38 protein-coding genes (1 of these 38 only partly in view) are annotated in these 52,171 nt (G+C 70.5%); 21 read left to right on the top strand and 17 right to left on the bottom strand.

From position 1 onward, the window contains the following. Positions 1–217 precede the first annotated feature (217 nt). The gene (locus tag ACIGJO_RS06805; protein WP_399953071.1) at positions 218–2,407 is read left to right on the top strand and encodes a DEAD/DEAH box helicase; all 2,190 of its coding nucleotides are present in this window, start codon (positions 218–220) and stop codon (positions 2,405–2,407) included. Between the two features lie 175 nt (positions 2,408–2,582). Here the strand turns inward: ACIGJO_RS06805 and lanL are convergent, their stop codons facing one another. The 3 genes from lanL to ACIGJO_RS06790 form a co-directional block, all read right to left on the bottom strand. Further along, positions 2,583–5,375, bottom strand: coding sequence for a class IV lanthionine synthetase LanL (gene lanL, locus ACIGJO_RS06800; protein WP_399953067.1), 2,793 nt, complete (start codon positions 5,373–5,375; stop codon positions 2,583–2,585). Between the two features lies 1 nt (position 5,376). After that, a complete protein-coding gene (locus tag ACIGJO_RS06795; RefSeq protein WP_399953063.1) occupies positions 5,377–5,559 on the bottom strand; it encodes an SflA family class IV lanthipeptide in 183 nt (60 codons plus the stop codon). A 357-nt stretch (positions 5,560–5,916) separates the two neighbouring features. Beyond that, positions 5,917–8,628: a discoidin domain-containing protein gene (locus ACIGJO_RS06790; RefSeq protein ID WP_399953060.1), complete on the bottom strand. Its 2,712-nt coding sequence runs from the start codon at positions 8,626–8,628 to the stop codon at positions 5,917–5,919. A gap of 102 nt (positions 8,629–8,730) precedes the next feature. On the opposite strand from ACIGJO_RS06790, the gene ACIGJO_RS06785 reads away from it, so the two are divergent. Next, positions 8,731–9,213: a cupin domain-containing protein gene (locus tag ACIGJO_RS06785; protein WP_399953057.1), complete on the top strand. Its 483-nt coding sequence runs from the start codon at positions 8,731–8,733 to the stop codon at positions 9,211–9,213. Between the two features lie 270 nt (positions 9,214–9,483). Here ACIGJO_RS06785 and ACIGJO_RS06780 read toward each other — a convergent pair whose 3' ends face one another. After that, positions 9,484–10,590 carry a pyridoxal-phosphate dependent enzyme gene (locus ACIGJO_RS06780; protein WP_399953054.1) on the bottom strand — a complete coding sequence of 369 codons (1,107 nt, stop codon included), beginning with the start codon at positions 10,588–10,590 and terminating at the stop codon, positions 9,484–9,486. A 235-nt stretch (positions 10,591–10,825) separates the two neighbouring features. On the opposite strand from ACIGJO_RS06780, the gene ACIGJO_RS06775 reads away from it, so the two are divergent. After that, the gene (locus ACIGJO_RS06775; RefSeq protein WP_399953051.1) at positions 10,826–12,409 is read left to right on the top strand and encodes a S8 family peptidase; all 1,584 of its coding nucleotides are present in this window, start codon (positions 10,826–10,828) and stop codon (positions 12,407–12,409) included. 120 nt (positions 12,410–12,529) lie between these two features. Here ACIGJO_RS06775 and ACIGJO_RS06770 read toward each other — a convergent pair whose 3' ends face one another. After that, positions 12,530–13,921, bottom strand: a complete 1,392-nt coding sequence (locus ACIGJO_RS06770) for a glycoside hydrolase family 18 protein (protein WP_399953049.1) — start codon at positions 13,919–13,921, stop codon at positions 12,530–12,532. A gap of 308 nt (positions 13,922–14,229) precedes the next feature. Between ACIGJO_RS06770 and ACIGJO_RS06765 the strand changes: the two genes are divergently transcribed. The 5 genes from ACIGJO_RS06765 to ACIGJO_RS06745 all read left to right on the top strand — a co-directional run bounded on the left by ACIGJO_RS06765 (position 14,230) and on the right by ACIGJO_RS06745 (position 19,587). Then, a complete protein-coding gene (locus ACIGJO_RS06765; protein ID WP_399953254.1) occupies positions 14,230–14,982 on the top strand; it encodes a GntR family transcriptional regulator in 753 nt (250 codons plus the stop codon). Between the two features lie 458 nt (positions 14,983–15,440). Next, complete coding sequence (locus tag ACIGJO_RS06760) at positions 15,441–15,641, top strand: SPOR domain-containing protein (protein ID WP_399953046.1); 201 nt, start codon at positions 15,441–15,443, stop codon at positions 15,639–15,641. 62 nt (positions 15,642–15,703) lie between these two features. Beyond that, positions 15,704–16,105, top strand: coding sequence for a (deoxy)nucleoside triphosphate pyrophosphohydrolase (locus tag ACIGJO_RS06755; protein WP_399953043.1), 402 nt, complete (start codon positions 15,704–15,706; stop codon positions 16,103–16,105). Positions 16,106–16,304: 199 nt separating this feature from the next. After that, positions 16,305–16,832, top strand: a complete 528-nt coding sequence (locus ACIGJO_RS06750) for an ATP-binding protein (protein WP_266923408.1) — start codon at positions 16,305–16,307, stop codon at positions 16,830–16,832. Between the two features lie 193 nt (positions 16,833–17,025). Next, positions 17,026–19,587: a SpoIIE family protein phosphatase gene (locus tag ACIGJO_RS06745; RefSeq protein ID WP_399953251.1), complete on the top strand. Its 2,562-nt coding sequence runs from the start codon at positions 17,026–17,028 to the stop codon at positions 19,585–19,587. A gap of 27 nt (positions 19,588–19,614) precedes the next feature. Here the strand turns inward: ACIGJO_RS06745 and ACIGJO_RS06740 are convergent, their stop codons facing one another. The 7 genes from ACIGJO_RS06740 to ACIGJO_RS06710 all read right to left on the bottom strand — a co-directional run bounded on the left by ACIGJO_RS06740 (position 19,615) and on the right by ACIGJO_RS06710 (position 28,988). Then, a complete protein-coding gene (locus ACIGJO_RS06740) occupies positions 19,615–20,328 on the bottom strand; it encodes a PspA/IM30 family protein (RefSeq protein WP_399953039.1) in 714 nt (237 codons plus the stop codon). Between the two features lie 104 nt (positions 20,329–20,432). Further along, entirely contained in the window at positions 20,433–22,526 is a 2,094-nt protein-coding gene (locus ACIGJO_RS06735) for a TPM domain-containing protein (protein WP_399953036.1), read from the bottom strand. Between the two features lie 95 nt (positions 22,527–22,621). Beyond that, positions 22,622–24,145 (bottom strand): glucoamylase family protein, encoded by a 1,524-nt coding sequence (locus ACIGJO_RS06730; RefSeq protein WP_399953034.1) that lies wholly within the window; start codon positions 24,143–24,145, stop codon positions 22,622–22,624. A gap of 404 nt (positions 24,146–24,549) precedes the next feature. Continuing rightward, positions 24,550–25,752, bottom strand: a complete 1,203-nt coding sequence (locus ACIGJO_RS06725; RefSeq protein WP_399953031.1) for a glycoside hydrolase family 1 protein — start codon at positions 25,750–25,752, stop codon at positions 24,550–24,552. A gap of 100 nt (positions 25,753–25,852) precedes the next feature. Continuing rightward, on the bottom strand, positions 25,853–26,752 hold the full coding sequence (locus ACIGJO_RS06720) for a carbohydrate ABC transporter permease (RefSeq protein WP_266923418.1): 900 nt from the start codon (positions 26,750–26,752) through the stop codon (positions 25,853–25,855). Then, positions 26,749–27,738, bottom strand: a complete 990-nt coding sequence (locus ACIGJO_RS06715) for a carbohydrate ABC transporter permease (protein WP_266923419.1) — start codon at positions 27,736–27,738, stop codon at positions 26,749–26,751. Before ACIGJO_RS06715 ends, ACIGJO_RS06720 begins: the two co-directional genes overlap by 4 nt. 5 nt (positions 27,739–27,743) lie before the next feature. After that, positions 27,744–28,988 (bottom strand): sugar ABC transporter substrate-binding protein, encoded by a 1,245-nt coding sequence (locus tag ACIGJO_RS06710; protein ID WP_266923421.1) that lies wholly within the window; start codon positions 28,986–28,988, stop codon positions 27,744–27,746. A gap of 235 nt (positions 28,989–29,223) precedes the next feature. On the opposite strand from ACIGJO_RS06710, the gene ACIGJO_RS06705 reads away from it, so the two are divergent. Continuing rightward, positions 29,224–30,210, top strand: coding sequence for an acetylxylan esterase (locus tag ACIGJO_RS06705; RefSeq protein ID WP_399953026.1), 987 nt, complete (start codon positions 29,224–29,226; stop codon positions 30,208–30,210). A 33-nt stretch (positions 30,211–30,243) separates the two neighbouring features. Here the strand turns inward: ACIGJO_RS06705 and ACIGJO_RS06700 are convergent, their stop codons facing one another. The 5 genes from ACIGJO_RS06700 to ACIGJO_RS06680 all read right to left on the bottom strand — a co-directional run bounded on the left by ACIGJO_RS06700 (position 30,244) and on the right by ACIGJO_RS06680 (position 35,526). After that, on the bottom strand, positions 30,244–31,314 hold the full coding sequence (locus ACIGJO_RS06700) for a LacI family DNA-binding transcriptional regulator (RefSeq protein ID WP_266923425.1): 1,071 nt from the start codon (positions 31,312–31,314) through the stop codon (positions 30,244–30,246). A gap of 324 nt (positions 31,315–31,638) precedes the next feature. After that, on the bottom strand, positions 31,639–32,415 hold the full coding sequence (locus ACIGJO_RS06695; protein ID WP_399953022.1) for a succinate dehydrogenase/fumarate reductase iron-sulfur subunit: 777 nt from the start codon (positions 32,413–32,415) through the stop codon (positions 31,639–31,641). Beyond that, on the bottom strand, positions 32,412–34,328 hold the full coding sequence (locus ACIGJO_RS06690; RefSeq protein ID WP_399953019.1) for a fumarate reductase/succinate dehydrogenase flavoprotein subunit: 1,917 nt from the start codon (positions 34,326–34,328) through the stop codon (positions 32,412–32,414). The genes ACIGJO_RS06695 and ACIGJO_RS06690 overlap by 4 nt, the downstream gene beginning before the upstream one ends. Positions 34,329–34,401: 73 nt before the next feature. Beyond that, on the bottom strand, positions 34,402–35,280 hold the full coding sequence (locus ACIGJO_RS06685) for a hypothetical protein (protein ID WP_399953016.1): 879 nt from the start codon (positions 35,278–35,280) through the stop codon (positions 34,402–34,404). 9 nt (positions 35,281–35,289) lie between these two features. After that, entirely contained in the window at positions 35,290–35,526 is a 237-nt protein-coding gene (locus ACIGJO_RS06680; RefSeq protein WP_399953013.1) for a hypothetical protein, read from the bottom strand. 287 nt (positions 35,527–35,813) lie between these two features. Between ACIGJO_RS06680 and ACIGJO_RS06675 the strand changes: the two genes are divergently transcribed. From ACIGJO_RS06675 to ACIGJO_RS06620, 12 genes are all read left to right on the top strand, one after another. Then, positions 35,814–38,342, top strand: a complete 2,529-nt coding sequence (locus ACIGJO_RS06675; RefSeq protein WP_399953010.1) for an ABC transporter family substrate-binding protein — start codon at positions 35,814–35,816, stop codon at positions 38,340–38,342. Between the two features lie 347 nt (positions 38,343–38,689). Continuing rightward, positions 38,690–40,564 carry a translational GTPase TypA gene (typA, locus tag ACIGJO_RS06670; protein WP_399953008.1) on the top strand — a complete coding sequence of 625 codons (1,875 nt, stop codon included), beginning with the start codon at positions 38,690–38,692 and terminating at the stop codon, positions 40,562–40,564. A gap of 567 nt (positions 40,565–41,131) precedes the next feature. Beyond that, the gene (locus ACIGJO_RS06665) at positions 41,132–42,748 is read left to right on the top strand and encodes an ABC transporter substrate-binding protein (RefSeq protein WP_399953005.1); all 1,617 of its coding nucleotides are present in this window, start codon (positions 41,132–41,134) and stop codon (positions 42,746–42,748) included. 130 nt (positions 42,749–42,878) lie between these two features. Beyond that, a complete protein-coding gene (locus ACIGJO_RS06660; protein WP_399953002.1) occupies positions 42,879–43,808 on the top strand; it encodes an ABC transporter permease in 930 nt (309 codons plus the stop codon). Then, positions 43,801–44,754, top strand: coding sequence for an ABC transporter permease (locus ACIGJO_RS06655; protein ID WP_399952999.1), 954 nt, complete (start codon positions 43,801–43,803; stop codon positions 44,752–44,754). The genes ACIGJO_RS06660 and ACIGJO_RS06655 overlap by 8 nt, the downstream gene beginning before the upstream one ends. Before the next feature lie 11 nt (positions 44,755–44,765). After that, positions 44,766–45,824 carry an ABC transporter ATP-binding protein gene (locus tag ACIGJO_RS06650; protein ID WP_329946267.1) on the top strand — a complete coding sequence of 353 codons (1,059 nt, stop codon included), beginning with the start codon at positions 44,766–44,768 and terminating at the stop codon, positions 45,822–45,824. Then, on the top strand, positions 45,817–46,959 hold the full coding sequence (locus ACIGJO_RS06645; protein WP_399952995.1) for an ABC transporter ATP-binding protein: 1,143 nt from the start codon (positions 45,817–45,819) through the stop codon (positions 46,957–46,959). The genes ACIGJO_RS06650 and ACIGJO_RS06645 overlap by 8 nt, the downstream gene beginning before the upstream one ends. 153 nt (positions 46,960–47,112) lie before the next feature. Continuing rightward, on the top strand, positions 47,113–48,744 hold the full coding sequence (locus tag ACIGJO_RS06640; protein ID WP_399952992.1) for an ABC transporter substrate-binding protein: 1,632 nt from the start codon (positions 47,113–47,115) through the stop codon (positions 48,742–48,744). Between the two features lie 108 nt (positions 48,745–48,852). Continuing rightward, on the top strand, positions 48,853–49,776 hold the full coding sequence (locus ACIGJO_RS06635; protein WP_266923448.1) for an ABC transporter permease: 924 nt from the start codon (positions 48,853–48,855) through the stop codon (positions 49,774–49,776). Then, the gene (locus ACIGJO_RS06630) at positions 49,769–50,746 is read left to right on the top strand and encodes an ABC transporter permease (protein ID WP_266923450.1); all 978 of its coding nucleotides are present in this window, start codon (positions 49,769–49,771) and stop codon (positions 50,744–50,746) included. Before ACIGJO_RS06635 ends, ACIGJO_RS06630 begins: the two co-directional genes overlap by 8 nt. Before the next feature lie 13 nt (positions 50,747–50,759). Beyond that, positions 50,760–51,737, top strand: a complete 978-nt coding sequence (locus ACIGJO_RS06625; protein WP_399952987.1) for an ABC transporter ATP-binding protein — start codon at positions 50,760–50,762, stop codon at positions 51,735–51,737. Continuing rightward, positions 51,727–52,171: the 5' end (the start) of an ABC transporter ATP-binding protein gene (locus ACIGJO_RS06620; RefSeq protein ID WP_399952984.1), read on the top strand. Its footprint extends 806 nt past the window's final position; 445 of the gene's 1,251 nt are visible here — the first part of the coding sequence; it begins with the start codon at positions 51,727–51,729; its stop codon lies off the right edge, out of view. The genes ACIGJO_RS06625 and ACIGJO_RS06620 overlap by 11 nt, the downstream gene beginning before the upstream one ends.

Here is a 52,171-nt window from a genome sequence, read left to right as displayed (position 1 = left end):
CGGCGCCGGGTACACCCCGCCCCGGGGTACCCCGGTCACTTAAACCGGGGCCCCCCCGGGTGGGGGGGGGGCCCCCCCGCCCCGCCGGCCCCCCCCCGGGGGGGGGGGGGGGGGCCGCGGCCGGGGCGGGTGAGGAAGAGGCGCACCTCGACGGCGGTCATGATCGGATGGCCCGCGGTATCCGGGGACACAGTGCGATGAGAGAGGCCGGGGCGGGATGGGGCGCGGTGAGCGGGAAGCGGTCGCGGAGGGCGTGCGGCTGCACGACGCCGCGCAGGCGGTGGCCGGTGACCACGGGAGGGCCGTCGAGGCGGTCCGGGCGGCGCTGAAGCCGATCCACGGCGAGGCGGTGGAGCAGGCGCTCGATGCCATCTCCGTGACCAGGCTGAAGGAGGTCACCGAGGGCAGGCTGAGGCTCGGCGACGTCGAGCAGAGCGGGCTGCGGTCGGTCCGGCAGGTGCTCGACGCGGGCCCCTACCGGTTGCGGCAGATTCCCGGCGTGGGACAGCGGACCGCCGATCAGATCGTCGCGGCGGCGGGCCGGATAGCCGATGCCGTACGCGAGACCGTCGCCGTCCACATCGATGTGGACGCGCCGGAGCCCCGCACCACCGCGCTCGTCGGGGCCCTGCACGTCCTGGTGGAGGCGGGTCCCGACGCGCGGCGCGCCGTTGACGCCGCCGCGGTTCTCTCGGCGCTGCTCGGCCCGCTGCTGGCCGAGGCCAGGACCGCCGGCGGGCGGATGCGCATGCTGCTGGCCGGGCGGGCCAAACGGGAACGGGCGCTCCGGGCGGTCGCCGAGGTCCGCGGGGCGACCGAGGAGGCGGTACGGGGCGGAGTGCCGGAACTGCTCGCCCAGGCCTCGGTCGATCTGCTGCGCGGTCCCCCTTCCGACGCGGCGGCCTGGGTCGACTTCGAGCTGCGCTCCGCCGAGTACTACAGCCTGCTCGCGGAGATCTCCGGCGGCGGCCCCGACCCCGACGCCGCCGAGGGGTTCCTGCCCGACGAGGTCGCCGAACGGGTCCGCGGCCAGCTGCTCGACGACACCCACCGCAGGGTGTCGCTGCGCGGCTACCAGGCCTTCGGGGCACGCTTCGCCCTCACCCAGCGCAGAGTGATACTCGGCGACGAGATGGGGCTCGGCAAGACCATCCAGGCCATCGCCGCCCTGTCCCACCTCGCCGCCGAGGGGCAGAGCCACTTCATGGTCGTCTGCCCGGCCGGCGTCCTGATCAACTGGACACGCGAGATCGAGGCCCGCAGCAAACTGCGCGCGACGCCCCTTCACGGCCCCGACCGGCAGGAGGCGTTCGCCGACTGGCGGAGCCGGGGCGGGGTAGGAGTGACGACCTTCGCCGCGCTGAGCGGCTTTCCCGTCCCCGCGGGCGGCGAGCTCGGGATGCTGGTCGTCGACGAGGCCCACTACGTGAAGAACCCGCAGGCGCGCCGCTCCCGGACCGTGACGGCCTGGTCCGAGCACTGCGAGCGTGTCCTCTTCATGACCGGCACCCCCATGGAGAACCGCGTCGCCGAGTTCCGCAGTCTCGTGCGGATCCTTCAGCCGCAGCTGGCCGAGGCCATCGGTGACCGCGACGGTGCGGCCGGTGCCAAGGCCTTCCGCCGGGCGGTCGCCCCGGTCTACCTGCGCCGCAACCAGCAGGACGTCCTCACCGAACTGCCCACCCTCCAGCACACGGACGAGTGGGAGGAACTGAGCGCGTCGGACGAGGCCGCCTACCGCGAGGCGGTGAGCGAGGGCAACTTCATGGCGATGCGCAGAGCGGCCTACGCACACCCCGAGAATTCGGCCAAGCTGGACCGGCTGTGCGAGATCGTCCAGGACGCCGCCGAGAACGGGCTGAAGGTGGTGGTGTTCTCCCACTTCAGGGATGTCCTGGCAGCGGTGAAGGAGGCGCTGGACGGCGCCCGTGGCCCCGGCGGCGGGCAGGTGTTCGGCCCCCTCGCGGGGAGCGTGCCGCCCGTACGCCGCCAGCAACTGGTCGACGAGTTCGCCGCCGCACCCGGGCACGCGGTGCTGGTGGCGCAGATCGAGGCGGCGGGAGTGGGGCTCAACATGCAGGCCGCGTCCGTCGTGATCATCTGCGAGCCTCAGGTCAAGCCGACCCTTGAGCATCAGGCGGTGGCGCGGGCCCACCGCATGGGGCAGTTGCGTTCGGTCCGGGTGCACCGGCTGCTCGCGACGGGCGGGGTGGACGAGCGGATGGTGCGGATGCTGAAGAACAAGTCCCGGCTGTTCGACGCGTACGCACGCCGCAGTGCCGTCGCCGAGTCGACGCCGGACGCCGTCGATGTGTCGGACACGGCGATGGCCCGCCGGATCGTCGAGGAGGAGCAGGCCCGGCTGGGAGCGGGAACGGTCCCCGCCCCGCCGGCGGGGCACCCGTAGGCGGTGGCGGGAGCCGGGAGCCGGGAGCCAGCCAGGGTCGGGGTCGGGGGTCGGGCGCCAGGAGTTCGGAGCCGGAGCCGGAGCCGGAGCCGGAGCCGGGGGCCCGGGGCCTGGGGCCTGGGGCCGGGGGCCGGGCAGTACGGGGCGGTGGCGTACCGCCGTGCCCCGCGTCGCGTCAGCCGATCAGGCCCAGCCGCTCCCCGCCCCGGTCGTGCAGCCGCCGGAAGAAGGCCAGTACACCGGCGGAGCCCCCGGCCCAGGTGGCGTTCGGGCCGGTCAGGCCGACGTCCGGGAACGTCGGGCGGGACCGCGGGCCGCCGCTGCGGCTCAGGATGATCATCGCTACGTTCTCGGCGGCGCCCCACATCTCCTCGGACCCGGACGCCTCCGCGACGTCCACCATCAGGTCGCCGACCCCCGCCAGCCCGCAGCACTGCGTGACCAGCGGCATGCGTGGTGCCAGTGCGGCGCAGGTGTGTGCGGTCCGCTGTGCGAGGCGCAGATACTCGGGTTCGCCGAGGCGGTCCGCGGCGCGCAGGAGTACGGCTCCGATCCCGGCGAGGCCGCGGCACCATGAGCCGTAGCGACGGGTCGCGTGCGGCTCGCCCGCCGCCGCGATGATGCCCGGTGTGGCGGCGGCGAGGTGCGCGCAGGCCTTCCGGGACCTGCTGATCACGGCCGGGTCGCCCGTCGCCCTGCCGTGTTCGAGGAGGAAGTACGCGACGCCCGCCTCGCCGTGCGCGAGGCCCGCGCCCAGCGCGGCACTGCCGGGTGAGCCGGTGCCCGTCGCCGTCAGCCCGGCCTCGCCGGACTCCAGCATCCGGTCGCAGGCGGCGGCTATGGCCCGGTGCCGGTCGGCCGCGTGGAAGTCGCCCGCCGCGCGGGCCTGCCGGGCGAGCAGCAGGCGGCCGAGGCCGATTCCCGCGGCCCCCTCGATCAGGTCCGCCTCCGGCGGTCCGCCGTCCGGCGTCCGGGCCGGCAGGACCGGATGATCCGGCAGGACCGGGTGATCCGGCAGGACCGGATGGTCCGGCCGCCCGTCCGGCGCCGCCGTGTCCGTACCCGCGCCCTGTGTACCCGCGCCCCGTGTGCTCGCGCCCCGTGTACCCGCGCCCCGTGTACCCGCGCCCCCTGTGCCGGCGTCCCCCGTCCCCGTCCCCGTATTCGCCTCCGCGAGGAACAGCTCCACGCCGGTGCGGCCCGCGTAGAAGCCCGGGGACATGCTCCTCGTCTGCTGACCGGTCCATCGGGCCAGTGCGTCGACGGCTTCCCGCACCCCGGGACGCCCGGTGTGGTGGAGGAGTTCCAGGCCGAGCCCCGAGCTTCCGCCGTAGACATCGATCGGCGTCGGGATGTTCAGTCGGGCGGCGTGCTCCGGGTCCACGATCCTGCGCGCCTCCTCGGCGCAGTAGGCGGTCGTGTGCTCGATGATCTCCTGGAGCAGGCCGTCGTCCAGCCGTTGCCGTCGCGGCCGCCGGGACGGTCCGGACACCTCGGGCGTCCCCGTCCGGAGCCGGTCGGCACCGGCGGTCCGCGCGGTCGCGTCGAGGTCCATCAGGCCGGTGACGGAGGACCGGATCCCCCGGTGGCCACGGCCGGGCAGCACCCAGGCCAGGGCGTCGAGGGTCCGTTCCAGGTTGACCCCGTCGTCGGCGTCGGCGATCACCGGGTCCAGGCCCGTGGCAGCGTAGAAGAGGGTCGCGCCCAGCGCGTAGTAGTCGTCGGCGGGCGCGGCCGGCCCGCTTCCGCGCTGAACGGGTGCGCTGTAGCCGGGGGTCGCCCCTCCCGGGCCGTTACCGTGCAGCTCGCTGATCCCGAAGTCGATCAGATGGCACCGGCCCGTGTCATCGAGGACCACGTTGTCCGGTTTGAGGTCACGGACGACGACGCCCCGGCCGTGGATGTCGTCCACGATGCGCAGGAGACCCGTGGCGAGAGCGGAGAGTGTGCGCGCCGGATCGGCGGGGTCCTCCCGGTAGGGGCCGTTCTCCTGGACGTCCCGGCGCAGGTCCCGGCCGCCGCAACTGCTCATCACCAGGTACTCGTCCGAGCGATGCCGGAAGTAGTCCAGCCCCCGGGGCACACCGTCGACGGAGCCGAGTGCGGCAAGGACCGTACGTTCGTTGCGCAGCCGGTCGCGTGTGTCCGCGCCGGACTCGTCCTCGGCCACGAACGCCCTCGCCTGCTTGACCACCACGGACCGCCCCGTGGACCGGTCGACCGCGCGGTAGACGTTGCCCTCGGGCTTGCGCACGATGCCCGCGGTGATCGCGTAGCGTCCGCCGCCCAGGCCGGGCGGGGACGTCTTGCCCGCGGAATCGGCTCCGGGCTCGGGGCCGGTTCCGGACGCGGACGCGGGTTCGGAACCGGACGCTGTCGCGGGTCCGGACCCGGATGCTGTCGCGGACCCGGCTCCGGATGCTGTCGCGGTCGCGAAAGGATCCTCGGCCCAGGGCGGGCAGCGGTACGAGCCGACGGCCAGCCCGTCGAAGATCCGGCCGTCCGGTCCGGTCATGACCGACTCCAGCCGTCCGCTCCGGCCGGTCCGGTACTCGCCCGTGAAGGGCCCGTACCGGTAGTAGACGGGGGAGTCCGGATCGACCCGCCGGTCGCTGACGACCTGCGGGCCCTCCCGGCCGCGCAGTACGGCGACCAGTTCCCCCGCGATCTCCACGACGGAGCCGGGCGCGGGGTAGACCGTGATCGCCTTCCCGACGATGCCCGCGTCCGGCACACCGGAGTTGATGGTGCGCAGTGTCTCCGCGTCCCGGGCGAACTTCGCGTGGCAGACATGCCGCCGCAGCACCGGCAGCACGAGAGCGGTCACGTCGTCGAGTTCGGCGGGACGCGCCGTGATGTGCAGTTTCCAGCCGTGGTCCATCGCCGGCATCCGCGGATCGTTCAGGTACGACCAGATGTCGTCGGACCAGTCGGACCATCCGCTGCGGCCGGCGATGGATTCGGTCACGCTAGGAGTTCTTCTGGCACTCGAAGCGGGTGGTGGCGGTGACCCAGGGGTCGGACAGGCAGGCCGTGTGCTCGCGGTCGCTGCGGTCGTCGTCCTCGAACACGATCGCCTCGTCGTCGACCGCCAGCGGCCCCGCGTCGCGGACTTCGTCGACCTTCTGGAGTTCCAGCATGGCTGTGGGCATGTGACGCCTCCGTGTCTTGTCGAGCATGCGCTGATGAAACGGGTTCCGGCCGGTGGGGACCGGCCGGGGTTCCCGCTGTTCCAAGGTGCTGATCACGAAGGTAGGCAGCGGAGATCCGGGTGACAAGAGGCCCGATGCCGCTGCGGATACCCGTATTCGCACCTCGACGGCACGGCCGAAAACCGCCGCCTCCCGCCGGGACGGCACGGAAGGCGGAGGCGGCGCGCATCCAGGGCGGAGGCGGCGCGCATCCGGGGTGGCGGCGGCGCGCATCCGGGGTGGCGGCGGCGCGCATCCGCGTGGAGGCGGGACGGAGGCGGCGCGTCCCCGGGGCGGCCGACGCCCGGCCGCCGGTGGTCAGTTCGCCGTGCCGACCCTCAGTTCGGCGATGCCCGCAGGTTTCTCCGCGTCCTCCGAGCGGACCGTCACCCGCACCATCCTGGCGCTGTCCCCGGCCACGTACGGCTGCCACACGCGCCCGTCCACCGAGGTCTCCAGGGTGTGCGACGCGGGGGGCACATCGCCCCACTCAGGTACGAGGGAGGTCACGCCGAGCGGCCGGCCCAGGTCCACCGTGAGCGATCCGATCGCCCCGTCCGGGGACCAGACCGTCGCCGGGCTGCCGTCCACCGCCGCCTCCGCGTACAGGCCGGGGGTCTCGGAGGTGGCTGTCACCGGGCGGCAGCGTGCCACGTCGGCCGTCGGGGTCAGGTCGGGGCGGCGTGTGGGCAGGGTGAGGGTGGTGGACAACCGGCGCGGGCCCGCCGGAGTGTGGACGGTGAACGGCGCGCCGGACGTCAGCCGCACCGTGCTCGTCCGGGCACCGATGACCACGTCGTACGTACGGCCCTGATGGCGCAGGCCCGTCAGCGTGACGCCCTCGCTCAGCTGAGGGGGCAGCATCGGGTCGAGGCGCACCCCGTCCTCGCGCAGCCGCAGCCCCGTCAGCCCGTGCGTGAAGACCTGGAGGAAGCCGCCCTTCCCGGTGATGAAGTCGTCGGCCGGGAAGCCGGAGAGGGGATCCTGCGCACCGGACTTCTCGCCGCGTGCCTCGGAGAACAAGGCGTAGGGGCCGCGGACGAACGGCCGCACGGCGCGCTGGAGATAGGTGTACGTCGCACAACCCGGCTCCCCGATGGCGGCGGCGGCGACCGCGTGCACCGAGTCCGTCATCGCGGGGCCGTCCGGGTCGGTACGGGCCGCGTAGTAGTCGAGCGTGGCGGCGGCCGCGCCCGGCTCCATCGGCCACTCCAGGGGATGGATCAGCAGCACGGTATCGGCCTGCTTGATGGTGGAGCCGTTGTAGCCCGCGTACTGGAGGAACACCTTCCGTTCCGCGTCGTACGGGATGCGGAGACCGTCCGCGACCCGCGTCCAGGCGGCCGGTGCCGGATGGCCGAGCAGCTCGGCGGCACGGGTCGCGTGACGCAGCGCGGTGGCGGCGACCGCGTTGGTGAAGACCCCGTCCGTGACCCCGTTGCTGTATTCGTCCGGGCCCGCCACGTTCCGCACCGAGTAGCTGCCGTCGCTGTTCGCGGTGGCGCGTGACCGCCAGAACTCGGCGATGCCCCGCAGCAGTGGCCAGCCGCGTTCCGCGAGCCAGCCGCGGTCGCCGGTGGCCAGGTAGTACTGCCAGACGGCGAGCGCGATATCGCCCTGGAGGTGGTTCTGGGTGAGGCAGTGCGGCGGGTCCCAGCTCTGGCACTCGGAGTCCAGCCGGCCCCTGCTCGCGCTGGTCCAGGGGTAGAACAGGCCGTCGTAGCCGAGCTTCTCCGCGTTCGCGCGGGCGGCGTCGCGGGTGCGATAGCGGTACTCGACGACCGGGCGCGCGAGCTCCGGGCGGGTGGCGAGCAGCCCGGGGTACATCCAGGTCTCGGCGTCCCAGAACACCATGCCCGCGTAGTTGTCGCTGGTCAGACCGGCCGGAGCGATGCTGTCCGAGGAGCCCGGCCGGGTGTTCGCGAGCAGCCCGTACTGTGCGGACCGCAGCCAGCCCTGGAGTGCGGGGCGGCCCCGCACGGTGACATCGGCGGCCCAGGCCCGCCGCCAGGCGGCGGCGTTCGCTTCGAGGACACCCGCCCAGCCGCGCCGGGCCGCACGGTGCGCGGCGTCGAGAGCGGACCGGCGCGGAGCGGGGGACGTGAGCGCGGTGTCGACGCCCACGTACTTCTCGAAGGTGTACGTGACGCCCTCGCGCACCGGGGTCGGCTGCGGGGCCTTCCCGGACCCGTGCCGCAGTGTCTCGACGACGCCCGAGCCGCGTCGCATCGTCTGGGCGATGGCCCCCTCGGTCCCGGTGCCCAGCGTGCGGAACGTGCCGTCCGAGGCCATCGTGATCCGGCGCGCGCCCCGCTCGTCCAGACGCCCGGTGACGGTCGCCGTACCGCTCCAGCGCGGGGTCATGCGCAGCCGTACGGCTCCGGTGTGGACGTCGGACCGGTCGGTCAGCACGTCGTAGGTCAGGTCGGTCGCCCGTCCGTCCGCGGTGGTCCAGCGCAGCGAGGTACGGACCAGCCCACAGGCCAGGAACAGGGTCTGCCGGTAGCGCGAGATCCGGCCCGCCGGGGTGCCGGTGCCGTACGTCTCCCCGCCGACGCGGACGTCCAGGGTCGTCCAGCTCGGCAGCGCCGCGATGACCTCGCGCCCCTCGGCCGTGCCCTGCTCCCTGGCGTACAGCCCGGAGACGAACGCGCCGTCGTAGCGGGGGGTGTACAGGGGCCAGCCGGTCCTCTCGCCCGAGGCGTCGTACCCGGCACCGGTTGCGGGGACGCGGTGTCCGAGATATCCGTTGCCGACATAGGGGTCGTAACCGGCGGCCTCGCCGAAGCGGGTGGAGCTCGGCGCCCAGGAGGCGTCGGCGCCGTCCGTCCGGCCGCAGACGGGCGGCGGCGCGATGCCGTTGCGCGGTGTGCCGTTCCGTGCGGTGCCGTGCGGGTCGGTCCCGTGCGGACCCGCGTGGTGCCGGGCCGTGCCGTGCGGGGCTTCGGCGGCGTACGAGAAGAGTGGCAGGGGCGCGATCAGGGCGCCCGCGGCCAAGGACGCGAGGAGAGGGATGCGCGAGAGGCTCACGTCACGAAGGTAGGGAAAGCGGCGGCGCGGGCGGGAGCACGGCGCGCGTGAACGGCGGACGGCCGCGGGGCGAAGCGGCCGGATGGAGCAGAGGAGAGCGGCATGTCGTACCCGGATCCCACATACACCGTCGGTGCGGGCGAGATCAGCGCCACGTACCGGCCCTCGGACACCGCCCCGGAGCTGCTGACACCCAGCGGCGGACGGACGCACTACCTGGCCACCACGGAGTCGACCCGCGGTGAGTTCGGGCTGTACCGGATGGACATGGCACCCCGGGCGGGCGGCCCCGCCACGCACTTCCACCGGTCGATCTCGGAGTCCTTCTTCATCCTCGACGGGACCGTACGGATCTACGACGGCGAGCGCTGGGTGGACGCGACGCGGGGCGACTTCGTTCACGTCCCGCAGGGCGGTCTGCACGCCTTCCGCAACGACGCGGACGAGCCCGCGTCGATGCTGCTGCTCTTCACACCGGGTGCGCCGCGCGAGGAGTACTTCGAGCAGGTGGCCGAGGCCGCCGAGTGGTCGCCCGAGGAGCGGGCGGAGTTCTTCCTCAAGCACGACACCCACTGGACGGACTGACCCACCGGCCGGTGCACGGACCGACCCACGTGACCGCTCACGGACCGACCCCGGCCGGCCCACGGACCGACTCCGGTCGGCTCGCGGAACGGCCGGCCGGCTCGCGGACCGACCCACCGGCCGGCTCAAGGACCCGATCACCTGCCGACTCGCGGACCGACCTTGCCGGCTCACGAACCGACCGGTCGGCCCACGGACCGACGCACCGGCCGGGCTCACGGACCGACGGTTGACGCACCGGCCGACTCACCGGCCGACTCACCGACCGGCTCACGCCCGTTCTGCCGCCAGGCCCGTCTTGAGTCCCGCTCCGCACAGCGGTACGACGACCTCGCGGTCCGTCCAGCCGCCCACCGCCGCCCAGCAGGCGACCCCGGTCGTCTCCACGAAGAAGCCGCGGGACGCCAGGTCCCGCTGGGCGGTGCGGATCCGGTCCTCCGTCACGGTGAGGAAGGTGCCGCCCGACGCGCGGACGGCCGCCAGGATCTGACGGGCGCGGGGCGGACGGGGGATGGCGATGCCCTCCGCGAGCGTGGGGGCGGCGTCCGCGTCGGCGGTGGCCGGGAGGTCCCGCGCGCCCGCGTGGAACGCGGCGGCCAGCGGGGAGACCGCCTCGGCCTGGACGGCGATCAGGGCCGGGCGCCGCTCGATCAGGCCCCGGGCGTGGAGTTCGGCGGTGGCGAGTGCCGCGCCGAGCAGCAGGGTGCCGTTGCCCACGGGCACGGCGAGCGCGTCGGGCAGCCGGCCGCCGAGGTCCTCCCACAGCTCGTACACGTAGGTCTTCGTACCGTGCAGGAAGTACGGGTTGAAGACGTGCGAGGCGTAGAAGGTGCCGGGGGCGTCGGCGGCGGCGCGGGCGGCCAGCGCGGTGGCCTCCCGGCCGCCCGGGACGACCTCAAGCCGGGCGCCGTGGGCCCGGATCTGTTCGGTCTTCTTCGGGGAGGTCCCCTCGGGGACGTACACCGTGCAGGGCAGGGCGGCCCGCGCGCAGTACGCGGCGACGGCGGTGCCCGCGTTGCCGCTGCTGTCGGCGACGACACGGTCCGGGTTCAGCCGGCGGGCGAGTTCCACGAGCATCACGGCGCCGCGGTCCTTGAAGGAGAGCGTCGGCATCAGGTAGTCGAGCTTGGCGCCGACCGTTCCCGTGAGCGGCACCAGCGGGGTGCGGCCCTCGCCGAGGGAGGTCGTGGGGGCGGAGAGGGGCAGCGCCTCCTCGTAACGCCACTGTGAATTGACGCGCCCGGAAAGGGAGTTCAGCGAGAGCCCCGGAGAGGTCTCGAAGTCGAGGTCCCAGGGGCCCCGGCAGCGGGGGCAGCACCAGGTCAGGTCGGTGATCTCGGCACGGGTCCCGTCCTGCGGGCAGCGATACATGGCCATGCCCGCCAGCATGTCAGGCGGATGGCGGATGAATGTCGAATGTATGGCACACCCCAAGGCGCCCTTGTGGGTTTGCCATGGATCGGTCAAAGTTTCGCCTGGCAGTACGGCAGGCCGGTCACGGACGGCGCGGAAAGCGTGGCGCCACGGTGTCTGATTTGTCATGACCATGACTGGAGTCGCGGCGCGGCTCCAGTGCCCCCACCAGCACACGCCCATGAGGAGGACCCCTCACATGTCAGTGACGCGTCACACCCCCCAGGCCCGTCGAAGACTCGCCGCGGCGAGCGTCATAGCCGGTGCCGCCCTGGCTCTCTCCACCGCTGCGGCCTTCCCGGCCGCCGCGTCCGAGCGTGCGGCGGAAGGCGTGATCGAGAACGCGGGCGCCCCGGGCGCGATCAGCGGCAGCTACATCGTCACCCTCGACGAGTCGGCTCCCGACGCGGGCTCCGCACGCGGCAAGGCGCTGGCCGAGGAGTACGGCGCCGAGGTCAAGAAGACCTACCGCGCGGCCCTCAACGGCTACTCGGTCAAGGCCTCGGCCGCCGAGGCGAGGAGGCTCGCCGCCGACCCGGCCGTCGCGTCCGTGGTGCAGAACCGGACCTTCACGGTCTCCGGCACCCAGCCCTCACCGCCCTCCTGGGGCCTGGACCGGATCGACCAGAAGAACCTTCCGCTGAACCAGAGTTACACCTATCCCGACAAGGCGGGCGAGGGTGTCACCGCGTACATCATCGACACCGGTGTACGGATCAGCCACAGTGACTTCGGCGGCCGCGCCTCGAACGGCTACGACGCCATCGACAACGACAACACGGCGCAGGACGGCCACGGCCACGGCACGCACGTGGCGGGCACCGTCGCCGGCTCCTCGTACGGCGTCGCCAAGAAGGCCAAGATCGTCGGCGTCCGGGTCCTCGACAACAGCGGCTCCGGAACCACCGAGCAGGTCGTCGCGGGCATCGACTGGGTGACGGCCAACGCCGTCAAGCCGGCCGTCGCCAACATGAGCCTCGGCGGCGGGGCGGACTCCGCGCTCGACACCGCCGTGCGCAACTCGATCGCGTCCGGCATCACCTACGCCGTCGCGGCGGGCAACGAGTCGACCGACGCCTCCACCAAGTCGCCGGCGCGCGTCGGCGAGGCGATCACCGTCGGCTCGACCACCAGCACCGACGCCCGTTCGAGCTTCTCCAACTACGGCAGCATCGTGGACATCTTCGCCCCGGGCTCCTCGATCACCTCGTCGTGGAACACCAGCGACTCCGCCACGAACACCATCTCCGGTACGTCGATGGCGAGCCCGCACGTGGCCGGCGCGGCAGCCCTCTACCTCGCCGACCACGCGGGCTCGACCCCGGCACAGGTCTCCGCCGGTCTGGTCGCCGCGGCGACCACCGGAGTGGTGACGAACCCGGGCACCGGCTCCCCCAACCGGCTGCTGAACGTCGGCACCGGCACCACCACGCCGCCCGGCAAGAAGTTCGAGAACACGACCGGTTACGCGATCGCCGACAACGCGACCGTCGAGGCCCCGGTGACCGTCTCCGGCATCACGGGCAACGCTCCCGCCGCGCTGAGCGTGCCGGTCAACATCACGCACACCTACTCCGGCGACCTGAAGATCGACCTGGTCGCGCCCGACGGTTCGGTCTACAACCTGAAGGCGTACGGGACCGGCGGCAGCACCGACAACGTGAACACCACCTACACGGTGAACGCCTCGTCGGAGGTGGCCAACGGCACCTGGAAGCTGCGGGTCAGCGACAACGCGGCCGCGGACACCGGACGGATCAACTCCTGGGCGCTGCAGTTCTGACGGGCGTTCCGGCGAGCGGTGGAAGCAGTGCGCGCAGGAACATGTGAGTGAGTGAGTGAGTGACGTGTGCGGGGCGGTCGCATCGGGCGACCGCCCCGCATCCGTGTTCCCGGATCCGGCTCAGCGGCGGTTGAGCCCGCGCTCGACGGCGCGGATCAGCTCACCGTTGTCCGTGTCCCCGTCCAGCGACCAGAACATCGCACCGCCGAGGCCGCGCTCGCGGACGTAGGCGGCCTTGGCGCGCAGCACCTGCGGGTCGTCGTACGTCCACAGGGTGGTGCCGTCGAACAGCCACGCGTGGCCGTTGCGCACGTCCCTGTGGAGCGTGTACGTCCCGGAGTCCGCCAGCTTCTTGAGGGCCTTGTAGTCCTCGTAGCCGTTCGCGTACGTGGCGGGCGCCGGTGCGGCGGCCGGCCGGCCGAGGCCGTCGCCGCCGCCCGTCACTCCGGTCCAGCCCTGACCGTAGAAGGGCATGCCCACGACGAGCTTGCGGGCCGGTGCGCCGCGCCTGATCCAGTCGCGCACGGTCCGGTCGACGCTGAAGTCGTTCTTCGCGTACAGCGCCGACTGCTGGGCGGTGGTCTTCTCGCCGGAGAAGTGGAAGTCGTACCCCTGAAGGTTCACGAAGTCGAAGTCCCGCATGATCCGGCGGACGTCGAAGCCCGCGTCGATCTTGGCGGGGGAGGTGGGGACGAAGGCCGAGAGGTCGTAGTGCTTCGGCACCGACTTCGGCACCGCCTTCTTCGCCGTGCTCTTCGCCGTGCTCTTCGCCGTGCTCTTCGCGTGGGCGTCGAGCTGCCTGCGGAACTCGTGCACCAGCGCGGTGAAGTTCTCGCGGTCCTCCGGCCGGAAGACCGTACCGGCGTCGCCCTCGGAGCCGGGCCACTTCCAGTCGATGTCGATGCCGTCGAAGAGTCCGGCCGCCGCCCCCTCGCCTCCGCGCGCCCCGTCCACCGGCAGATTGCCCTTGATGTACAGGTCGACGCAGGAGGCGACGAGTGCCTTGCGGGAGGCCGCGGTGCGGGCCGCGTCGGAGAAGTGGGTGGACCAGCTCCAGCCGCCCAGCGAGATCATCACCTTGAGGCCGGGGTGCTCGGCCTTGAGCTCGCGCAGCTGGTTGAAGTTGCCGGCCAGGGGCTGGGTGTCGGTGTCCGCGACGCCGTCCACCGATCCCGCCGCGTCCAGCGGACGGCCGTAGTCGGCCCAGGCGTCCGACTCGCCCGGCACGTTGCCGGTGAAGCACTTCCCGTCGGCGCTGACGTTGCCGAAGGCGTAGTTGATGTGGGTGAGCCTGGCCGCGGTGCCGCTGGTGTCCAGGTCCTTGACCTGGAAGTCCCGCCCGTGGACGCCCCACTGGGTGAAGTAGCCGACGCTCCGGTACGCGGGGCGGTGGTGTCCCTTGCCGCGGTCGTCGCCCGTGGCGGCTGTGGCCGTGGCGGTGGGGGCGATGCCTGCCAGCAAGGTGAAGGCGCAGGCGGCGACGGTCATTCTGGACAGCGTTCTTCGACGCATGAGGCTCGCTCCTGTGCGTGAACTGAAGCTGGGTGTAAGCGATGTGAGCGCGCGAAAGCCGTTTGTGCGCAGGAAGTTATTGGTCTGGACCAAAAATGGTCAAGGGTTTGGCAATTGTTGATCGGGTGGGCCGTGTGGAGGGGAGTGGACGGGGGCAGGAAAAGGCTGGGACTCCTGTGGTGCTCACGGTCGGCATATGCGCCGGTCGCGGCCAAATCATCACTTCGAGTGAAACTTTGGCCTGTGCTTGCGGTCCACAACCCACGGTTGCCAGTCTGTTGCAGACTGTCAACCTTTTGGGAGTGCCTGTGACTTTCGGTGAGCAGCCCGCCTATCTGCGCGTGGCCAGCGATCTCAGAGAGAAGATCGTCAACGGCGCGCTGCCGCCCCACACCCGCCTGCCGTCCCAGGCCCGTATCCGTCAGGAGTACGGGGTCTCGGACACCGTCGCCCTGGAGGCGCGGAAGGTCCTGATGGCCGAGGGGCTGGTGGAGGGGCGTTCCGGTTCGGGTACGTATGTGCGGGAGCGCCCGGTGCCGCGCAGGATCGCCCGCTCCGGCTACCGGCCGGGTGCCGGGGCCAGTCCGTTCCGCCAGGAGCAGACGGCGGACGGTGCGCGCGGGACCTGGGAGTCGCGCAGCGAGCAGGAGGAGGCCGGCCCGGAGATCGCCGAGCGGCTCGGGATCGAGCCGGGCGACCGCGTGATGCGTACGCACTACGTGTTCCGGGAGGCGGGCGAGCCGATGATGCTCTCCACCTCCTGGGAACCGCTCGCGGTCACCGGACGCACCCCGGTGATGCTGCCGGAGGAGGGTCCGCTGGGCGGCTGCGGGGTGGTCGACCGGATGGCGGCGATCGATGTCGTCGTGGACAACATGACCGAAGAGGTCGGCGCGCGCCCGGGGCTGGCGGAGGAGCTCCTGGCGCTCGGCGGCGTACCGGGCCATGTGGTCATGGTGATCGGGCGGACGTACTTCGCCTCGGGGCGCGCGGTCGAGACGGCCGACGTCGTGGTTCCGGCCGACCGCTATCGCGTCGCCTACCATCTGCCGGTCAGGTGACCTCCCGTCATCCGCGGTGCCCCGCGGCACCGGCGCGGGCCGGGTGTCCGGACCGCCGTGGTCCGGGCGGGCTCGCGGTGGGGCCTGGGGCGGTGCCGTGGGGCGGCGCCGGAGCGGTGTTCCCGTCGTGCGGCCGGTATCGGGGCCGCCGGTCCGCCGTCCATGACGCCGGGCCGTCGCGTCCTCGCTTCCCGCGGCTCCGGGTCCCGTCACGCAGAGGCGGCCGCCGACGGTGCTGACTTGTCATGTCCAGCTCCTCGCCTCCTGTTCGCTGCCCGCGCGCCGGACCGGTGGGGGCGCATCCGAGGGCGTGCGCCCCCTCGCGCCGGACGGGATGTGTATCTCTTTGTGTAAATTCGCCTCCGCAGCGTGAAGGTCAGGCGTAGGCTCCGGCATATGCGTACTGCGGTTTCCTGGGGATCCTTAGAGACGTGCACGCCGGTGGGGAGAGGGGCGATATGCGGGGGAGCGACACGATGAGCGACAGCGGTGCCGCGCTCGCGTGGCTGGTGATACGGCAGGACGACAACGGCAATCGCTACCGCGTCGGCAGATATGCCACGCAGGACGAGGCCCAGAAGATAGCCGAGGGCCTCGATGTCCACGGCCACAAGCAGCTGTACTGGGTCGAGCGAATGGACCGGCGCGCGCGGCCCTGAGGGCCCGGTCCGGATCCGGGCCGGGCGAGGTGCGGGCGGTGGGGGCGGCTACGCTCCGCCGTATGAACGATTCCGTGGTGGTGGTGGCCGGAGCCGTCTGTGATCAGGGACGGCTGCTGGCCGCCCGCCGCAGCGCACCGCCCGAGCTGGCCGGTCGCTGGGAGCTTCCCGGCGGCAAGGTGGAACCCGGTGAGAGCGATGAGCAGGCGCTCGTACGGGAACTCCGCGAGGAGCTGGGCGTGGAGACGGAGGTGCTGGAGCGCGTTCCCGGCGTCTGGCCGCTGAAGCCCGGATATGTGCTGCACGTATGGACCGTGCGTCTGCTGTCCGGGGTGCCCGAGCCGTTGGAGGACCACGACGAGCTGCGCTGGCTCGCGCCCGACGAGGTGGACCGGGTCGACTGGCTGGACCAGGACCGGCCCGCCGTCGCGGAAGTCGTACGCCGCATTCCCGCCCGGCCGTGACGCGCGGTATTCCCGCGTCGCGCCGCGTTCGCGCGCCGACGCCGAGAGAGTGCGGCCCGGGGTGCGTGGCGACGGCCGTCTGCCTGTGTCATGCACCCGTACGACCCATGCGTCGTGATTCAGGATAGTGCGGATGAGTTAGCGGGTATGTACAGAATGTCCCCACGTGAGGGATGTGCCCCGTTGCTGATCTTGGGAAGTGATCGGCGTGATCGATACCGAGGACGACTGCGCCGAGTGGACCTTTCCGGCGGCACCCGGTTCCGTACGCAGCGCCCGGCACGCGGTCCGCGACGCGCTGCGCACCTGGGGACTCGACGCGGCTTTCGGTGATGTGACCGTGCTGCTCGTCAGTGAGCTGGTGACCAATTCCCTGCGGTACGCCTCCGGCCCCATCGGCGTACGGCTGGTGCGGCCGTACCCGGACGGGGAGGCCGGCGGGGCGATCGGCGGGGCGGCCGGTATGTCGGACGGCTCCGGCGGAAACGGTCGCGAAGGCGTTGGTGAGAGGGGTTCCGGGCGTGCCGACGGCTCCCCGCCCGCCCCCCACGGACTGCTCGTGGAAGTCTCCGATCCGCTTCCGGATCCACCCACCGAACGCAGTGCGGGCCCCGAGGACGAAGGGGGCAGGGGACTGCAGCTCGTGGCTTGTTCCGCCTGCCGCTGGGGGACCCGGCGCGGAAAGACCGGCAAGACCGTGTGGTTCGAGCTGGCTCTCCCTGGTTAGGAGAGGGGAGGGACGCACAGCGATCACCGGAGGTCGGGCAGCACCTGGCTGAAAGGGACTGAGACCTTGCTGTGATCGTGAACGCCGTGTCGGACGGGGCCGTAGTGCTGAATACTGCGGGCAGGACCGGTCCGGTGTGTGAGCTGGAGGGGACGGTCGCGTGAGCGAAATACCTGGGACAGCGGGCGACGTCGTGTGGCAGAGCAGCCCGCCTGGCTCGATCTATGACTACATCAGGGTCGCCTCCTTCTCGATCGGACCCGACGGGTTGATCGAGCAGTGGAGCTGGCGGGCCGCCGGTCTTTTCGGCATGGCCTCGCGCGAGGCGGTCGGCAGGGATCCGGTCGACGTGTTCATGCCCGCCGAGCTGCGCTCGGAGGGACACCGGCGGGTCGGCGAGATCCTCGACGGCAAGGAGTGGACGGGCCTCGTCCCGTTCCGGATGCCGGGTGAGGGCGGTGCCCACGGGCTCGCCGAGATCTATGTCATGCCGAGTCTGACGGCGGAGGGCGAACGGGGCGCGCTCTGTATCGTCGTGGACGTACGGGCGCTGCGCCGCATCGAGACGGATCTTGCCGCCTCACAAGCCATATTCGGCCAATCTCCCTTCGCCTTTGTGCTGTTCGGCACGGACTTCACCGTCGTACGGGCCAACCAGCGGTTCGCGACGGTCTTCGGCGGAGCCGCGGACGACCACCGGGGCCGGACGGTGGACGACTATCTGGCCGGGCCCGAGGCCGAACGGCTCTCGGCCACCCTCAAGCGGGTCCTGGACACCGGCGAATCCGTCACCGACCTCCAGCTGATCGGTACCGCACCCGGCGAGTCCGGCAGCCGGCACTGGTCCATGAACCTCTACCGGGTGCACAGCGGGTCGGGCCGGCCCGTGGGGATCGCCGGGCTGGCCACCGATGTCACCCGCCGGCACATAGCCGCCCGCGAGGCGGCCAGCGCCCGGCGCAATCTCGCCCTTCTCAACGAGGCGAGTGTCCGGATCGGGAACTCACTGGACCTGGAGACCACCGCCCGCGAACTCCTCGACGTCGCCGTCCCCGGCTTCTGCGACCTCGCCTCCGTCGACCTGTACCAAGGGCTGCTCTCCGGCGAGGAGGCCCCGCCCGGCAGCTGGGGCTCACCGCACGGCGAGTCCGGCGGCTCGGCCGAACTGCGCAGGGTGGCCCATGCGAGCGCCGTCGCCGACGCCATGCCCACCGCGGCGGCCGGACCCGGCACCGCGTGCGGCACCGGGGCGGACGGCCTGCCGCCCGCACTCGGCTCGGTCCACAGCTTCCCCTTCGGCTCCCCCTGCGCCGTCGCCCTGCGCACCGGCCACGTCGAGGACGTACCCGGCGACGGCCTCGGCTTCGTCCAGTCGACGCTCGCCGTGCCGATGGTCGCCCACGACACCGTCGTCGGCCTCGTCCAGTTCTCCCGTACGAAGGGCAGCGAACCCTTCGGGGAGCGGGACCGGGCACTGGCCACCGAACTCGCCGCCCGCGCCGCCGTCTGCATCGACAACGCCCGCCTCTACCGCCGCGAGCACGAGCGCGCGCTGATCCTGCAGCGCAGCCTCCTCCCGCCCGGCGACCCGGAGGCCGCGGGGCTGGACATCGCCTGCCGCTATCTGCCCGGCAACACCGCCACCGAGGTCGGCGGCGACTGGTTCGACGTGATCGAGCTGCCCGGACACCGCACGGCCCTGGTCGTCGGGGACGTCATGGGCCGCGGACTGCGGGCCGCCGTCGCCATGGGCGAACTCCGCACCGCGGTGCGCACCCTGGCCCTGCTCGACCTGGAACCCGCCGAGGTGCTCGCCGCCCTGGACGAGGTCGCCCGGGGCCTCGGCACCCCCGGCGCCTCCGGACCCGGCCGGGGCGGAGGCGCCCAGTGGCCCTCCCGGGCCGCCCACAAGTCCCGCGAGGCGGACCTGTCCGAGGTCTACCTGGCGACCTGCGTCTACGCCGTCTACGACCCGGTCACCCGGCGGGCCACCTTCGCCAACGCCGGCCACCTCCCCCCGGTGGTGGCCGAGCCGGGCCGGCCCGCCGCGATGCTCGACGTCCCGCCCGGGATGCCGCTGGGCGTCGGCGGCGAGCCCTTCGAGGAGGTCGAGGTGGAGCTGAAGGAGGGCGCCCTGCTCGCTCTCTACACGGACGGCCTGGTCGAGTCCCGGGACCATCCGCTCGACGAGGGACTCCAGGCGTTCCGCGACGCCCTCACCGCGCCGGACCAAGCGCTGGAGGATGTCTGCGACCACGTCCTGAGCACGCTGGACACCCGGCACGGCGAGGACGACATCGCCCTGCTGATGGCCCGTGTCCAGGGGCTTGCGGTGGACGCGGTCGGCGAATGGCGGCTGCCTCCCGAGCCCCGCTCCGTGGGCCGCGCCCGTGAACTGGCCCGCTCCCAGCTGCTCGCCTGGGACCTCGACGACCTGGTCGACACGACCGAACTCCTCGTCAGCGAACTGGTCACCAACGCCCTGCGCTACGGCGAGGGCGAGATCCGGATCAGGCTGCTGCGCGACCGTACGCTGGTGTGCGAGGTATGGGACGCGGGGCTCGTCCAGCCCCGGCGGCGCCGCGCCCGGGACACCGACGAGGGCGGCCGCGGGCTGCAGCTCGTCGGACTGCTCAGCGCCGCCTGGGGGTCCCGGCGGACCCCGCGCGGCAAGACCGTCTGGTTCGAACTGCCCCTGCCCGACGGCGAACGGCCCGCCGAGCTCTCGGTGGAGCAGCTGCTGAGCATGTACTGAACCCGGGCGGCGGGCCGGCCGGCCCCGCTACGAGGCCGTCTTCAGGGCCGCGAGCCGCGCCTCCACCTCGACGCTCTCGCCCAGACCGTCCAGCTGCTCGAACTGCGCGTCCAGCGAAGAGGCCGCGAGTTCCTGCTTGCCCAGGGCCTTCGCCTCCTCACGCCGGACCTTGTCCTCGAAGCGGCTCAGCTCGCTCGTCGGGTCGAGCACGTCGATGTTCTTGACGGCGTCCATCATCCGGTTCTGCGCCTGCGCGGACTTGGCGCGGGCGACCAGCTCGTCGCGCTTGGACATCAGCTCCGTGAGCTTGTTCCTCATCCGGTCCAGCCCGGACTTGAGCTTGTCCACCACCTCCGTCTGCGAGGCGATGGTCGGTTCCGCCGCCTTCGCCTCCTGCTCCGCCCGGAGCTGGCGGCCCAGCGCGACCTTGGCCAGCTTGTCGAACTTGTCGGCGTCGGCCGCCGAGCCCGCCGCCCGCAGCTCGTCCGCCTTCCGGCTGGCCGCGAGGGCCTTCCCGCCCCACTCCGCCGCCGCGTCGACGTCCTCCCGGTGGTCCTGCTCCATCAGCCGCAGGTTGCCGATGGTGGCGGCCACCGCCTGCTCGGCCTCCGCGATGTTGTTCGTGTAGTCCCGGATCAGCTGGTCCAGCATCTTCTGCGGGTCCTCCGCCTGGTCGATCAGGGCGTTGATGTTGGCCTTCGCCAGCTGAGTGACGCGGCCGAGGACGGTCTGCTTGGTCATGGCACTGCTCCTTCGACGACGAACGGAGGACGGGAGGGGGCAAAGGGGAGACGCGGGGGACACGGGGGAGAGACGCGCGGGAAGCGGGGTGCGGCGGGAAGGCGTCAGAAGCGGCCCCCGCCGCCCCGCCGGCCACGGGTTCCCCCGCCGCCGAAACTGCCCGGTCCGCCGAGCGAGCCGCCCCCGAGGCCCCCGCCGCCCATGCCGCCCCCGCCCAGCAGCCCGCCGAGGAGGATGCCGCCGAGCACCGCGCCGCCCATGCCGCCCCCGCCCGACCGGGCACCGCCGCCCGGACCCTGCGGGCCGTCGAAGCCGCGTACGTCCTGTTCGGCCAGGCTCCGCGCCTGCCCGGCCAGTGCGTCCGCCCGCTGTGCCTCGGCCAGTGCGCCCTGGGCGTCGTCCGCGGCGGACAGCTCCCGGGCCCGTTCCCAGCGCCGCTGGGCCTCCGCCAGCCGGGTGCGGGCCTGGCTGCCGACCGCGCCCCGGTTCGTGGTGATGTAGTCCGCCGCCGCCGCGATGGCGGAGCGGGCGGTGAGCATCGCCTGATCGAGGAGCGAACGGGCCCGGCGGTCGCCCCGGTCCCGCTCGCGGGCCCCGGCCAGCGCCCTGTCCAGCGCGGTGTCCGCCTCCTCCACCCGGCGCAGCGCCTCGACGGGGTCGTGACGTCCGGCGGCCACCTCTTCCCGTACGCCACTGAGCACCGTCTCGGCGCGGGAGATCCGGCCGCGCAGGTCCGCGGTCGAGACCCCTGCGGAGGTGCCCTCCAGCAGGCCTCCCGCGTCCGCCAGGTCCGTCTCCGTCTCGGTGAGCGCGGCCGGGAGCCGGTCCGCCGCCTCGGCCAGCTCCGCGGCCCGCCGGTCCACGGCGTCGGCCAGGGTGGCTGCCTGCCCGACCGCGCCCTCGGCGGCCCGTACGTAGACCGCCGCCCTGGCGTTGTCGCCGTCGTCGACCGCCTGGCGGGCCTGGTTGAGGCCGGAGGTGGCGAAGACGAGCCGGTCCTTGGCCTGTTCGAGGCCGGCCGCCGCGGGAGCGGTGGCGGATTCGGCGTACCGGGCGCGCATACCGCTCAGCGTCGCCTCCGCCGCGGTGACCCGTCCGGTGAGCTCGCGGAAGGTGGTCTCGACCGCGGCCAGGGCCTGCGGAGCGGTGCGTTCCAGGGCGCGCAGCCGGTCGAAGTCCTCGGACACCGTGTCGAGTCCCTCGTTGGCGGCCGTGCAGCGGCCGATGATCTCGTCGAGCATCCGGCGGCGCGTCGCGTCGTCCTCGGGGAAGGCGTCGTCGAGCTGCTGGCGCAGCCGGAACGCGGCCGTCAGCTCGGTCTTCGCCCGGGTGACGGCCTCGGTGAAGGGTGCGGCGGCCTCCTCGCCGAACTGGGCGGTGGCGAATCCGAGTTCCTCCTCGCTGGTGCGCACCGCGTCATCGGTGTCCACCAGCACGCCCTTGGCCTGTGCGTCGAGTTCGGGGAGCGGGACCGACGGCTCGGGCCCACGTCCCGCGCCGCCCCACCCGCTCGCGGCGGGGGTGGTGCGGGACGACATGCGCCGCTTGCGCCGGGTGTACGCGTAGGCGGCGACCACGCCCGCGCCGCCGAGAAGGGCCACGGGCAGGACGAGGTCCCCGGCGCTGCTGGAGTCGGAGCCGCCCGTCCCGGGGTCGGCGGGGCCCGGTGTGAGGGCCGGCACCGGCACCGGCTGCCCGGCCAGGACGGCGGAGTAGCCGTTGGCCGCCCCGATGGCGGCGCCGGCCCAGTCGTTCTCCCGGAGGGCGGGCTCGATCGCGGTGCCCGCCACGTCCCGGAGCTGGGAGTCGGTGAGCCGGGAGCCCGCGTCGACGGTGTAGGCGTACTGCCGGTCGTGGGTGGCGACGGAGAGCAGCACGTCCTCCTGGCCCAGACCGTTGCGGTTGGCGGTCTCGTCGGCCCAGGTCTGCGCGGACCGGCCGGAGAAGTCGCGCACGTACACGACGAAGAGCTGGACGCGCCGGTCGGCGAAGAGCTGGTCGAGGGCCGCCTTCACCTGTGGCTCGCGGTCGCCGAGCGCCCCCACCAGGTCGGTGATCTGCCCGTCGCGGGAGAGTGTGACCGGGTCCTCGGCACGGGCGGTCACGGCGGGGGACAGGGCCGGCCAGCACACCGCCAGCAGCGCGGCGAGCAGGGCCCTGACGAGTATGGGGCTCCGGGTACGGCTCACGGGCGGCATCACATTTGTGAGGCTATGTCCACCCTCGGTGACCCGCTACCCGGCATGGACCGCGGGGGCCGGCGACGCCGGTGGCCCCCGCGGTCCGCGCACCGTCAGATGGAGAAACGCTCCTTGGCGAGCAGCGGACGCACCCGGGAGCGGAAGCCGCCGGTCCGGAACGGTGTCTGGAGCAGACCGGGACGGATCGCCTGGGCCAGCGCCGCCGCGATCATGCCCTGGTCGAGGGCGAGCATGAAGTCGCTGACCCGGCCGGTTCCGACGTTCACCGAGTCCCGGAAGCCGTATCCGTCGTGGTAGGCGCCGAAGTCCCGGTCCAGCGCGTGCAGGTTGGCCACCGCCTCCTGCGGGGCGTACGGCAGCGCGAGAAACGAGGCGTGCGGCGTGACCACACCGTTGGTGAACGCGGACGCGGGCGGCAGCGGCGCACCGTCGGTCGTGTACGTACGGTCGGTGTTGGAGGCGTAACCGTCCACCTGCATGCCGAGCGCGTCCACGCCGTACTCCTGGTAGCCGCCCTCGGGGATGTTCGAGGGGGAGAACCCCCAGTACCCGTACTCCGCCTCCCGCATGCCGTGGTCGATCTGGCTCCGCACGTACCGCTGGTGGTTGCGGCCCCAGGACCGGGGCGACCACTCCGGCTCCGGCACGAACAGCGGGACCATCAGGGCCTCGAACATGGAGCCGCCCCAGGTGGGGACGATCTTCCGGCTGCGGTGGGTGTAGTGCCCCTGCCAGACGCGTACGCCGTCCATGGCGACGTAACCGCCCTGCGGGTACTGCTCCTGGCCGTGCTCGGGAAGCATCGTGCGCAGCAGGTGCCAGTAGTGGTCGCCGGGCAGCGAGCCATCGGCGATGCCCAGGTAGCTGGCCATGCGGGGCTCGGTGTTCAGCGCCCCGTAGTGGTGGCCGGTGGGCTCCTCCGTGTCGGTCCAGAACCCGCCGCGCAGCTGGCCGGGGCCCGCGACCGGATCGGCCGGGTCGTACGGCGTGTAGTAGTACGACCAGTCCGCGTCCGCGAGGATCCGCGCGATGCGGGGGCGCAGGGAGGGCGCGGCGTCGGCGGCGATCCGCAGTCCGGTGACCAGCCAGGCGTTGTCGACCGAGGAGAGGAACGGGCGGACGGGGTCGCCGGTGCCGGGCCACCGGGTCAGTACCGAACCGTCGTGCGCGTCGTACCAGTTGAGCCAGAAGCCGTGGTGGCGCTCCAGCTTCCCGACGGCGGAGACGGTGTGCGCCAGCCTGCGGCGCATCGTGGTCTCGCTGATCACCCCGAGTCCGGCGGCGGCGACGGTCGACCACAGTCCGCAGCCGATGTTGGTGGGCGAGGTCTGGCGCGACTGCGCGGGGGCGTCGGGGCCGCTGAGGTCGATCTTGTCCGTGGCGAGACCGAAGTCGGTCGTCATCGCCTCGATCGACCGGTAGGTGTCCCGGAACCAGCGCAGCAGCTGCCGGTCGTCGGCGGAGTACGGGGAGTGCGCGCCGCGGCCGGCTCCGGCCATGGCCCCCGCGGTGCGGGCGGGCGGGGACGCGGCGGTGGCGGAGTGCGCCGTTACGGCTCCGAGGGAGAGGGCGGCGGCCCCCGTTCCCGCGGCGGTGACGAATGTGCGACGGTCCATGAAGGTCCAGCTCCCGGTGGCAGAAGGGGAAGGGGGAATTTCGTGGCGTGCTCGGTGCCGCTGCCGCGGCGTGGGCTGTGTCGGAACGACGGCGGCAGCGGCTGTGGGTGTCACATGACATGACGCGGCGCGGGGCGACGCGACGTGCCGGAGGGCGGGACGGCCCGGTTGTCCGGGACGCCCCGGATGCGCGTGGGCGGCCGGAGCTGTGGGCTCCGGCCGCACCGGACGGCGAACGGCGGTAGCGGGGCACGGCGCGCCGAACGCCTGGGTGGTGCGGGAGCCGGCGGCCGTCAGGTGCGCCGGCTCCCGCACCGGAGGGAGCCGTCAGGTGGCTCCCCGTCCGTGGGGTGGTGCCGGAGCCTGCCGGGGTGACCTCCGGTCGAGGGTCACCCGGCAGGCTCTCAGCCGGTGATGCGCGGGAGGGTGCGGGTGCGGCCCATCTCGCCCAGCCAGACGGCGGACGGCTTCGGCAGCCGCTCGAAGGTCTCGGGGTCCCAGCCGATCAGGCCGAAGGTGGGCTTGTAGGAGCCCCACTCGTAGTTGTCGAGCGCGCTCCACGCCAGGTAGCCCTGGATGTTGAGGCCGTCCTCCAGCGCGGAGGCGACCTCGTTCAGAGCGCCGGTGTAGTAGTCGACCCGACGGGTGTCGGCATCGGTCGCGATGCCGTTCTCCGTGACGATCAGCGCGACGCCGTTGCCGAGGATGCCGGCGGTGTGGCGCAGGGCGTGGCCGACGGCGGAGGGGTAGTACTCCCACTGGGTCAGCGTGCGCTCGACGTCGTCCGCGGTCGGGATCGGGCCCTCGGGGCCGATCTTGGTGCGGGTGTAGGACTGGACACCGATCCAGTCGTCGCCGCGGGAGGCCTCGATGAAGATGTCCTCGCGCGGGTACCGGTAGGCGGCGGTGACGTCCTCGGCGCCCGGGAGCGCCTGGTAGACCTGGTTGGCGATGGTCCAGCCGACCTGGATGCCGGCGTCGATCGCCCGGACTTCCTTGACGGCCGCGTGGTGGGCGGCGATGACGGCCTGGGTGGTCTCGTCGTCCGGGGTCGGCAGACCGGCGGGCGGGAAGCCGATGTCCCCGCGCTTGGCCTGGCCGGCCATCACGGCGATCATGTTCGGCTCGTTGATGGTGCAGACGTGGCTGACGCCCTCGGAGATCACCGGTGCGCAGGCCGCGACGTAGCGGGCGAAGAGCTCGACCGCGCCCTCGGCCGTCCAGCCGCCGCGCGCCTCGAACCACTGCGGCACGGTGAAGTGGTGCAGGGTGATCATCGGGCGCAGACCGCGCGCGACGGCGCCTTCGACCATGCGCCGGTAGTGGGCGAGCTCGGCCCGGGAGAACTGGCCCTCGGCGGGCTCGATCCGCGCCCACTCGATGGAGAAGCGGTAGTCCGTGAAGCCGAGTCCGGCCAGGACGTCCATGTCCTCGTTCCAGCGGTGGTAGCTGTCACAGGCGTCCAGGCTGGGCTCCTGGATGTGGGTGCCGGTGGAGTGTTCCTTGACCCACCAGTCGCTGTTGGTGTTGTTGCCCTCGATCTGGTGGGCGGCCGTGGAGGCACCCCACAGGAAGCCTTCGGGGAACGGGACCGTGGTGTGAGTCATGGCGAGATGTCCTTCTGCTGCGTAAGGGGTGTGGCCGTGGGGGTGTGCGGGGCACGGCCTCGTACGTGTCCGGGCTGCCCGGCGGGGGCGGCCGGGCGGGCTACTTCATGCCCGCCGTGGCGATGCCCTGGGTGAAGTGCCGCTGCAGTGCGATGAAGAGGATCAGCACCGGCAGCACGACCAGGAACGCTCCGGCCATCAGCATGCCGTTGGAGCCACCGGCCTTGTTCGGGTCCGTGGCGAACGTCGCCAGGGCGACCGGGAGCGTGTACTTGTCGGGATCGTTGGTCGCGATCAGCGGCCAGACGAAGTTGTTCCAGGAACCGAGGAAGGTGAAGATCGAGAGCGTCGCGAGGGCAGGCTTCACCAGCGGCATCACGATCCGCCAGAAGATGTACCACTCACCGGCGCCGTCCATCCGGGCCGCTTCCAGCAGCTCGTCCGGGATCGACTGCATGAACTGCCGCATCAGGAAGACCCCGAAGGCTCCGGCGGCGAACGGCAGCACCAGACCCGCGTACGAGTCGATCAGCTGGAGCTTGCTCATCAGCACGAAGAGCGGCAGCAGCATCAGGTTGCCGGGGACCATCAGAGCGCCGAGGACCAGACCGAAGATCTTGTTCTTGCCGACGAAGTTCAGCTTGGCCAGCGCGTACCCCATCATCGAGCAGAACACCAGGTTCGCGACGGTGACCAGCACCGCGACGATCACGGAGTTCATGAAGTACAGCGGCAGGTTCAGCTCGTCGAGCAGCTGCCGGAAGTTCTCCAGCGTCCACTCGGTCGGAATCCACACCGGCGGGCTGGCCGACAGCTCACTCTGCGTCTTGAAGGCGGAGAGCCCCATCCAGAGGAAGGGCGCGGACATGACCAGCAGTCCGACCGACAGCAGGACGTAGACGAGCGGGCGCTTCAGATTCCGCTTCCGCTTCGGTACGGAGGTCTGCTCGGGCTTCTTCGACGGCGCCGTCCGCACGGCACCGGGTGCATTGGCGCTCATTTGGTGTTGTCCTTCAGCAGTCGGAGCTGGAGCACCGTGATGCCCATGATCACTACGAAGAGGACATACGCCATGGCGCTCGCATAGCCCATGTGGAAGAAGTTGAAGCCTTCGCGGTACATGTTCAGCGAGACGGTGAGGGTGGAGTCGGAGGGGCCGCCCTGGGTCATCACGAACGGCTCCTCGAACACATTGAGGTAGCCGATGGTGGTGATCACCGTGGCGTACAGCAGCGTGGGCCGCAGCAGGGGCACCGTGATGCCTCTGAACTCCTGCCAGACCCCGGCGCCGTCGAGCTTCGCGGCCTCCCGGACCTCGGTGGGAATGGCCTGCAGGCCCGCGATGAAGAGCACCATGACCGTGCCGACGTTGCGCCAGACCGCCATCGCGATCATCGAGGGCATGGCGAGCGTCTCGGAACCGAGGAAGTCGGGTGAGGTGAGGCCCACTTCGGCGAAGAGGCCGGAGATCAGCCCGTCGCTCGGGTCGAGCACGAACCGCCAGACCACGGCGACCGCGACGATGGTGGTGACCACCGGGGCGTAGAAACCGACGCGGAAGAAGGTCCGCGCCCGGTCGATGCCGTTGTTGAGCAGCACCGCGACGACAAGGCCGATACCGATCGTCAGCGGGACTCCGATGACCACGAAGTAGGCCGTGTTGAACAGCGACTTGAGGAACTTCTCGTCGCCGAACAGCTTGACGTAGTTCTCGAAGCCGATGAAGTTCGCTTCCCACGGGCGCGTCACATTGCGCAGCCCGAAGTCCGTGAAGCTCATCACCAGCGTGGCGACGATCGGGAACGCCATGAAGACGGTGAAGAGGACGATGAAGGGGGTGGAGAACAGCCAGCCGGCCGCGTTCTGCACACCCATCGACTTCTTGCGGCCCCGGCGATCCTTGGGCCCGGCGGCCGGGGACTTCGCGGTCCCCGGCCCGGCCGGCACCTTGGCCGGCTGCGCGGCCTTTCCGGTCGTGGTGCTCATGGCTCCTACTTCACGAGGCCTTCGATCTGGGACTGCGCCGTCTTCAGCGCGTCCTCGGCGGAAGCCTTGCCCTGCGTCACCTTCGCGATGGCCTGGTCGACCTTGTCGGTGATCTCCGTCCACTTGGCCATGGACGGCGAGGACTTGGCGGTGTCCATCTGCTTCTTGAAGACCTGGAGGTTGGCGTCGTCGGCGAGCGAGCCGGAGGTCCAGGCCGAGGTGTTGGCCGGGAGGTCCTTGGTGCGCTCGTACCAGTCGGCCTGGCCCTTGGTGTCGGTCAGGTACTTGATGAACTCCGTGGCGGCGGCCTTGTGCTCGCTGTCCTTGGAGATCACCAGGGAGGAGCCGCCGGCCATGGAGACCGAGGACTTGTCCGCCGGGACGTTGGCCACGGTCCACTTGCCCTTGAGCTGGGGCTGGCCCTCGTTCAGGAGGGTCACGTGCCAGGGGCCGCCGAAGAACATCGGGACGCGGCCGTTGCCGAAGTCCTTCACGACGTCGTAGCCGGGCTGCACGGACTTGTTGGAGAGGCCCTTGTCGAAGTACGAGCCGTACTCCTTCAGCGCCTTGACGGCCTCGGGGCTGTCGATGACGGCCTCGCCCTTGTCATTGACGATCTCGCCGCCCGCCGAGTACAGGAAGGAGTAGAAGTTCTGCACCGTGTCCAGGCCGCTCGGCTGGATGGACAGGCCCCACTTGGTACCGGTCTTCTTCTGGTACGCGGTCGCGAGGTCCTGCATCTCCTTCCAGTTGGTCGGAGCCTTGTCGATGCCCGCCTTCTCGGCCAGGTCGGTGCGGTAGTAGAGGACACGGGTGTCGACGTACCACGGCACGCCGTAGGCGGTGCCGTCCACCTCGCCCTGGTTCCAGCCCGACTCGAAGAAGTCCTTCTTGTCGAAGACCTTGGTGTCGACCGGCTCCAGGACACCGAGCTCGGCGAACTCGCCCATGTAGCTGCCGCCCATCTGCGCCACGTCCGGCATGGTGCCGGCGGCGGCCGCGGAGACCAGCTTCTGGTGGGCGACGTCCCAGCCCACCGGGGTCACCTTCACGGTGATGTTCGGGTTGGCCTTCTCGTAGACCTTGGCCACATCGGCGAGCTTCTCGCCCTCGGCCCCCATGGCCCAGACGGTGAGCGTCTGCTTCTTGTCCGCGGCGACGTCGTCGCCGCCGGAGCTGCCGCAAGCGGTGATGCCGAAGGCGAGCGCGACAGCGATGCTGACGGAGGCGGTTCTGGCGGTGCGGGACATGGAGGGCTCCTCCTTGAGCAATCCGAATGTATGCGCTGCCTGTAAGCGCATACATCACTCTGCGCCAGACATTCGGGAATCCGCAAGAGGGTGCTAGGTCACACTCGCGCAACGTGCTCGACACCTGGATGTCCGGCCACTGAACGGTAAACGTACGGTTTGCGGAAAAACAGCTGATGTGACCGATTCCGCTTGTTTGTGGACGTGCCCGAGGGGCCGGTCTACTGTCGCGATCATGTCTACGTACGTACATGACTTCCCCTTCGATCCGGCTTACGGGCGCACGCTCGACGAACTCCTGCGCATACCCGCTCCCGAGGCCCCGGACGACTTCGAGGCGTTCTGGAGGGCCCGGTACGCGGCGGCCCGCGCGGTCGCCACGGAGCCGGAGCTCGGGCCCGTCGAGGAGGAGCGCGACGGCGTCCGCATCCACGGTGTGACGTACACCTCCGTGGGAGGGGTGCGGCTGGGCGGCTGGCTCGCCCTGCCCGTCGAGGGCCCCGCCCGGCACGGCTTCGTCATCGGGCACGGCTACGGCGGCCGTCAGGAGCCCGGCCCCGATGTGCCGCTGCCCCTGCCCCACTCCGCCGCGATCCTGCCGTGCGTACGGGGACAGGGCGGCCGAGGGCGGTGGGAGGGAATCCCGGAGGTGTCCTCCGAGCACGTCCTGCACGGCATCGAATCCCGCGAGACGTACGTCATCGGCGACTGTGTGGCCGACCTCTGGTGCGCCGCCTCGGCCCTCGGCGAACTCGTACCGGAACTGGCGGAGGGGGACGCGCCGCGCCTCGGCTGTCTGGGGGAGAGCTTCGGGGGCGGGCTCGGGGCCCTCGCGCTGCCGTGGGACGACCGCTTCGGTGCCGCGCAGCTCACCGTGCCGACGTTCGGCAACCATCCGCTGCGGCTCACGCTGCCGTGCACCGGAAGCGGGGAATCGGTACGCGCGTACTACCGGGAGCACCCCGAAGTCACCGATGTGCTGCGGTACTTCGACGCGGCGACGGCCGCGGCGCGGGTGGAACGGCCGACCCTCGTGGCCGCCGCGCTCTTCGACCCCTCGGTCCCGCCGCCGGGGCAGTTCGCCGTATACAACGCGCTCGGCGGGGTGCGTGAGCTCCAGGTACTGAGCGCGGGGCATTTCGTGCACGACGGGCAGGCCGCGGAGACGGCGGAGCTGCACGCGAACCGGCGGCGCTTCTTCGCGGAGTGGCTGGGGAAGTAGGCGGCCGGGCGGGGCGGCCGGCCGGGCGGTGGGTCAGCCGCAGCCGCAGCTGGCGCGGCGGGCCATGGACACCGGGAGCTCCAGGGACACCGGAGGGCGGTCGCGGTCGGCTAGGCGCTGCACCAGCAGCTCCACGGCCTGCTCGCCGAGCTGCCGTATCGGCTGCCGCACGGTCGTCAGCGGCGGGCGGACCATCCGGCTGAGCGGAATCCCGTCGAAGCCGGTCACGGCGATGTCCCGCGGCACCCGCACCCCGCGCCGCTCCAGCGCCTGGAGCGCCCCCACCGCCATCTGGTCATTGGCGAACAGCATCGCCTCCGGGCGGGGCAGGCCCGACGCGTCCGCCCGGTCCAGCAGCGCCTCGGCGGTCCGGGCGCCCTCGGCCTGCGTCATCATCCCGGCGCGCAGATCCGGCTCGTCCGGCACCGGCAGCCCGGCCTCCCGGCAGGCCTCCCGGAAGCCGTGGAAGCGCGCGTCGGCGTCCGGCGAGCGCACCTCGCCGCCGATGAACGCGAGCCTGCGCAGTCCGTGGTCCTCGACGAGATGGCGGGCCAGCTCGCGCTCCCCGTCGGCGTTGGCGACCACGATGTGGTCCAGGTGGTCGATCTCGCGCGGCCCGGCGAGCATCACCACGGGCAGCCGGCGCGATATCACTTCCAGGTCCTCGGTCGGTACGGTCTGCGCCAGCACGGCGAAGCCGTCGACCCGTCCCGCGACCTTCGCGACCAGGCTCTCGGGCCCGCCGTCCAGCGAAGCCGCGATCAGGAGCGCGTAACCGTGCCGCCGGGACGCCCGCTCCATGCCCCGGATGATCTGGTCGGAGTAGAGCATGACGGCCTGGTCGTCGTCGGCGTCGTTCATCGCCGCCGCGGATTCGGCGTCCGGGTCCGCGTAGTCGGGAAAACACAGACCGAGGATGCCCGTGGTGCGGCTGGCCAGCCCCCGGGCGCTCCCGCTCGGTACGTAGCCGAGCTCGCGGGCCGCGTCCAGGACCCTTTCGCGGGTCTGGAGGCGTACGGAATCCGGATTCCGGTAGACCCGCGAGACCGTGGCAATGGAGACGCCCGATCGCTCGGCGACGTCGTACACCGTGGGGGCGCTCACTCGACCGACCGTCCGCTTCTGCTTCCGTAGCGACGCGCCTGAGCGTGTGCTGCTGCGTGTGCTGGGTTTGTGCTGGCTTGTCCGGGGTGATGCTGTTCACCCTGGCTTTTGAAAGCGCATTCACCCTAGATCGTGCGCTGTCGCACGGGCAAGACCCATCGATCCGGTGTGCACTGGTTCAGGCCAAGGGACGCACGCAGGGGCCGGTCCTCCGCCGTCCGCCAGTTCGAGTTCCATGACTTCGAGGCCAAAGGCTGCCCCGCGATCCCTGGCCGGAAAGGGATGACGGGACAGCCCCGGGCCGCGCCGGGGCCGGCAGCCCGGTCAGCTCCCGTTCCGGCGCCTCCCGATCCTGCTGCCCAGCCACACCAGCGGGTCGTACGCGCGGTCCACCACCCGCTCCTTCAGGGGGATCAGCGCGTTGTCGGTGATCCTGATGTGCTCGGGGCACACCTCCGTACAGCACTTGGTGATGTTGCAGTGGCCGAGGCCGTGCTCCTCCTGCGCCATGGCCCTGCGGTCCAGGCCCGCCTCGGCGGCGGCGTCCAGGGGGTGCATGTCCAGCTCGGCGACCCGCATCAGGAAGCGCGGCCCGGCGAAGGCCTCCTTGTTCTCCTCGTGGTCGCGCACCACATGACAGGTGTCCTGGCACAGGAAGCACTCGATGCACTTGCGGAACTCCTGCGAGCGCTCCACATCGACCTGTTGCATCCGGTAGTCACCCGCCTTCACCCCCTCCGGCGGCACGAAGGCGGGCACCTCGCGGGCCTTCGCGTAGTTGAAGCCCACGTCCGTCACCAGGTCACGGACGACCGGGAAGGCCCGCAGCGGGGTGACGGTGATCACTTCCTCCCGGCTGAACACCGACATCCGGGTCATGCACAGCAGCCGCGGGCGCCCGTTGATCTCCGCGCTGCACGAACCGCATTTGCCCGCCTTGCAGTTCCAGCGCACGGCGAGGTCGCCCGCCTGGGTGGCCTGGATGCGGTGGATGATGTCGAGGACCACCTCGCCGTCGTTCACCTCGACCGTGTAGTCCGCCAGACCGCCGCCGCCGGTGTCGCCGCGCCATACCCGGAACCGGCCCTCGTAGCCGCTCATTCGTTCAGCTCCTCCTCGGCGAGGTACTTGACCAGCTCCTCCTTCTCGAACAGGGAGAGCAGGTCCGGACGGATGGGTTCGGTCGTTCTCCGTACGAGCTCGATGCGTCCGCCCAGCGGCTCGGCCGCCCCACCCGCGAGCCGGCACAGCAGATTCACCGGGCGCCAGGAGCGCTCCATCGTGGGGCGGTCCTCGCGGGTGTGACCGCCCCGGCTCTCGGTGCGCTCCAGTGCCGCCCGCGCGACGCACTCGCTGACCAGCAGCATGTTGCGCAGGTCCAGGGAGAGGTGCCAGCCCGGGTTGAACTGCCGGTGGCCCTCGACCCCGGCCCGCCGGGCGCGTGCCCGCAGCCCGGCCAGCCGCTCCAGGGCCTCGGTCATCTCGGCCTCGCGGCGGATGATGCCGACCAGGTCGTTCATCGTCTGCTGGAGTTCCTGGTGGAGGGTGTACGGGTTCTCCGCGGGCTCCCCGGGGGCCGCGGAGGCCTCCGCGCCGAAGGGGCGCAGCGCCTCCGCCGCCGCCGCGTCGATCTGTTCCTCGTCCACCGCGGGGCGCCCCGCGGGCCCCGCCGCGTGGGCGGCGGCGTGCAGGCCCGCCCGCCGGCCGAAGACCAGCAGGTCGGAGAGGGAGTTCCCGCCGAGCCGGTTGGAGCCGTGCATACCGCCCGCGACCTCGCCCGCCGCGTACAGTCCGGGCACGGCGAGGGCGGCGGCGGTGTCGGACTCGACGGCGATGCCGCCCATCACGTAGTGGCAGGTCGGTCCGACCTCCATCGCCTCCGCCGTGATGTCGACATCGGCCAGCTCCTTGAACTGGTGGTACATCGACGGCAGCCGGCGCCGGATCGTCTCCGCGGGCATCCGGGTCGACACATCCAGGAACACCCCGCCGTGCGGCGAGCCGCGGCCCGCCTTGACCTCGGAGTTGATGGCGCGGGCGACCTCGTCGCGCGGCAGCAGTTCGGGCGGGCGGCGGTTGTGGTCCGGGTCCTCGTACCAGCGGTCGCCCTCGGCCTCCGACCGCGCGTACTTCTCCTTGAACACATCGGGGACGTAGTCGAACATGAACCGCTTGCCCTCGGAGTTGCGCAGCACTCCGCCGTCGCCCCGCACCGATTCGGTGACCAGGATGCCCTTGACCGAGGGCGGCCAGACCATACCGGTCGGGTGGAACTGCACGAACTCCATGTTCAGCAGGGGAGCGCCCGCCAGCAGGGCGAGCGCGTGGCCGTCGCCCGTGTACTCCCAGGAGTTCGACGTGACCTTGAAGGACTTGCCGATGCCGCCGGTCGCGAGGACGACCGCGGGCGCTTCGAGGACGAAGAAGCGGCCGGACTCCCGTTCGTAGCAGAAGGTGCCGGAGACCCGTTCGCCGTCCTTGAGGATCCGGGTGACCGTGCACTCCTGGAAGACCTTCAGCCGGGCCTCGTAGTCGCCCGTCTCGCGGAAGTCCTCCTGCTGGAGCGCGACGATCTTCTGCTGGAGCGTACGGATCAGTTCGAGGCCGGTACGGTCCCCGACGTGCGCGAGCCGGGGGTACTCGTGGCCGCCGAAGTTGCGCTGGGAGATCCTCCCGTCCGGCGTACGGTCGAAGAGGGCGCCCCAGGTCTCCAGTTCCCAGACCCGGTCGGGCGCCTCCTTGGCGTGCAGCTCGGCCATCCGCCACTGGTTGAGGAACTTGCCGCCGCGCATCGTGTCGCGGAAGTGGACCTGCCAGTTGTCGCCGGAGTTCACATTGCCCATGGAGGCGGCGATCCCGCCCTCCGCCATGACGGTGTGGGCCTTGCCGAACAGCGACTTGCAGATGACCGCGGTGCGCGCGCCGCGCTCCCGCGCCTCGATGGCGGCGCGCAGTCCGGCGCCCCCGGCGCCGACCACGACGACGTCCCACTGCTGTCGTTCGAGCTGAGTCACAGGAAGAACCTCACGGTCTGGAGGAAGCTCACGGTCATCAGTGCGGTCACGGCACGCCCCGCCGGGCGGGGCACTAGAAGAATCTCGGGTCGTCGAAGGCCCCGGACGCGACGAGCCAGACGTAGAAGTCGGCGACCGCCACGCTGATCAGGGAGGCCCAGGCGAGCTGCATGTGCCGGGCGTTCAGCTTTCCGGCCCACCCCCACAGCCGGTAGCGCACGGGGTGCCGGGAGAAGTGCCGCAGCCGGCCGCCGATGATGTGCCGGCACGAGTGGCAGGAGAGGGTGTACGCCCAGATCAGCGCGATGTTGACCAGGAAGATCAGCGAGCCGAGCCCCATGTGCCCCCACGCGTAGTGCTCGTCGCGGAAGGTCAGCACGGTGTCGTACGTCAGGATTCCGGCGACCGGCACCGCGGCGTAGAAGAAGTACCGGTGCATGTTCTGCATGACGAGCGGGAAGCGGGTCTCGCCGCTGTACGAGGCGTGCGGCTCGGCGACCGCGCAGGCCGGGGGCGACGCCCAGAAGCCCCGGTAGTAGGCCTTGCGGTAGTAGTAGCAGGTCAGCCGGAAGCCCAGGGGGAAGATCAGGATCAGCAGGGCGGGGGAGAGGCCCCACCAGCTGCCGAGGATCTCCCAGTTGGGTCCCGACCGCATGGGGGCGCAGTTCTCCGCCAGGCACGGCGAGTAGAACGGCGACACATAGGGGGCGGCGTAGTAGTCGGCGTTGGCGAAGGCCCGCCACGTCGAGTACACGATGAAGGCCAGGAGTCCCGCGGCGGTCCCCGCGGGCGCCAGCCACCAGCGGTCGGTCCGCAGATGGCGGGCGGGGATGGCGGCGCGCGAGGGGTGCCTGACGCCCCGCCCCGTGCCCGGTCCCGCTTTCGGTCCCGTGCCCGGTCCTGTGCCTGGTTCCGTATCCGAATCCGTGCCTGATTCCGTACCGGTGGCCAAGGGGCTCTCCTAGGGGGCGTGCCTGCCGCGGACGCCCAGACCCTCGTCGTCCGAGTCCGTCCACAGGGTGGCGTCGTACGGCGCGTCGTTGATGGTGACCATGCCGGGGCGGTGGTCCGGCGCTCCGGCGCCGTCAGCGGCATCGGCCTCGCGCAGTCGCGCGAGACTCCGCTCCAGCTGTCCGACGGTGCGGACCAGGTCGTCCAGGCATTGCTGAACAGCCGTCAATTCCTTGTGCAGGGACATGACTTGCCCTCACTTCCGCGGTGGGCGGGTGGCAATGCTCATGCGGTTGCGAGTGTCGCGCGTCACATCGCCTTTGTGAAGGGAGCGGGGGCGTCCGGTCTTGGTGGAACGTTCCTCCGCTCGGGTGAGGTTGCGGGGGCCGTGCGCCGTGTCTGCGCCGCCTCCCGCGCGGGGGCGCCTTCAGTGGAAGCGCGAAACCAGTGTGATCAACTGCAAATGCCACCAAAACGCACAATCCGGTCCATTCCGGTACGGGGTGGTCCGGGCCGGCCCCGGAGGTATCAGCCATGTCCCACGTCGGCGTCCCGCGCGGGACAGTCCGAAAGCGCCGCTCTCTCGCCCTCCTCACGACCGGTGTGCTCACGATCCCGGTGCTGGCCGGATGCAGCTCGGGCACCCGGGACACCGCGCGGCCCTTCCCGCAGGACATCGCCCCGGCCGCCCGTGACCTGGTCACCGACGGCTCCTCGGTGAACTGGGCGGTCGACGCGATGCCCGCCACCTTCAACGCCTTCCAGGCGGATGCCGACAGCACCACCACCCGCATCACGGGGGCGGTGCTGCCCTCCCTCTTCCCGCTGGACGTGACCGGCAGGCCCCGGCTCAACCCGGACTATCTGGAGTCGGCGAAGGTCATCGGGCGCGAGCCCAAGCAGGTCGTGCTCTACAAGCTGAACCAGCAGGCCGTGTGGAGCAACGGCCGGGAGATCGGGGCGCCCGACTTCGTCGCCCAGTGGCGTGCGCTGAGCGGCAAGGACTCGGCGTTCTGGACCGCCCGCAACGCGGGCTACGACCGGATCGAGAAGATCGAGCGCGGCGCCGACGACCTCCAGGTCCGGGTCACCTTCTCCAAGCCGTACGCGGACTGGCGCGCGCTGTTCTCGCCGCTGTACCCGAAGGAGGTGACCGGTTCCCCGGACACCTTCAACGACGGCGCCCGCACCGCGCTCAAGACCTCGGCGGGACCCTTCCGGCTGCGCAGTGCGAGCAAGGAGGAGGGGACCGTCACCCTCGCGCGCGACCCGCGCTGGTGGGGCGACGAGGCGAAGCTCGAAACGCTCGTCCTGCGTGCCGTCAAGCCCGAGGAACGCGCCAAGGCCCTCGCCGCCGGCACTCTCGACATCGCCGACGTCGACCCGGCGGCGGCGCACCGTATCGCCCTGGCCGCCAGGGACGGGGGCGCGGCCGGGCAGCCGCCCGCGCACGGCCCCGGGTCCGGCATGACGCCCGCCGAAGCCCTGCGCTCCTGGGCCCTGGCGCACGGCTCGGACGAGGAGGAGGCGGAGGCCGCCCAGACCGTCCGGGAGCGGAACAGGGTGGCCGCGGCGGCGTACGGGGCCGAGCAGAAGGCCCTGCGCGGCTATGCCATCCGCAAATCCCTGGAGCCCGCCTACACCCAGCTCGCGCTGAACGGCGAGACCGGGCCGCTCGCGGACGACCGGGTGCGCCGGGCGGTGGCCCGCGCCCTGGACCGCCAGGAGCTGGCCGACACCGTACTGGCGCCGCTCGGACTCCCGGCGAACCCGCCCGGCAGTCACCTGGCCCTCGCCGGACAGCCCGGGTACAAGGACGGCAGCGGCGCACTCGGCGACCAGAACACCAAGGAGGCCCAGGCGCTGCTGGCCGACGCGGGCTGGACCCGGGGCGGCGCGGCCCAGAAGCCCAAGGACACCAAGGCGGGCAGCGAGGCGGAGAAGGAGAAGGAGAGGGAGAAGGGAGGGGCGGCGGAGAAGGAAGGGGCGGCCGGGGAGAAGCCCGAGGCCGGGAAGAAGGCCGAGGACAGCACGGAGGGCAAGGCGGCCGACAGGACGGAGGGCAAGACGGAGGACACGGCAGCGGAGAAGGCCGCTGGGAAGGCCGCGGAGAAGGCCGCGGACAGGGAGAAGGGGGACGCGGGCAAGAAGGACGAGTCCGCCTCCGACGAGGGCACCTACATCGTCGGCGAGGACAACAAGCCGGGCGACGGGCCCGGCGACGGTCCGGGCGACGCGAGCGGCTCCCGGCCGGGCGCCGCCGTCCACATCCTCGCCCCCGCCCCCGCCGCGGCCGCCCAGAGCGCCGCCCTCCTGCGCCAGGCCGGAGCCCTCACGGACGCACGGCCCGCGTCCCGTACGGAGGCCAGGGCCGACGGTGCCGCCGAGGAGAGGCCCCCCAAGGTCAGCGCCCAGGACAAGCGGCCGGGCGGCGCCGCCGGCGCGTACGCCCCTGCGGGCACCGCCGCACCGGCTCCCGCCTCGGTGCGGGGACCGCTCGGCAAGGAGGGCAAGGCGCTGACGCTGCGCTTCGTCCTCCCGTCGGGGCCCGGCTCCCAGCCGCTGCGCAGCGTCGGCGAGAAGATCGCGGCGATGCTGGACTCGATCGGCATCGGCACGGAGATCACCAAGGTCCCCGACGACAGCTATTTCAAGGATCACATCGCCTCCGGCGACTACGACCTGGCGCTGTACTCCTGGCCCGCCACCGCCTACCCGGCGACCGACGGGCGCCCGATCTACGCCAAGCCCGAGCCGGCCACCGACGGATCGCTGCTCGTCGAGCAGAACTACACCCGGGTCGGCACCGACCACATCGACCAGCTCTTCGACCAGGCGGTCTCCGAGCTCGACGAGGACGCCGCCAGGGACCTGATGAGGCAGGCGGACGCACGGATCTGGGCCGCCGCCGGATCCATTCCGCTCTATCAGCGCCCGCAGCTCGTGGCGGTCGACAAGAAGCTCGCGAACATCGGCGCCTTCGGCTTCGCCGCACCCCGTTACCAGGACATCGGTTTCAGGAAGCCGCAAGCGGCGGGTGCCCCCGCGAGCCGTAAGAAGTAGCAGGTCAAGGCCGCACTCAAAGCTCAGGAGCCGCTCAATTCCCTTGCCCGCCGATTGCCCGGCGGGCAAGGTGGTGTTCGTCCCGACCCGGGCTGTTCACCTCCCCCCACACCCCCTGATCCACCCTTTTCACCCGATTGCCGAGCAGTCGGCCAGTGACCTGATACGGGCTGAATATCGGCTGAAACTCCGTGGAAGAGCGGCCTCGGGGAACGGGCCGGGAAGCCCGCGTCGTGCCGGGCCCGTACCATTGGACGAGCCGTGGCGTGTCCGCCCGGCGGGCGTACGAGGACTCGAGACCGACTGAGACGCCTGATCCCACGATCCGAGAGAAGCGCAAGCCACCCATGCCCACGCGCCACGACATCCGTAACGTAGCCATCGTCGCCCACGTCGACCACGGCAAGACCACGCTGGTCGACGCCATGCTCAAGCAGGCCGGCGCGTTCGCCGCGCACGCCGCCGAGCACCTCGACGATCGCATGATGGACTCGAACGACCTGGAGCGTGAAAAGGGCATCACGATCCTCGCCAAGAACACGGCGGTGAAGTATCACCCCAAGGACGGCGGGGACCCGATCACGATCAACATCATCGACACCCCCGGCCACGCCGACTTCGGCGGCGAGGTCGAGCGCGGTCTGTCGATGGTGGACGCGGTCGTGCTGCTCGTCGACGCCTCCGAGGGCCCGCTCCCGCAGACCCGGTTCGTGCTGCGCAAGGCGCTGACCGCCAAGCTGCCGGTCATCCTCTGCATCAACAAGACCGACCGTCCGGACTCCCGGATCGCCGAGGTCATCGATGAGACGTACGACCTCTTCCTGGACCTGGACGCCGACGAGGACCAGATCGAGTTCCCGATCGTCTACGCCTGCGCCCGTGACGGGGTCGCCTCGCTGACCAAGCCGGAGGACGGCACGGTCCCGCCGGACAGCGACAGCCTGGAGCCGTTCTTCTCCACGATCCTCTCCACGGTCCCGGCCCCGGAGTACGACGCGGAAGCACCGCTGCAGGCCCACGTCACCAACCTGGACGCCGACAACTTCCTCGGCCGTATCGCGCTCTGCCGCGTCGAGCAGGGCGAGCTGCGCAAGGGCCAGACGGTCACCTGGATCAAGCGCGACGGCACGATGTCCAACGTCCGCATCACCGAACTGCTGATGACGGAGGCGCTCACCCGCAAGCCGGCCGAGATGGCCGGTCCGGGCGACATCTGCGCCATCGCCGGTATCCCGGACATCATGATCGGCGAGACCCTGGCCGACACCGAGAACCCGATCGCGCTGCCGCTGATCACGGTCGACGAGCCGGCCATCTCGATGACCATCGGCGCGAACACCTCGCCGCTGGTCGGCAAGGGCGGCAAGGGCCACAAGGTCACGGCCCGCCAGATCAAGGACCGCCTCGACCGCGAGCTGGTCGGTAACGTCTCGCTCCGCGTCCTGGACACCGAGCGCCCGGACGCCTGGGAGGTCCAGGGCCGCGGTGAGCTCGCGCTGGCGATCCTCGTCGAGCAGATGCGCCGTGAGGGCTTCGAGCTGACGGTCGGCAAGCCGGAGGTCGTCACCAAGCAGATCGACGGCAAGACCCACGAGCCGATCGAGCGCATGACGATCGACTCGCCGGAGGAGCACCTCGGCGCCATCACGCAGCTGATGGCGACCCGCAAGGGCCGCATGGAGACCATGACGAACCACGGTTCGGGCTGGGTCCGCATGGAGTGGATCGTCCCGTCCCGCGGCCTCATCGGCTTCCGTACGGAGTTCCTCACCCAGACCCGCGGCACGGGTATCGCGCACTCCATCTTCGAGGGCCACGAGCCGTGGTTCGGAGAGCTGCGCACCCGTCACAACGGCTCGCTGGTCGCGGACCGTTCGGGCACGGTGACGCCGTTCGCGATGGTCAACCTCCAGGAGCGCGGTGTCATCTTCACCGAGGCCGGCACCGAGGTCTACGAGGGCATGATCATCGGCGAGAACTCGCGCGCCGACGACATGGACGTGAACATCACCAAGGAGAAGAAGCTCACCAACATGCGTGCGGCGTCCGCGGACACCACGGAGAACGTGGTCCCGGCCCGCAAGCTGTCGCTGGAGCAGTCCCTGGAGTTCTGCCGCGACGACGAGTGCATCGAGGTCACCCCGGAGACCGTGCGTATCCGCAAGGTCGTCCTGGACGCGAAGCAGCGCGGCCGCACGGCCTCGCGCGCCAAGAACGCCTGACCGCGTCAAGAGCGGCTGAGCACGTCAAGAACGGCTGACCGCGCCACGAGCGGCTGACCGCGCCACGAGCGGGCCGCGCCCGCCCCGGGTGACCGGAGCGGGCGTTCCGCATGTGGAGATTTTCCGGCGCGGCCCGGCTCCGCCCGGGTCGCGCGGCCGAACATTCGGCACGGGCGTTGACAGAAGGTCCGGCCTCCCGCAGAGACTGTGGGGGGCCGGACCTTTCGTCAACCATATTTCCTGACCGTGCTGTCCGGATATCGGGCGTCGCTCTCCGGAACATGTGTTAACAGTCCGTTTCGGGCGTGTCTGTCTGGGATCACTTTGTCCGGATTTCGGGCACACGCGGTGGTCTGATGTTGTCAAACCGAGACCCTTTAAGTGTGGTTTACAGCCCGGCCGTACCCAATAGTTGGCTCCATTGAGCTCGGGTCAATGGGTCACGCACTGTGGGGAGTGCCGACTCACGAGCACACTCGGGGCACTGAACGATCACCGTCAGGGGTGTCGGTGAATCTCTCCAGTGCCCCTCTTGTAGTCAAAAGTGGACTCATGAGGAGGAAACCCATGCGCGGTGCCAAGAGCGCCAAGTGGGTCGCGGGAGCGGCAATCATCGCCCTGGCCGCGACTGCCTGTGGCGGCGGCGACAGTGACGAAGGCAAGAAGAACACGTCGGGACAGCCCGCCGGGTACGTCTCGATCGACGTCGGCGAGCCGCAGAAGCCTCTGATGCCGGCCGACACGAACGAGAGCAACGGCTCCTACGTCATCCAGTCGCTGTTCACGCAGCTGCTGGACTTCGACGACAAGGGCGACATCGTTCTCACGAACGCCGAGTCCGTCGAGACCAAGGACTCCAAGACGTGGACCGTGAAGCTCAAGAAGGGCTGGAAGTTCCACAACGGTGAGGCCGTCACCTCGCAGTCGTACATCGACGCGTGGAACTGGTACGCCAACGTCAAGAACGCCCAGCAGAACGCGTTCTGGTTCTCGGACATCAAGGGCTACGCGGACGTCCACCCCGAGAAGGGTGACCCGAAGGCCGAGGCGATGTCCGGCCTGAAGGCCGTGGACGACACCACGTTCACGATCGAGCTGTCGGAGAAGGTCCCCTACTTCAACTACAAGCTCGGCTACGCGACCTTCGCGCCGCTGCCCAAGGTCTTCTACGACGACCCGAAGGCGTTCGGCCAGAAGCCGATCGGTAACGGCCCGTACTCGTTCGAGAAGTGGACCCACAAGAAGCTCATCCAGGTCAAGGCCTTCGATGGGTACCAGGGTCCGAACAAGGCTGCCAACAAGGGCATCCAGTTCAAGAACTACTCGACCGTCGAGGCCGCCTACCAGGACGTCATCTCCGGCAACCTGGACATGATCCGCCAGGTCGGTCCGAAGGACCTCCCGAAGTACAAGACGGACCTCGGTGACGGCGCGATCGAGCAGCCGTACGCCGCGATCCAGACGCTGACCCCGGCGTTCTACTCCAAGACGTTCAAGGACATCAACCCCAAGGTTCTCCAGGGTCTGTCCATGGCGATCGACCGTGACACGATCACGAAGACCGTCCTGAACGGCACCCGCACCCCGGCGACGAGCTTCACGCCTCCGCAGGTCAAGGGCAACCAGACCCTCGAGTCGGACATCCTGAAGTTCAACCCGACCAAGGCGAAGCAGCTCATCAAGGACGGCGGTGGCGTCCCTGAGAACAAGATCTCCGTCCAGTACAACGCCGACGGTGGGCACAAGGAGTGGGTGACCGCTGTCTGCGAGTCCATCCGCAACGCCACCGGGGTCGACTGCGTGGGCGACGCCAAGCCCGACTTCCCGACCGACCTCGAGGCTCGTGACAACGACGAGGTCAAGGGCTTCTACCGCGGTGGCTGGGTGGCCGACTACCCGGTCAACGTGAACTTCCTCAAGGAGCTCTACCACTCCAAGGCGGAGTCCAACAACGGCCGCTTCAACGACAAGGAAATCGACGACCTGATGGCGAAGGGGGACAAGGCCGACTCGCTCGAGGCCTCGGTCGCCGCCTACCAGGAGGTCGAGAAGAAGCTCGTCGAGAAGATGCCGGCCATTCCGCTCTGGTACTACGCCATCAACGGCGGCCACGGCAAGAACGTCGACAACGTCAAGGTCGACTTCCACGGTGACCTCGAACTGACCGGCGTCACCACCAAGTAGTACGCCGGCGGGTCATTCCCCACTTGGCCGTTATCCGGTACAGCTGCCCCTCAGCGGTGCCGGAGGCTCGGGGGTCGTCTCTGCGAAGAGGCGGCCCCCGAGCCGCAGTTATCCCCACACGGAGGCACCCATGGGGCGCTATGTCGCACGACGACTGCTCCAGATGATCCCGGTCTTCCTCGGGTCGACCCTGCTGGTCTTCCTGATGATGTACGCACTGCCCGGCGACCCCGTCAGAGCGCTGGCCGGTGAACAGCATGTCGATCCCTCTCAGATCGCTGCGCTGAAGGCGGAGTACGGGCTCGACAAGCCGATCTGGCAGCAGTATTTGAACTACCTGGGCAATCTGTTCCAGGGCGATCTCGGCACGCAGATCGGAACGCAGCGTCCGGTCTCCGAAGTCATCGCCGACGCCTACCCGATCACGATCCAGCTGGCGCTCTTCGCGTTCGTCTTCACGGTCGTCGCGGGCATCTCCCTCGGCATCATCGCCGGGCTGAAGGCCGACTCCCTCCGGGACCGCGGTCTGCTCGGCCTGACGCTCGTGCTGATCTCCATGCCGTCCTTCGTGCTGGGCTTCCTCGTCCAGTACTTCGTCGCGTTCAAGCTGGGCATCGCCAACCCGAACGTGAGCATTGACCCGACGCCGTCCGAGCTGATCATGCCCGCCATCGTGCTGGCATCGCTCTCCCTCGCCTACGTCGCCCGTCTGACGCGTACCTCGGTCGCCGAGAACATCCGCGCCGACTACATGCGCACGGCCGTCGCCAAGGGCCTGCCGCGCCGCCGCGTCATCGGTGTGCACCTGATGCGCAACTCGCTCATCCCGGTCGTCACCTTCCTCGGCACCGACATCGGTGCGCTGATGGGCGGCGCGATCGTGACCGAGGGCATCTTCAACATCAAGGGCGTCGGATCGCTCGTCTTCGAGGCGCTCGGCAAGCGTGAGGGCGCCACCGTCGTCGGCGTCGTGACGCTGCTCGTCATCGTCTACCTCGTCTGCAGCCTGCTCGTCGACCTGCTCTACGCGGTCCTGGACCCGAGGATCCGGTATGCCTGACACCACCGCACTCAAGAGCACCGACGCTCCGGCCACCGGCGTGGAAGCGCCCGCCGTGACGGACTCCGGGCCCGCTCCCGGCAAGCCGCGCAGCCTCTGGTCCGACGCCTGGCACGACCTGCGCCGCAACCCGCTCTTCATCATCTCGATGGTGCTGATCCTGCTGCTCGCCGTCATGGCGATCTTCCCGGGCCTGTTCACCAGTGCCTCGCCGCGGGACGCCAACCTGGCCGAGCACTACCTCCAGCACCCGAAGTGGGGCAACTTCTTCGCCCCCGACTGGCTCGGTTACGACGTTCAGGGCCGCTCGATCTACGCGCGTGTCGTGTACGGGGCCCGGGCCTCCATCACCGTCGGCGTGGTCGTGACCATCGCGGTCACCGTCACCGGCCTGGTGGTCGGCATGATCGCCGGTTACTTCGGCGGCTGGATCGACACGATCCTCTCCCGCGTCACCGACGTCTTCTTCGGTGTCCCGTTCATCGTCGGCGCCATGGTCATCCTGACCAGCTTCGAGGAGCGCTCGGTCTGGGTCGTGATCCTGTCGATGGCCTTCCTCGGCTGGACGCAGATCGCCCGAGTCGCCCGAGGCTCGGTCATCACGATCAAGCAGGCCGACTACGTGGTCGCGGCCAAGGCGCTCGGCGCCTCCACCACCCGGATCCTGACGCGGCACATCCTGCCGAACGCCATCGCTCCGGTGATCGTGGTCGCCACCATCGCGCTCGGCGGCTACATCGCCGCCGAGGCCACCCTGTCGTTCCTCGGTATCGGCCTCGCCGAGCCGACGGTCTCGTGGGGCATCGATGTGTCCTCCGCGAAGGACCAGCTCCGCAATGCTCCGTACGTCCTGGTCATCCCCTCGGTGATGGTCTCGGTCACGGTGCTGTCCTTCCTGATGTTCGGCGATGCGGTCCGCAACGCCCTCGACCCCAAGATGCGCTGAGGGAGGCGTTCGTGACTATCATCGACAAGACGGCACACGTCCCCGAGCCGCGGGATTCCGTCAAGGGCGACGGTCCACTGCTGGACGTCCGCGATCTGCACGTGGAGTTCCACACCCGCGACGGTGTGGCCAAGGCGGTCAACGGTGTGAACTACACCGTCAGCGCCGGCGAGACGCTCGCGGTGCTCGGCGAGTCCGGTTCCGGCAAGTCCGTGACCGCGCAGACCATCATGGGCATCCTCGACATGCCGCCCGGGAAGATCACCCAGGGTGAGATCCTCTTCCGCGGCCAGGACATGCTCAAGATGTCCAACGAGGAGCGCCGGAAGATCCGCGGCCGGAAGATCGCGATGATCTTCCAGGACGCGCTCTCCTCGCTGAACCCGGTCCTGACCGTCGGCTACCAGCTCGGCGAGATGTTCCGGGTCCACCAGGGCCTGTCCAAGAAGGCCGCCAAGGCCAAGGCCATCGCGCTGATGGACCAGGTCAAGATCCCGGCCGCCGCGGCCCGTATCTCCGACTACCCGCACCAGTTCTCCGGCGGGATGCGCCAGCGCATCATGATCGCCATGGCGCTGGCCCTGGAGCCGGACCTGATCATCGCCGACGAGCCGACCACCGCGCTCGACGTGACGGTGCAGGCCCAGGTGATGGATCTGCTCGCGGAGCTCCAGCGCGAGTACAACATGGGTCTGATCCTGATCACCCACGACCTCGGCGTGGTCGCCGACGTCGCGGACAAGATCGCCGTGATGTACGCGGGCCGGATCGTGGAGACGGCACCGGTCGGCGAGCTGTACAGCCGCCCGGCCCACCCGTACACCAAGGGTCTGCTGGACTCGATCCCGCGCCTGGACCAGAAGGGCCAGGAGCTCTACGCGATCAAGGGCCTGCCGCCCAACCTCACGCGCATCCCCTCCGGCTGCGCGTTCAGCCCGCGGTGCCCGAAGGCGCAGGACATCTGCCGTACGGACACCCCGGCGCTGCTCCCGGTGACCGAGCAGGACGGCACCGAGCTGGACGGCCGCGGCAGCGCGTGCCACTTCTGGAAGGAGACGATCCATGGCTGAGCTCAAGAAGGAGCCCGTGGACGCCACCCCGAACGTCTCCGACGTCGAGACCGTGCACGCCGCGACCGAGGCGGAGGCGGTCGCCGCCATCGACGCGCCGGTCTCCCAGGGGGAGCCGATCCTCCAGGTGCGCAACCTGGTCAAGCACTTCCCGCTGACCCAGGGCATCCTCTTCAAGAAGCAGGTCGGCGCGGTCAAGGCCGTCGACGGGATCTCCTTCGATCTCTACGCGGGCGAGACCCTGGGCATCGTGGGCGAGTCCGGCTGTGGCAAGTCCACGGTCGCCAAGCTCCTGATGACGCTGGAGCGCGCCACCGCCGGTGAGGTCTTCTACAAGGGCCAGGACATCACCAAGCTGTCCGGCCGTGCGCTGAAGGCCGTGCGCCGCAACATCCAGATGGTGTTCCAGGACCCGTACACCTCGCTGAACCCGCGTATGACGGTCGGCGACATCATCGGGGAGACCTTCGAGATCCACCCCGAGGTGGCCCCGAAGGGTGACCGCCGCCGCCGGGTGCAGGAGCTGCTGGACGTCGTCGGGCTCAACCCGGAGTACATCAACCGGTACCCGCACCAGTTCTCCGGCGGTCAGCGCCAGCGCATCGGCATCGCCCGCGGCCTCGCGCTCAACCCGGAGATCATCATCTGCGACGAGCCGGTCTCCGCGCTCGACGTGTCGGTGCAGGCCCAGGTCATCAACCTGATGGAGAAGCTCCAGGACGAGTTCAACCTGTCCTACCTCTTCATCGCGCACGACCTGTCGATCGTGCGGCACATCTCCGACCGGGTCGGCGTCATGTACCTCGGCAAGATGGCCGAGATCGGTACGGACACCGAGATCTACGACCACCCGACGCACCCCTACACCCAGGCGCTGCTGTCGGCCGTCCCGGTGCCGGACCCGTCGGCGCGCGAAGGCCGCGAGCGGATCATCCTGAGCGGTGACGTTCCGTCCCCGGCGAACCCGCCGTCCGGCTGCCGGTTCCGTACCCGCTGCTGGAAGGCGGAGGACAAGTGCGCCACGGAGATGCCCCTGCTGGCCGTCCCCGAGCGCTTCACGTCCTCGACCACCCCGGCCGCGCACGAGTCCGCGTGCCACTTCGCCGAGGAGCGGGACGTCGTGCACGCGGCGTGACCCTCCGGCGTACGTGACCGAAAGGCGCCCGGTCCCCCTTGGGGGGCCGGGCGCCTTCGTGTGTGCCCGTACGGGGTAAGCGAAAATGCGATAGACCGTCAAATGGGGTGATATAGGGCATTGAGCTACTCAATGGACTCTAGGAGGCACTTCATGCGCGGAGCCACACAGGCCAGGTGGGCCGCATGTGCGGTGGCTGTCGCCCTGACAGCGACGGCCTGCGGCGGCGGGGACAGTAACGGTGGCGGTGGTGGCGCCGACGGGATCGTGAGCTCCTCCTGGGGTGATCCGCAGAATCCGCTGGAGCCCGCGAACACCAACGAGGTGCAGGGCGGCAAGGTCCTCGACATGGTCTTCCGGGGTCTCAAGAGGTACGACCCGAAGACCGGCGAGGCCACCGACATGCTCGCCGAGAAGATCGAGACGACCGACTCGCAGAACTTCACGATCACGCTGAAGGACGGCTGGACGTTCTCCAACGGCGAGAAGATCACCTCCAAGTCCTTCGTCGACGCCTGGAACTACGGCGCCGCGCTGAAGAACAACCAGAAGAACGCCTACTTCTTCCAGTACATCGACGGCTACGACAAGGTGCACCCCGACAGCGGCACCGCCAGCGCGGCCAGCCTCGCCGGGCTCAAGATCGTCGACGACAAGACCTTCACGGCCAAGCTCAGCCAGAAGTTCTCGCTGTGGCCCGACACCCTCGGCTACCCGGCGTTCGCCCCGCTGCCCCAGCAGTTCTTCACGGACCACAGCGCCTGGCTCTCCAAGCCGGTGGGCAACGGCCCGTACACCATCGACAAGTACGCCAAGGGCTCGTCGATGAACCTGCGCAAGTGGGACAAGTACCCCGGTGACGACAAGGCGCAGAACGGCGGCATCGACCTCAAGGTCTACACCGACAACAACACCGCCTACACCGACCTGACGGCCGGCAACCTCGACCTCGTCGACGACGTGCCCGCCTCCCAGCTCAAGAACGTCAAGGCGGACCTCGGCGACCGCTACATCAACACCCCGGCCGGCATCATCCAGACCCTCGCCTTCCCCTTCTACGAGAAGGCCTGGGACACCCCGGACGGGGCCAAGGTCCGCCAGGGCCTGTCGATGGCGATCAACCGGGAGCAGATCACCGACCAGATCTTCCAGAAGACCCGCACCCCCGCCTCCGACTGGACCTCCCCGGTCCTCGGCGCGGACGGCGGCTTCAAGGAGGGGCTGTGCGGCAAGGAGTGCACGTACAACAAGACCGAGGCCAAGAAGCTGATCGAGGAGGGCGGCGGCATCCCCGGGGGCCAGCTCAAGATCTCCTACAACGCGGACACCGGCTCCCACAAGGAATGGGTCGACGCCGTCTGCAACAGCATCAACAACGTCCTGGGCAACAACAAGGCCTGCGTCGGCGGCCCGGTCGGCACCTTCGCCGACTTCCGCAGCCAGGTCTCCCAGCAGAAGCTGTCCGGCGCCTGGCGCGCGGGCTGGCAGATGGACTACCCGCTGATCCAGAACTTCCTGCAGCCGGTCTACTACACCAACGCCCCGTCCAACGACGGCAAGTGGAGCGACCAGAAGTTCGACGACCTGGTCAACCAGGCGAACGCCGAGTCCGACAAGGCCAAGGCAGTCTCCACCTTCCAGGACGCGGAGAAGATCCTCGTCCAGCAGATGCCCGTCATCCCGCTCTGGTACCAGAACGGCAGCGCCGGCTACTCGGACCGGGTCTCGAACGTCGCGCTGAACTCCTTCAGCGTCCCGGTCTACGAAGAGATCAAGGTCAAGTGACCCCCTGACACCGGGTGGCGGGGGCGTCCCGAGCGCCCCCGCCACCCGGCCCGGGGCACGCCACGGTCCCCTTCCCCCGCATGTTCGCCCCGACCCCCGGAGCCCCTCATGGGACGTTATGTGATCCGGCGGCTGCTGCAGATGATCCCCGTCTTCTTCGGCACCACGCTGTTGATCTTCCTCATGGTGAACGTGATGGGCGACCCCATCGCGGGCCTCTGCGGCGACCGCCAGTGCGACCCGGCCACCGCTGCGCAACTGGAGGCGGAGTTCGGCCTCGACAAGCCGGTCTGGCAGCAATACCTGACCTATATGGGCAACGTCTTCACCGGCGACTTCGGCACCGCGTTCAACGGGCAGCCGGTCACCGAGCTGATGGCCACCGCCTTCCCCATCACCATCCGGCTCACCATCATCGCGATCGTCTTCGAGATCGTCATCGGCATCAGCCTCGGCGTCGTCACCGGCCTGCGCCGGGGCCGGCCCATCGACACCACCGTGCTGATCCTCACCCTGGTCGTCATCTCCATCCCGACCTTCGTCACCGGTCTGCTGCTCCAGCTCCTCCTCGGCGTCGAATGGGGCATCATCAAGCCCTCCGTGTCGCCCGAGGCCCCCGTCAACGAGCTGCTCATCCCCGGACTCGTGCTCGCCTCGGTCTCACTGGCCTACGTCACCCGGCTCACCCGGACCTCGATCGCCGAGAACGCCCGCGCCGACTACGTACGCACCGCCGTCGCCAAGGGGCTGCCCCGGCGCCGCGTGGTCGTCCGGCACCTGCTGCGCAACTCGCTGATCCCCGTCGTCACCTTCATCGGTACGGACGTGGGCGCCCTGATGGGCGGGGCGATCGTCACCGAGCGGATCTTCAACATCCACGGCGTCGGCTATCAGCTCTACCAGGGCATCCTGCGCCAGAACTCCCAGACCGTCGTCGGGTTCGTCACCGTACTCGTCCTCGTCTTCCTGGCGGCCAACCTGATCGTCGACCTCCTGTACGCCGTACTCGACCCGAGGATCCGCTATGCCTGAGCCGCTGTCATCGGACGGAGCGATCTCCCCGGCGGGAGCCGGCGCCGGGATGGACCTCGCCCTGGAGGAGGGGGTGACCCTGGAGAAGACACCGGGCGGACCCGAGGGGATGGGCCCGTCCGGCAAACCGCACAGCCTATGGTCCGACGCCTGGCGGGACCTTCGCCGCAACCCGGTCTTCATCATCTCCGGGCTGGTCATCCTCTTCCTGGTCATCATCTCCATCTGGCCGTCGCTGATCGCGAGCGGCGACCCGCTCCAGGCCAACCTGGACGACGCGCAGAAGGGCTCCGAACCGGGCCACCCCTTCGGCTTCGACCCGCAGGGCCGCGACGTCTACACCCGGGTCGTCTACGGCACCCGGACCTCGGTGACCGTCGGCGTCTGCGCCACCTTCGGCGTCGCGATCCTGGGCAGCGTGCTCGGCGGCCTGGCCGGCTTCTTCGGCGGCTTCTGGGACGCGATCCTCTCCCGGATCACCGACGTCTTCTTCGGTATCCCGGTGGTCCTCGGCGGCCTCGTCTTCCTCTCCGTCGTCACCAGCTCCACCGTCTGGCCGGTCGTCGGCTTCATCGTCCTGCTGGGCTGGCCCCAGATCGCCCGCATCGCCCGCGGCTCGGTGATCACCGCGAAGCAGAACGACTACGTCCAGGCCGCCCGCGCGCTGGGCGCCTCCAACACCCGGATGATGCTGCGCCACATCACCCCCAACGCCATCGCGCCGGTCATCGTCGTCGCGACGATCGCGCTCGGTACGTACATCTCGCTGGAGGCGACCCTCTCGTACCTGGGCGTCGGCCTGAAGGACCCCGCCGTGTCCTGGGGCATCGACATCTCCGCCGCGTCCAACTACATCCGCAACGCCCCGCACATGCTGCTCTGGCCCGCCGGAGCGCTGGCGGTCACCGTGCTCGCGTTCATCATGCTCGGCGACGCGGTGCGCGACGCCCTCGACCCCAAGCTGCGCTGAGGAGCCCGTTGCCATGCTGCTGGAAGTGCGCGATCTGCACGTGGAGTTCCACACCCGCGACGGCGTGGCCAAGGCCGTCAACGGGGTCAACTACTCGGTCTCCGAGGGGGAGACGCTCGCCGTCCTGGGCGAGTCCGGCTCCGGGAAGTCGGTCACCGCCCAGGCGATCATGGGCATCCTCGACATGCCGCCCGGGAAGATCAGCGGCGGCGAGATCCTCTTCAAGGACCGCGATCTGCTGAAGCTCAAGCCGGAGGAGCGCCGCAAGGTCCGCGGCCAGGAGATGGCCATGATCTTCCAGGACGCGCTGTCCTCGCTGAACCCGGTCCTGACGGTCGGCGAGCAGCTCGGCGAGATGTTCGTCGTGCACCGGGGGATGTCCCGCAAGAACGCCCGCGCCAAGGCCGTCGAGCTGATGGACCGGGTCCGTATCCCGGCCGCCAAGGAGCGGGTCGGCAACTATCCGCACCAGTTCTCCGGCGGGATGCGCCAGCGCATCATGATCGCCATGGCGCTGGCCCTGGAACCCTCCCTGATCATCGCCGACGAGCCCACCACCGCGCTCGATGTGACGGTGCAGGCCCAGGTGATGGATCTGCTCGCGGAGCTCCAGCGCGAGCTCAACATGGGTCTGATCCTGATCACCCACGACCTCGGCGTGGTCGCCGACGTCGCGGACAAGATCGCCGTGATGTACGCGGGCCGGATCGTCGAGACCTCCCCGGTCCACGAGATCTACCGGGCCCCCGCCCACCCGTACACCAAGGGCCTGCTCCGGTCCATTCCGCGGCTGGACCAGAAGGGCCGGGAGCTGTACGCGATCAAGGGCCTGCCGCCCAACCTGCTGCACATCCCGCCCGGCTGTGCCTTCAACCCCCGCTGCCCGATGGCCCAGGCCGTGTGCCGCACCGACGAGCCGCCGCTGTACGACGTGGCCGAGCACCGTCAGAGCGCCTGCCACTTCTGGAAGGAGACGCTCGATGCACGCTGACCACTCCGGCGGACGCAAGCAAGCACGCGAGGAGGGCGAGGTGGCCGCCACCCTGCTGTCCAAGGCGCGGGAGCGGACGGCGTACGCGAACGGCGACCCGATCCTGGAGGTCCGCGACCTCGTCAAGCACTACCCGCTGACCCAGGGCATCCTGATCAAGAAGCAGATCGGGGCCGTCAAGGCCGTCGACGGGGTCAGCTTCGACCTCGCGGCCGGCGAGACCCTGGGCATCGTGGGGGAGTCCGGCTGCGGCAAGTCGACCGTGGCCCGGATGCTGGTCCACCTGGAACGGCCGACGGCGGGCGCGATCCGCTACAAGGGTGAGGACATCACCAAGCTGTCCGGCCGGGCGCTGAAGGCCGTGCGCCGCAACATCCAGATGGTGTTCCAGGACCCGTACACCTCGCTGAACCCGCGTATGACGGTCGGCGACA

Source organism: Streptomyces sp. NPDC079020 (genome assembly GCF_044542225.1).
Taxonomy (GTDB): Bacteria; Actinomycetota; Actinomycetes; order Streptomycetales; family Streptomycetaceae; genus Streptomyces.
Note: the sequence above shows the minus strand (reverse complement) of the source record. Positions and strands in the feature narration are given on the sequence as shown.

What these genes read in the sequence shown, in the direction of transcription:
- ACIGJO_RS06770 (WP_399953049.1), bottom strand. Translation starts at nt 13,921, where the DNA reads ATGCGTCGAAGAACGCTGTCCAGAATGACCGTCGCCGCCTGCGCCTTC.
- ACIGJO_RS06660 (WP_399953002.1), top strand. Translation starts at nt 42,879, where the DNA reads ATGGGGCGCTATGTCGCACGACGACTGCTCCAGATGATCCCGGTCTTC.
- ACIGJO_RS06805 (WP_399953071.1), top strand. Translation starts at nt 218, where the DNA reads ATGGGGCGCGGTGAGCGGGAAGCGGTCGCGGAGGGCGTGCGGCTGCAC.
- ACIGJO_RS06720 (WP_266923418.1), bottom strand. Translation starts at nt 26,752, where the DNA reads ATGAGCGCCAATGCACCCGGTGCCGTGCGGACGGCGCCGTCGAAGAAG.
- ACIGJO_RS06630 (WP_266923450.1), top strand. Translation starts at nt 49,769, where the DNA reads ATGCCTGAGCCGCTGTCATCGGACGGAGCGATCTCCCCGGCGGGAGCC.
- ACIGJO_RS06695 (WP_399953022.1), bottom strand. Translation starts at nt 32,415, where the DNA reads ATGAGCGGCTACGAGGGCCGGTTCCGGGTATGGCGCGGCGACACCGGC.
- ACIGJO_RS06715 (WP_266923419.1), bottom strand. Translation starts at nt 27,738, where the DNA reads ATGAGCACCACGACCGGAAAGGCCGCGCAGCCGGCCAAGGTGCCGGCC.
- ACIGJO_RS06740 (WP_399953039.1), bottom strand. Translation starts at nt 20,328, where the DNA reads ATGACCAAGCAGACCGTCCTCGGCCGCGTCACTCAGCTGGCGAAGGCC.
- ACIGJO_RS06755 (WP_399953043.1), top strand. Translation starts at nt 15,704, where the DNA reads ATGAACGATTCCGTGGTGGTGGTGGCCGGAGCCGTCTGTGATCAGGGA.
- ACIGJO_RS06635 (WP_266923448.1), top strand. Translation starts at nt 48,853, where the DNA reads ATGGGACGTTATGTGATCCGGCGGCTGCTGCAGATGATCCCCGTCTTC.
- ACIGJO_RS06735 (WP_399953036.1), bottom strand. Translation starts at nt 22,526, where the DNA reads ATGCCGCCCGTGAGCCGTACCCGGAGCCCCATACTCGTCAGGGCCCTG.
- ACIGJO_RS06625 (WP_399952987.1), top strand. Translation starts at nt 50,760, where the DNA reads ATGCTGCTGGAAGTGCGCGATCTGCACGTGGAGTTCCACACCCGCGAC.
- ACIGJO_RS06725 (WP_399953031.1), bottom strand. Translation starts at nt 25,752, where the DNA reads ATGACTCACACCACGGTCCCGTTCCCCGAAGGCTTCCTGTGGGGTGCC.
- ACIGJO_RS06775 (WP_399953051.1), top strand. Translation starts at nt 10,826, where the DNA reads ATGTCAGTGACGCGTCACACCCCCCAGGCCCGTCGAAGACTCGCCGCG.
- typA (WP_399953008.1), top strand. Translation starts at nt 38,690, where the DNA reads ATGCCCACGCGCCACGACATCCGTAACGTAGCCATCGTCGCCCACGTC.
- ACIGJO_RS06760 (WP_399953046.1), top strand. Translation starts at nt 15,441, where the DNA reads ATGCGGGGGAGCGACACGATGAGCGACAGCGGTGCCGCGCTCGCGTGG.
- ACIGJO_RS06645 (WP_399952995.1), top strand. Translation starts at nt 45,817, where the DNA reads ATGGCTGAGCTCAAGAAGGAGCCCGTGGACGCCACCCCGAACGTCTCC.
- ACIGJO_RS06710 (WP_266923421.1), bottom strand. Translation starts at nt 28,988, where the DNA reads ATGTCCCGCACCGCCAGAACCGCCTCCGTCAGCATCGCTGTCGCGCTC.
- ACIGJO_RS06675 (WP_399953010.1), top strand. Translation starts at nt 35,814, where the DNA reads ATGTCCCACGTCGGCGTCCCGCGCGGGACAGTCCGAAAGCGCCGCTCT.
- ACIGJO_RS06640 (WP_399952992.1), top strand. Translation starts at nt 47,113, where the DNA reads ATGCGCGGAGCCACACAGGCCAGGTGGGCCGCATGTGCGGTGGCTGTC.
- ACIGJO_RS06730 (WP_399953034.1), bottom strand. Translation starts at nt 24,145, where the DNA reads ATGGACCGTCGCACATTCGTCACCGCCGCGGGAACGGGGGCCGCCGCC.
- ACIGJO_RS06680 (WP_399953013.1), bottom strand. Translation starts at nt 35,526, where the DNA reads ATGTCCCTGCACAAGGAATTGACGGCTGTTCAGCAATGCCTGGACGAC.
- ACIGJO_RS06655 (WP_399952999.1), top strand. Translation starts at nt 43,801, where the DNA reads ATGCCTGACACCACCGCACTCAAGAGCACCGACGCTCCGGCCACCGGC.
- ACIGJO_RS06785 (WP_399953057.1), top strand. Translation starts at nt 8,731, where the DNA reads ATGTCGTACCCGGATCCCACATACACCGTCGGTGCGGGCGAGATCAGC.
- ACIGJO_RS06705 (WP_399953026.1), top strand. Translation starts at nt 29,224, where the DNA reads ATGTCTACGTACGTACATGACTTCCCCTTCGATCCGGCTTACGGGCGC.
- ACIGJO_RS06665 (WP_399953005.1), top strand. Translation starts at nt 41,132, where the DNA reads ATGCGCGGTGCCAAGAGCGCCAAGTGGGTCGCGGGAGCGGCAATCATC.
- ACIGJO_RS06780 (WP_399953054.1), bottom strand. Translation starts at nt 10,590, where the DNA reads ATGGCCATGTATCGCTGCCCGCAGGACGGGACCCGTGCCGAGATCACC.
- ACIGJO_RS06795 (WP_399953063.1), bottom strand. Translation starts at nt 5,559, where the DNA reads ATGCCCACAGCCATGCTGGAACTCCAGAAGGTCGACGAAGTCCGCGAC.